Annotated in this window: 43 protein-coding genes, 1 tRNA gene and 2 riboswitches (2 of these 46 cut by a window edge); of the genes, 21 read left to right on the top strand and 23 right to left on the bottom strand. The window is 70.1% G+C overall.

Annotation, left to right across the window (positions count from 1 at the left end; translation table 11 throughout):
* Positions 1–867, top strand: the 3' portion of a protein-coding gene (locus ACQZ13_RS18890) for a LysR family transcriptional regulator (protein WP_431047064.1). Its footprint begins 63 nt before the window's first position; 867 of the gene's 930 nt are visible here — the last part of the coding sequence; the start codon falls outside the window, past its left edge; it ends in the stop codon at positions 865–867.
* Positions 868–947: 80 nt separating this feature from the next.
* Here ACQZ13_RS18890 and ACQZ13_RS18885 read toward each other — a convergent pair.
* The 3 genes from ACQZ13_RS18885 to ACQZ13_RS18875 all read right to left on the bottom strand — a co-directional run bounded on the left by ACQZ13_RS18885 (position 948) and on the right by ACQZ13_RS18875 (position 2,989).
* A tRNA-Pro gene (locus ACQZ13_RS18885) sits at positions 948–1,024 on the bottom strand.
* A gap of 92 nt (positions 1,025–1,116) precedes the next feature.
* Positions 1,117–2,157 carry a phosphotransferase gene (locus tag ACQZ13_RS18880; RefSeq protein WP_431053286.1) on the bottom strand — a complete coding sequence of 347 codons (1,041 nt, stop codon included), beginning with the start codon at positions 2,155–2,157 and terminating at the stop codon, positions 1,117–1,119.
* Positions 2,158–2,284: 127 nt separating this feature from the next.
* Entirely contained in the window at positions 2,285–2,989 is a 705-nt protein-coding gene (locus tag ACQZ13_RS18875; protein ID WP_297524157.1) for a Crp/Fnr family transcriptional regulator, read from the bottom strand.
* Positions 2,990–3,292: 303 nt separating this feature from the next.
* Here ACQZ13_RS18875 and ACQZ13_RS18870 point away from each other — a divergent pair, with 303 nt between their 5' ends.
* Positions 3,293–5,377, top strand: coding sequence for a hypothetical protein (locus ACQZ13_RS18870; protein WP_431047062.1), 2,085 nt, complete (start codon positions 3,293–3,295; stop codon positions 5,375–5,377).
* Between the two features lie 234 nt (positions 5,378–5,611).
* On the opposite strand, the gene ACQZ13_RS18865 is transcribed toward ACQZ13_RS18870, so the two are convergent.
* From ACQZ13_RS18865 to lptF, 5 genes are all read right to left on the bottom strand, one after another.
* On the bottom strand, positions 5,612–6,781 hold the full coding sequence (locus ACQZ13_RS18865) for a pyridoxal phosphate-dependent aminotransferase (protein ID WP_431047060.1): 1,170 nt from the start codon (positions 6,779–6,781) through the stop codon (positions 5,612–5,614).
* 8 nt (positions 6,782–6,789) lie between these two features.
* Positions 6,790–7,734, bottom strand: coding sequence for a CysB family HTH-type transcriptional regulator (locus tag ACQZ13_RS18860; protein WP_431047058.1), 945 nt, complete (start codon positions 7,732–7,734; stop codon positions 6,790–6,792).
* 19 nt (positions 7,735–7,753) lie between these two features.
* Entirely contained in the window at positions 7,754–8,179 is a 426-nt protein-coding gene (locus ACQZ13_RS18855) for a sirohydrochlorin chelatase (protein ID WP_088408214.1), read from the bottom strand.
* Between the two features lie 73 nt (positions 8,180–8,252).
* Positions 8,253–9,416, bottom strand: coding sequence for an LPS export ABC transporter permease LptG (lptG, locus tag ACQZ13_RS18850; RefSeq protein WP_431047056.1), 1,164 nt, complete (start codon positions 9,414–9,416; stop codon positions 8,253–8,255).
* A complete protein-coding gene (gene lptF, locus ACQZ13_RS18845) occupies positions 9,413–10,612 on the bottom strand; it encodes an LPS export ABC transporter permease LptF (RefSeq protein WP_431047054.1) in 1,200 nt (399 codons plus the stop codon). Before lptF ends, lptG begins: the two co-directional genes overlap by 4 nt.
* A 28-nt stretch (positions 10,613–10,640) precedes the next feature.
* On the opposite strand from lptF, the gene ACQZ13_RS18840 reads away from it, so the two are divergent.
* From ACQZ13_RS18840 to ACQZ13_RS18800, 9 genes are all read left to right on the top strand, one after another.
* Entirely contained in the window at positions 10,641–12,101 is a 1,461-nt protein-coding gene (locus tag ACQZ13_RS18840) for a leucyl aminopeptidase (RefSeq protein WP_431047052.1), read from the top strand.
* A 52-nt stretch (positions 12,102–12,153) separates the two neighbouring features.
* A complete protein-coding gene (locus tag ACQZ13_RS18835) occupies positions 12,154–12,582 on the top strand; it encodes a DNA polymerase III subunit chi (protein WP_431047050.1) in 429 nt (142 codons plus the stop codon).
* A 340-nt stretch (positions 12,583–12,922) separates the two neighbouring features.
* On the top strand, positions 12,923–14,065 hold the full coding sequence (locus ACQZ13_RS18830) for a branched-chain amino acid ABC transporter substrate-binding protein (protein ID WP_088408209.1): 1,143 nt from the start codon (positions 12,923–12,925) through the stop codon (positions 14,063–14,065).
* Between the two features lie 541 nt (positions 14,066–14,606).
* A complete protein-coding gene (locus tag ACQZ13_RS18825; protein ID WP_088408208.1) occupies positions 14,607–15,983 on the top strand; it encodes a TIGR03013 family XrtA/PEP-CTERM system glycosyltransferase in 1,377 nt (458 codons plus the stop codon).
* An 86-nt stretch (positions 15,984–16,069) separates the two neighbouring features.
* Complete coding sequence (gene prsK / locus ACQZ13_RS18820) at positions 16,070–18,208, top strand: XrtA/PEP-CTERM system histidine kinase PrsK (protein ID WP_431047047.1); 2,139 nt, start codon at positions 16,070–16,072, stop codon at positions 18,206–18,208.
* Positions 18,205–19,572, top strand: coding sequence for a PEP-CTERM-box response regulator transcription factor (gene prsR, locus ACQZ13_RS18815; protein WP_088408206.1), 1,368 nt, complete (start codon positions 18,205–18,207; stop codon positions 19,570–19,572). The genes prsK and prsR overlap by 4 nt, the downstream gene beginning before the upstream one ends.
* 77 nt (positions 19,573–19,649) lie before the next feature.
* A complete protein-coding gene (gene prsT / locus ACQZ13_RS18810) occupies positions 19,650–22,538 on the top strand; it encodes an XrtA/PEP-CTERM system TPR-repeat protein PrsT (RefSeq protein ID WP_431047045.1) in 2,889 nt (962 codons plus the stop codon).
* 75 nt (positions 22,539–22,613) lie between these two features.
* Entirely contained in the window at positions 22,614–23,918 is a 1,305-nt protein-coding gene (locus ACQZ13_RS18805; RefSeq protein ID WP_431047043.1) for a GNAT family N-acetyltransferase, read from the top strand.
* Entirely contained in the window at positions 23,915–24,811 is an 897-nt protein-coding gene (locus ACQZ13_RS18800) for a S1 family peptidase (RefSeq protein ID WP_431047041.1), read from the top strand. Before ACQZ13_RS18805 ends, ACQZ13_RS18800 begins: the two co-directional genes overlap by 4 nt.
* A gap of 39 nt (positions 24,812–24,850) precedes the next feature.
* Here the strand turns inward: ACQZ13_RS18800 and ACQZ13_RS18795 are convergent, their stop codons facing one another.
* On the bottom strand, positions 24,851–26,296 hold the full coding sequence (locus tag ACQZ13_RS18795; RefSeq protein WP_431047039.1) for a DHA2 family efflux MFS transporter permease subunit: 1,446 nt from the start codon (positions 26,294–26,296) through the stop codon (positions 24,851–24,853).
* 273 nt (positions 26,297–26,569) lie between these two features.
* On the opposite strand from ACQZ13_RS18795, the gene ACQZ13_RS18790 reads away from it, so the two are divergent.
* Positions 26,570–27,139, top strand: a complete 570-nt coding sequence (locus ACQZ13_RS18790) for a Csu type fimbrial protein (RefSeq protein ID WP_431047037.1) — start codon at positions 26,570–26,572, stop codon at positions 27,137–27,139.
* Positions 27,140–27,305: 166 nt separating this feature from the next.
* On the opposite strand, the gene ACQZ13_RS18785 is transcribed toward ACQZ13_RS18790, so the two are convergent.
* From ACQZ13_RS18785 to gcvT, 4 genes are all read right to left on the bottom strand, one after another.
* Entirely contained in the window at positions 27,306–28,697 is a 1,392-nt protein-coding gene (locus ACQZ13_RS18785) for an L-serine ammonia-lyase (RefSeq protein WP_431047035.1), read from the bottom strand.
* 133 nt (positions 28,698–28,830) lie between these two features.
* A complete protein-coding gene (gene gcvP, locus ACQZ13_RS18780; protein WP_431047033.1) occupies positions 28,831–31,731 on the bottom strand; it encodes an aminomethyl-transferring glycine dehydrogenase in 2,901 nt (966 codons plus the stop codon).
* 151 nt (positions 31,732–31,882) lie between these two features.
* Positions 31,883–32,254 carry a glycine cleavage system protein GcvH gene (gene gcvH, locus ACQZ13_RS18775; RefSeq protein ID WP_431047031.1) on the bottom strand — a complete coding sequence of 124 codons (372 nt, stop codon included), beginning with the start codon at positions 32,252–32,254 and terminating at the stop codon, positions 31,883–31,885.
* 108 nt (positions 32,255–32,362) lie between these two features.
* On the bottom strand, positions 32,363–33,496 hold the full coding sequence (gene gcvT / locus ACQZ13_RS18770) for a glycine cleavage system aminomethyltransferase GcvT (protein ID WP_431047029.1): 1,134 nt from the start codon (positions 33,494–33,496) through the stop codon (positions 32,363–32,365).
* Positions 33,497–33,572: 76 nt separating this feature from the next.
* Positions 33,573–33,692: riboswitch (glycine riboswitch) on the bottom strand.
* Positions 33,693–33,702: 10 nt separating this feature from the next.
* A riboswitch (glycine riboswitch) is annotated at positions 33,703–33,806 on the bottom strand.
* 131 nt (positions 33,807–33,937) lie between these two features.
* On the opposite strand from gcvT, the gene ACQZ13_RS18765 reads away from it, so the two are divergent.
* From ACQZ13_RS18765 to ACQZ13_RS18735, 7 genes are all read left to right on the top strand, one after another.
* The gene (locus tag ACQZ13_RS18765; protein WP_431047027.1) at positions 33,938–34,639 is read left to right on the top strand and encodes a hypothetical protein; all 702 of its coding nucleotides are present in this window, start codon (positions 33,938–33,940) and stop codon (positions 34,637–34,639) included.
* Positions 34,640–34,686: 47 nt separating this feature from the next.
* Positions 34,687–35,346: a response regulator gene (locus ACQZ13_RS18760; RefSeq protein ID WP_088408195.1), complete on the top strand. Its 660-nt coding sequence runs from the start codon at positions 34,687–34,689 to the stop codon at positions 35,344–35,346.
* Between the two features lie 44 nt (positions 35,347–35,390).
* Positions 35,391–36,833 (top strand): ATP-binding protein, encoded by a 1,443-nt coding sequence (locus ACQZ13_RS18755; RefSeq protein ID WP_431047025.1) that lies wholly within the window; start codon positions 35,391–35,393, stop codon positions 36,831–36,833.
* 278 nt (positions 36,834–37,111) lie between these two features.
* Positions 37,112–38,707 (top strand): DegQ family serine endoprotease, encoded by a 1,596-nt coding sequence (locus ACQZ13_RS18750; RefSeq protein ID WP_431047023.1) that lies wholly within the window; start codon positions 37,112–37,114, stop codon positions 38,705–38,707.
* Between the two features lie 174 nt (positions 38,708–38,881).
* On the top strand, positions 38,882–39,742 hold the full coding sequence (locus ACQZ13_RS18745) for a hypothetical protein (RefSeq protein WP_431047021.1): 861 nt from the start codon (positions 38,882–38,884) through the stop codon (positions 39,740–39,742).
* A 70-nt stretch (positions 39,743–39,812) separates the two neighbouring features.
* Positions 39,813–40,769, top strand: a complete 957-nt coding sequence (xerD, locus tag ACQZ13_RS18740) for a site-specific tyrosine recombinase XerD (RefSeq protein WP_431047019.1) — start codon at positions 39,813–39,815, stop codon at positions 40,767–40,769.
* A 101-nt stretch (positions 40,770–40,870) separates the two neighbouring features.
* Positions 40,871–42,820, top strand: coding sequence for a hypothetical protein (locus ACQZ13_RS18735; protein ID WP_431047017.1), 1,950 nt, complete (start codon positions 40,871–40,873; stop codon positions 42,818–42,820).
* Here the strand turns inward: ACQZ13_RS18735 and ACQZ13_RS18730 are convergent.
* On the bottom strand, positions 42,813–43,373 hold the full coding sequence (locus ACQZ13_RS18730; RefSeq protein WP_431047015.1) for an Lrp/AsnC family transcriptional regulator: 561 nt from the start codon (positions 43,371–43,373) through the stop codon (positions 42,813–42,815). The two genes, ACQZ13_RS18735 and ACQZ13_RS18730, sit on opposite strands and share 8 nt — an antisense overlap.
* 113 nt (positions 43,374–43,486) lie before the next feature.
* Between ACQZ13_RS18730 and ACQZ13_RS18725 the strand changes: the two genes are divergently transcribed.
* The gene (locus ACQZ13_RS18725; protein ID WP_088408191.1) at positions 43,487–44,089 is read left to right on the top strand and encodes a MarC family protein; all 603 of its coding nucleotides are present in this window, start codon (positions 43,487–43,489) and stop codon (positions 44,087–44,089) included.
* A gap of 9 nt (positions 44,090–44,098) precedes the next feature.
* On the opposite strand, the gene ACQZ13_RS18720 is transcribed toward ACQZ13_RS18725, so the two are convergent.
* Together ACQZ13_RS18720 and ACQZ13_RS18715 are read right to left on the bottom strand one after the other, a co-directional pair.
* On the bottom strand, positions 44,099–44,671 hold the full coding sequence (locus ACQZ13_RS18720) for a GNAT family N-acetyltransferase (protein WP_431047012.1): 573 nt from the start codon (positions 44,669–44,671) through the stop codon (positions 44,099–44,101).
* A 20-nt stretch (positions 44,672–44,691) separates the two neighbouring features.
* On the bottom strand, positions 44,692–46,953 hold the full coding sequence (locus ACQZ13_RS18715; RefSeq protein ID WP_431047010.1) for a CHASE domain-containing protein: 2,262 nt from the start codon (positions 46,951–46,953) through the stop codon (positions 44,692–44,694).
* Between the two features lie 212 nt (positions 46,954–47,165).
* On the opposite strand from ACQZ13_RS18715, the gene ACQZ13_RS18710 reads away from it, so the two are divergent.
* Positions 47,166–47,783 carry a GGDEF domain-containing protein gene (locus ACQZ13_RS18710; RefSeq protein ID WP_431047008.1) on the top strand — a complete coding sequence of 206 codons (618 nt, stop codon included), beginning with the start codon at positions 47,166–47,168 and terminating at the stop codon, positions 47,781–47,783.
* A 7-nt stretch (positions 47,784–47,790) separates the two neighbouring features.
* Here the strand turns inward: ACQZ13_RS18710 and ACQZ13_RS18705 are convergent, their stop codons facing one another.
* The 7 genes from ACQZ13_RS18705 to mutL form a co-directional block, all read right to left on the bottom strand.
* Positions 47,791–49,008 (bottom strand): lipocalin-like domain-containing protein, encoded by a 1,218-nt coding sequence (locus ACQZ13_RS18705; protein ID WP_431047006.1) that lies wholly within the window; start codon positions 49,006–49,008, stop codon positions 47,791–47,793.
* Positions 49,008–51,590 carry an FtsX-like permease family protein gene (locus tag ACQZ13_RS18700; protein ID WP_431047004.1) on the bottom strand — a complete coding sequence of 861 codons (2,583 nt, stop codon included), beginning with the start codon at positions 51,588–51,590 and terminating at the stop codon, positions 49,008–49,010. The genes ACQZ13_RS18705 and ACQZ13_RS18700 overlap by 1 nt, the downstream gene beginning before the upstream one ends.
* Positions 51,591–51,607: 17 nt before the next feature.
* Positions 51,608–52,267 (bottom strand): ABC transporter ATP-binding protein, encoded by a 660-nt coding sequence (locus ACQZ13_RS18695; RefSeq protein ID WP_431047002.1) that lies wholly within the window; start codon positions 52,265–52,267, stop codon positions 51,608–51,610.
* Between the two features lie 82 nt (positions 52,268–52,349).
* Positions 52,350–53,336 (bottom strand): tRNA (adenosine(37)-N6)-dimethylallyltransferase MiaA, encoded by a 987-nt coding sequence (gene miaA, locus ACQZ13_RS18690; RefSeq protein WP_431047000.1) that lies wholly within the window; start codon positions 53,334–53,336, stop codon positions 52,350–52,352.
* The gene (locus ACQZ13_RS18685; protein ID WP_431046998.1) at positions 53,333–54,571 is read right to left on the bottom strand and encodes a multidrug effflux MFS transporter; all 1,239 of its coding nucleotides are present in this window, start codon (positions 54,569–54,571) and stop codon (positions 53,333–53,335) included. The genes miaA and ACQZ13_RS18685 overlap by 4 nt, the downstream gene beginning before the upstream one ends.
* Positions 54,568–56,361: a pseudouridine synthase gene (locus tag ACQZ13_RS18680; protein ID WP_431046996.1), complete on the bottom strand. Its 1,794-nt coding sequence runs from the start codon at positions 56,359–56,361 to the stop codon at positions 54,568–54,570. The genes ACQZ13_RS18685 and ACQZ13_RS18680 overlap by 4 nt, the downstream gene beginning before the upstream one ends.
* Positions 56,362–56,523: 162 nt before the next feature.
* On the bottom strand, positions 56,524–57,671 hold the 3' portion of the coding sequence (gene mutL, locus ACQZ13_RS18675; protein ID WP_431046994.1) for a DNA mismatch repair endonuclease MutL. Its footprint extends 925 nt past the window's final position; the window shows 1,148 of its 2,073 coding nt (coding positions 926–2,073); its start codon lies beyond the right edge, outside the window — the gene reads right to left on this strand; its stop codon occupies positions 56,524–56,526.

The raw sequence follows: 57,671 nt of genomic DNA, 5'->3' as shown, positions 1-57,671 counted from the left end.
GCTGCCGAGGCGCTGGACCTGACGCAGGCGGCGGTCAGCCAGCATGTGCGGCATCTGGAGGCCTCGCTGGGGCCGCTGCTGATCCGCCGTCCCCGTGCCATCGAACTGACCCCGGCGGGCCTCGCGACGCTGGACTACTGGCGCGAGCTGGACGAGGCCGACCAGCGCCTGCGCGGCCGGCTGGCCGACGAGGACGCCTGCCAGGGCGAGGTCGGCATGATCACGCCGGGCGGGATCGGGCTGTTCGTCTACCCGCATCTGCTGGACCTGCAGGCGCAGCGTCCCGGGCTGGTGGTGCGGCATCGCTTCGCGCCCGATCCCGACGTGCTGCAGGCGGTGCTCGACAACCGCTATGAACTGGGCCTGGTGACGCTGCGGCCGGACGACGCGAGGCTCGCGAGCTGCGCCTTCCTGGAGGAGCCTCTGGAGCTCGTGCTGCCCGCGGCGGAGACATGCGCGACCTGGGACGACCTGCGTCGCATCGGCTTCATCGACCATCCCGACGGACAGGCGATGGCGAACCGGCTGCTGAGCCGGCACTTCCCCGGCTCGCCGGGCGTGCGCGACCTGCCGGTGCGCGGCTTCAGCAACCAGATCGGCCTGCTGCTGGAGCCGGTGGCGCGTGGGCTCGGATTCACGGTCCTGACGCAGCATGCGCGTCGCGCGTTCCCCCGTCAGGACGAGATCCGGGTGCTCGACTGCGGCTCGCCGGTGGTGGACACGCTGTGGATGATCCATCGCGCGGAATGGCCGCTGTCGGCGCGCGCGCAGCACGTGGTGGAACACCTGCGCAAGACCGTGGGCGCGATGGCGCCCAAGCTGGCGACGCCGAAGTCGGCCGCACCGAAGCGCGCTTCGGCGAAGTAGGGCAGCGAGCGGGGCGCCGAACAAGGACGCCAAAAGGAAAAGCCGCCAGGAGCAGGACTCCTTGCGGCTTTCGTGTTGGTTGGTCGGGGCGGCGGGATTCGAACTCGCGACCCTCTGCTCCCAAAGCAGATGCGCTACCAGGCTGCGCTACGCCCCGACTGAGCCTTGCATTCTAGCCTGGAAATTCAGCCTCCCTCGGAAGAACGAAGAAGGTTCTTCTGCGCTCCCGCTTTGGAGGGGGCCGCGCACTCAGCCTGAGAGCTTCTGCGCGAACTGCCAACCCAGCTCCGCCATCGGCTTCGCACCTGCGCCGGCCTCGCGGGCCTGCTGGCTGGACGCGGTGCCGTCCTCGACGCGTTTGGCGATGCCCTGCAGGATCGCGCAGATGCGGAACAGGTTGTAGGCGAGGTAGAAGTTCCAGTCCTTCATCACCGTCGCCGCGTCGCCGCGGCCGGTGCGCTCGCAGTAGCGGCGCACGTAGTCGAGCTCGCTCGGGATGCCCAGCGGCGCCAGGTCCACGCCGCCCAGGCCGCGCGCCGCGCCGCTCTTGCGGATGTGCCAGGACATGCAGTGGTAGCTGAAGTCCGCCAGCGGATGCCCCAGCGTCGACAGTTCCCAGTCCAGCACCGCCAGCACGCGCGGCTCCGTCGGGTGGAAGACGAGGTTGTCCAGCCGGTAGTCGCCGTGCACGATGGACACCTCGCGCTCGTCGCGCGCCGAATCGGGGATGTGCGCCGGCAGCCACTCGATCAGGCGGTCCATCGCCTCGTTCGGGCCGGTGATCGTCGCCTGGTACTGCTTGCTCCAGCGGCCGATCTGGCGCTCGAAGTAGTTGCCCGGCTTGCCGTAGCCTTCCAGCCCCAGCGCGCGGAAATCCACCCGGTGCAGCGCGGCGATGACGCGGTTCATCTCCTCGTAGATCGCCGTGCGTTCCGCGTTGGAGGCGCCGGGCAGCGTCTGGTCCCACAAGACCCGACCCTGCATGAACTCCATGACGTAGAACGCGCGGCCGACGATGGATTCGTCCTCGCACAGCGCCAGCATGCGCGGCACCGGCACGTCGGTGCCGGCGAGGGCGCGCATCACGGTGAACTCGCGCTCGATCGCGTGCGCCGACGGCAGCAGCTTGGCCACCGGCGCCGGCTTGGCGCGCATCACGTAGGTCGCGCCCGGCGTGATCAGCTTGTAGGTGGGATTGGACTGGCCGCCCTTGAACTGCTCGATGGTCAGCGGGCCGGCGAAGCCGTCGATCTCGCGCGCCAGCCAGGCGGCAAGCGCCTCGGCGTCCATCTGCTGCGAAGGGGCGCGGGTGCCGGTGAAAGCGTCGTCCACAAGGTCTCCTGGAGTTGTCGTGATTCGTGATCGACGCGCCCCCGGAGTCCTTCGCCTTCGACAGGCGGGGACGCTCCCGGGACGCTCAGCGGTTGGCGATGGCCAGCAGCTTTTCCTTGCTCAGCACCACCAGCCGGGTCGGCTCGACGCGCACCGCGCCTTCGCGCTCGAAGCCCTTGAGCTCCTGGTTCACGCGCTGGCGCGACGCGCCCAGCAACTGCGCCAGGTCTTCCTGTGCCAGCTGCAGGCCGATGCGGACCTCCTCGCCCTGCGACACGCCGTAGCTGCGCGCCAGCAGCAGGATCTGCTTGGCCAGCCGCGAGGCCAGGGGCCGGGTGTTGAGGTCCTCGACCTGGTCGAACATCAGCCGCAGCCGCCGGCAGTTCAGGCGCAGCAGCGCTTCGTAGAGTTCGGTGTGACGCTGCAGCAGATCGCGGAAGTCGGGCTTGCGGATCACCAGCAGCGTGGTCTCGCCATGGGCGCTGGCATCGTGCGTGCGCGGCAGGCCGTCGAAGAGGGCGATGTCGCCGAACCAGATGCCCGGTTCGACATAGGTCAACGTGACCTGCTTGCCCGAGAGGGAGACCGAACTCACCCGCACCGCGCCCTTGGCCACGCCGATCCATTCCTCGGCCGGTTCGCCGCGCACCGACATCAGTGCGCCGTCGGACAGACGTCTCACGGTGGCGCGCGCCAGAATGTCGCTGCGCAGCGGCAGTGACAGCTTGGAAAACCACGGGCCCGTCTCGATGTTGTTGCGTTCCGAAATTGTAAGAACCGAGCTGTTCATGCTTTGTCGCTGGCGTGACAGGCCAGCCGTCTCCTGAATTGTGGGGATGGATCGCGCGGGTCGCGCCTTCTTGCGGGCGTCTTTCCGCCTTATTGTGGGGGACCCGCGAGGTGCCCGCAGGCGCCGCACCGTTGCGCGCATGATGCGTGGGCGATGGGCATCCGGGGGCAAGGAAGGGCGCTTTTCCGGGTTTGTCCCTGTAACCACCGTGCTAGAGTGAAACGCACACCAACAGCAACAACAGCGGGAATGGATCGAGATCTTCACGACCCGCGCGGCGCACCGCCGCCCCACAGCGTTCTCGTGCTTGCCATCCTCTTGATGTCGACGCCGGCGTGGAGCCTCGGTGTCGGCCGCCCCCAGGCGGCCTCGTCATTGGGTCAGCCGCTGAACCTGCTGTTCCCCGTCCAGCTCAATCCCGGCGAGACCGTGACGCCCGAGTGCGTGCGCGCGGAAGTCAGCGCGGGCGAGAACCCGCTGGCCACGTCGGGCTTGCACTGGCAGATCGAGGGCGACGGCTCTCGCGTCACCGGCGTGCGGCTGAAGAGTGCGCAGCGCATCGACGAGCCCATCGTCTCGGTGCAGTTGAGCATCGGTTGTCCGGCACGACTGACGCGCCAGTACACCGCCTTCATCGACCCGCCGGGGAGCAACGGCGAGGTGGTCGGCGATCCCGGTCTGCCACCCGCGGCTGCCGTGTCGCCCGCGCTGCAGGCGCAGCAGGAAGGTCAACCGGTGCGTACGCCAGAGGCGGCGCCGCGTTCGGCGACGCCGCGCACCGGGAATGGCAATGAACTGGGGATCGCCGCTGCGGCGACACCTGGCACCGCCGGGGGCAGCGCTGAACGCCCGCGTCGCCCGGCGCGCCGCGCGGCCGAGGCAAGTCCCGGCACCGACGGCGCCGGGCGCTCCACCTCGACGCGGGAATCGCGCCGGAACCAGAGCCGCGACGCGACGCGCGAAGCACGTGCCGCGCAACCCGGGACGCCGCGTCTTTCGCTGGAGCCCGTGGAGGCGTTGCAGCCGCCGGCGCCGGCGCTGCTGGCGGCCGAGGCCGCCGCCAGTGCGGCGAGCGCCGCCGAGGACGCCCGCCAGCAGATGATGGCGATGCAGAAGCAGCTCGCCGAGATGCAGGCCGAACAGAAGCGCACGCTGGCCGCGATGACGACCCTGCGCCAGGAGCTGGAAGCGGCGCGCGCGCAGGCCGCGAACGGTCGCAGCGGTTCGTCGGCCTGGCTGCTGGGCCTGAGCCTGCTGAGCCTGGCGCTGGCGGCGAGCAGCCTGCTGCTGTGGCGCAGCAACCGCGTGCAGAAGCGCGAGGCCGGCCAGCACTGGCTGGGCGACTCCCGTCACGACGAGCCGGGCGCCGAGACGGTGCTGCCGCCGGTGCCGACCGGACCGTCGCCGTTCACGCCGACGGATCCGCACAGTTCGCCGACGCCGCTGATGTCCCATCTGTCGAGCGACGGCCCCGTGGCGTCGATGGCGCCGTCGACGATCCCGATGCCGCTGAGCCTCAACGAGGAACCGACGCGGCCCGCGCCGTTGATGTCGCCGACGCCGCCGGCGTCCTCGATGTCCTCGATGTCCGCGAGGCCCGTCGCGCCGTCACGGCCGCCGACGCGGGCGCCGACCACGGCCGCGGACGACGCGCTCGACGCCCTGGCGGCGCTCGACGCGCTGGAACCGCTGAGCCTGCAGTTCGAGCGCGGCGACACGCGCCCCGCGCCGCTCACGGCCGACCTGGGCGGCGGCGGGGTGACCGTCACGGTCGAGGAACTCATCGACCTCGAACAGCAGGTCGACTTCTTCATGGTGCTGGGCCAGGACGATGCGGCGATCGAGCTGCTGTCCTCGCGCCTGAATCACCGCGACGCGGCCAGCGGCCTGCCGTTCCTGAAGCTGATGGAGCTCTACCAGCGCCGCGGCGATCGGGACGCCTTCGATCGCATCAGTGCGCGCTTCACCGAGCAGTTCCGGGCCCGGGCGCCGTCGTGGAGCGACGACCTGAACGAGGGCGACGCACTGGAAACCCACCAGGAACTGATCGAGCGGCTCGAAGCCGCCTGGTCCGATCCCGAAGGCAGCATGAGCCTGCTCCAGGACCTGCTGTCCAACCACCAGGAATACTCCGGCGACCTGGGACTGCCGGCCTACCGCGACCTGCTGCTGCTGTACGCAGTGGCGCGCGACCGCGCCGAGCATGAGGTCGACGGAAACTCGATCGACGTGGTGCTGCCGCTCGATGCCACCGCGCCAGCGGATCAGATGGCCACCATGGTCTGGCAGACGACGCCAGCGCCGTCGAGGACACCGCTCACGCAGTCGGTGGACCTGGACCTCTCGCTGGTCGAGGACGATACGCCGCGGGAGCCCAAGGGGCGGTGAACCGTCATGGCCGCTCACGCGGGTGGATGCAGGCTTTGGCACTGCCTCCACCGCTGGCCCTCACCCCCGCCCTCTCCCGCAAGCGGGAGAGGGAGTGAGAATGCACCGAGCTCATCGCATGGCTCCCCTCTTGCTCCCTCTCCCTCTCCCGCTTGCGGGAGAGGGCAGGGGTGAGGGCCAGCGGCCGCGGCACACCACCGGCCGCGCCGCAGGCGCCAAGCGCGGCTTCGCGCTTCAGATCTTCTTCAGTCGCTCAAGCGCCAGATCCAGCGTCTCATCCTTCTTCGCAAAGCAGAAGCGGATGACCTTGGCGTCGCTGCCGCCCGTGTAGAACGCCGACAACGGAATCGCCGCGACACCGATCTCGCGCGTCAGCCACTGGCTGATCGCCATGTCGCCCATCGCCGCCTGCGCCGCAGGCAGCGCGCTGTAGTCGACACACTGGAAGTAGCTGCCCGGGCAGGGACGCAGCACGAAAGCCGTGCCAGCCAGTCCCGCGCGGAAACGGTCGCGCTTGCGCTGGTAGAAGTCGCTCAGGCCCAGGTAGGGCGCAGGATCGCGCATGTAGGCCGCGAGGCCGTGCTGCATCGCGGAGTTCACCGTGAACACGTTGTACTGGTGGACCTTGCGGAACTCCGCCATCAGCGGCGCCGGCGCCGTCACGTAACCCACCTTCCAGCCGGTCACGTGGTAGGTCTTGCCGAAACTCGAGACGACGAAGCTGCGCGCGGCCAGCTCCGGCAGGCGCGAGACGCTCTGATGCGTCTGGCCGTCGTAGACCATGTGCTCGTAGACCTCGTCGCTGATCACCAGCACCTCGGTGCCGTCCAGCAGTTCGGCGAGCTGGCGCAGCTCGTCCGCGCTCCACACCGCGCCGCTGGGGTTGTGCGGGCTGTTGATCATGATCGCGCGGGTGCGCGGCGTGAGCGCGGCGCGGATGCGGTCGAAGTCGGGACGGAAGCTCGCCGGGTCCAGCGGCACCGGCACCATGACGCCGCCGGCCAGTGCGATGTTGGGCGCGTAGCTGTCGTAGGCGGGCTCCAGGACGACGACTTCGTCGCCCGGATGCACGATGGCGAGCAGCGCCGTCAGGATCGCCTGCGTTGCGCCGGCCGTGACGGTGATTTCGGTGTCGGGGTTGTACGAGTGTCCGTAGAGCGTCTCGATCTTGGCGGCGATCGCCTGGCGCAGCGCGGGCACGCCGGGCATCGGCGGGTACTGGTTGTGGCCGGCGCGCATCGCGGCGTCGACGGCGTCCAGCAACGCCGGATCGCCTTCGAAGTCCGGGAAGCCCTGGCCGAGGTTGACCGCCTGGTGCTGCTGCGCCAGTGCGGACATGACGCTGAACACCGTCACGCCCAGTTGGGGCAGGCGGCTCGCGGGAAGAGGAGTGTGGACGCGCATGGTGGGGATCACAAATCGTAGTCGCTGGCCTCGCCGCTCATGGCGCGCTGGAGCAGCGTGCGGTTGAGGCGGTCGGACAGCAGTTCGGCGAAGCTGTAGACGTAGTTGCGCAGGTAGGCGCCGCGCTTGAAGGCGATGCGGGCGACGTTCTGGCCGAGCAGGTGGCCGAGCGGCCGCGAGACGAGTTCGCCGCCGGGCGGGTCTTCGCGGACCGCCATCTCGGCGACGATGCCCACGCCCAGGCCCAGCCGCACGTAGGTCTTGATGACGTCGGAGTCGATGGCCTCCAGCACGATGTTGGGCTTGAGCTGGCGTTGCGCGAAGGCGCGATCGATGCGGGTGCGGCCGGTGAAGCTGGGGTGGTAGGAGACCAGCGGCTGCGCGGCCAGGTGTTCGAGGTCGATGCGTTCGAGCTGCGCCAGCGCATGCTCGGCGCGCATCACCAGCACGTGCTGCCATTCGTAGGCGGGCAGGGTGACGAGCTCTTCGAACTGCGACAGCGATTCAGTGGCCAGGCCGACGTCCGCCGTCTCGTCGATCAGCATCTTCGCGACCTGGTCCGGGCTGCCCTGGTGCAGGCCGATGTTGACCTGGGGGAACTGCTTGCGCAGCTGCGTGACCGGGCCGGGCAGCACGTACCTCGCCTGCGTGTGCGTGGTCGCGATCGAGAGCGTGCCGACGTCCTGCTTGGAGTACTCCTCGCCGATGCGCTTGAGGTTGCCGACCTCGCGCATGATGATCTCGATGGACTTGAGCACCTGCCGGCCGGGCTCGGTGATGCTGCGCAGGCGCTTGCCGTGGCGCGAGAAGATGTCGACGCCGAGCTCTTCCTCGAGCTCCAGGATCGCCTTGGAGACGCCCGGCTGCGAGGTGTACAGGGCCTTGGCCGTCTCGGTCAGGTTGAGGTTGCGGCGCGCGGCCTCTTGGACGAAGCGGAACTGGTGCAGATTCATGGCAGGTTCATCGCAGGGTTCAAGACTCGGGAAGCACGGTCGGCGTGGCGGGGTCGAGGGGATCGGCGGGGAGCGTGACGGACGTGATCAGGTCCAGCGTCGCGCCGGCCATGGCACGGATCACCGACGGCTGTTCGCCGATGGCGTCGTGCAGGACGAGCAGCACGCCCGGGTGCGTCGCGCGCAGCGATTCCACCAGCGGCGGCACGTCGCGGCGCACATGGCCGCTGGCGCCGAGGAACATCGGCACGATCTGGATGCGCGTGCAGCCCACCGCGACCAGCGCGCCGGCGGCGGTGGCCAGGTCGGGCGTCATCAGTTCCAGGTAGGCGAGGGCGATGGGCAGGTCCGGACGTCGCGTCTGGAGTTCCGCGGCAATGGCCTGGAACGGCCCGGCCCAGGCCGGATCGCGGGCCCCGTGGGCGAAGAGCAGCAGACCGTCCATCAGCAGTCCTCCCTCGGGCGAAACGTCGGTGACACGGGCCGGTGGTCGGCCGGGCAGGCGGCGTTCCCGCCGCTCATCGATACCGCACCAGCCAGTAGAACGCGCCCATCGAGATGCCCAGGTAGAGCAGGCTGGGCGCCGAAGCCACCAGCCACGGCGTCCAGTCGCGCAGCAGGCCGAGGTGACCCGTGATCGCGTTCAGCACCACGAAGCTGATGCCCAGCATGATGCCGCCGAAGACCTTCACGCTGATGCCGCCCGAGCGGAAGTGCAGGTAGGCGAAGGGCAGCGCCAGCGCCACCATCACCATGCAGGCGAACGGATAGAAGGCCTTGCGCCAGAACTGGATCTCGGGCTGCGCCGAGGACTGCTCCTGCGAGGACAGGTGGCGCGTGTAGCGGTAGAGCTCCAGCGTGGACATGTTCCAGGTCGGCTGCACCGCCGCCGCCACCACGCCCGAGGGCAGCTGGCTCTGCCACTCGTACTTGGGCAGCAGGATCTCGCGCACCGCCGGGTTTTCCGAGAGCTTGTCCTGCGGCGCCGCCGGGTCCGCATGCTGCGGCGCCGACAGCGCGGGCTGGTTCAGCGGCGACGGCGCGCGCGACCACTGCATCAGCTGCACGTCGTTCATCAGCCAGCGACCGGTCGGATCGACGGTCGCATTCTTGGCGGTCAGCCGCGTGGCCATCGCGCCCTTGCTGTCGAACTCGTAGACGAGCACGTCCTCCATCGTTCCGTTGGCGCGCGCCCGGCCGACGTGGACCGCGTAGCTGAAGTCGCCGACGCGGTCCTTCAACCAGGCGCCCTGGGCGTTCGTGACGCCGCCGTTGGCGCTGGACTTGAGCAGCTGCGCCTGGCGGTCCGCCCAGGGATTGACGAAGTCGCCCACGACGAAGGCCAGCACGGCGAAGGCCAGTGCCATCACGCTCAGCAGACCCAGCGCGCGCTGCGGGCCGAGGCCGCCGGTGCGCAGGATGGTGAACTCGCTGGACTGCGCCAGCCGCGCCATGCTGAAGATGGTGCCGATCAGGACCGCGATGGGCATCAGCTCGTAGAAGCGGCCCGGCAGCTTCAGCATGCTGGACCAGACCGCCAGCCCGATGCCCAGGCCCAGGCGCTGGAAGCGGTCCAGGTCGTCGATGAAGTCCAGGAAGAAGAACAGCGCCAGGAACCCGGTCATGACCAGGGCGAAGGAGCTCAGGATGTCGCGGTACAGCAGCCGCCGGACGGTTCTCATGTGGGCACTCCCGGCGTGGAAGACGACATCGACGCGGGCGCGATCACCATGCCGGCCGGCGGTGCGACGAAGACCGTCTCCGCGTAGCCCGGGTTCTCGGGCGGGGCCGGCAGCACGCCGCTGCGCGGAGCGCCCACGCGCGCCCCCTGTTCCCGCCACAGCATCAGCAGCAGCGCCACGAGGAAGGCGCCCCCGTGCAGCGCGAACAGGGCCGGGCCCAGCTTGACCTTGTTGCCGACCACCCAGGTCTGGCTCAGGGTCGTCAGGTTGTAGTAGACGATGAAGGCCAGCAGGGCGAAGAGCAGGTTCCAGTTGCTGGCGCGACGCGGGTTGGTCGCGGAGATGCCGATGCCCAGCAGCACCAGGTTGACGCAGGCCAGCGCCATGCCGAAGCGAAAGGCCAGTTCGCCGTCGCCCTGCGGCGTGCGCTCGAGCAGCAGGTCCATCGTCGGTCTGGCCTTGGGCGGCAGCGTGCCGCCGACGCGCATGACCTCCTCATCCACCACGACCTGGTACTGCTGGAAGCGCGCCACCGACTTGTCGCCGTTGCGCTGGTCGACGTCGTTGCGCTGGCCGTGATCCAGCACCAGCACGCGCTGGTTGTCCTTGTACTGCAGCGCGCCGCGCGCCGAGGTCGTCACCGACTCCAGGTGCTCGGTGTTGTTCATGATGAAGACGTTGCGCGCCGCGGCCTCGTCGGCGGGATCGCGTTCGATGAAGAACACCCGCGTGCCGTCGCTGGACGTCTGGAACTGGCCGGGCGCGACGCGGGAGAGGTCGCTGCGCTGCTCGAACTGCGCACGGAGCTGGGCGCTGCTGTCGTTGCTCCACGGCGAGACGATGGTCAGCAGCACCAGCACCACGACCAGCACCGGCGAGGCCATGGTCAGCACCGGCCGTGCGAATCGCGTCAGTCCCAGACCGCTGGCGAACCAGACGGTCATCTCCGATTCCTTGTACATGCGCCCCAGCGACATGACGACGGCCACGAAGAGCGACAGGCCCAGCATCAGCGGCAGCTGCGTGAGCGTCAGGTAGCCCAGCGACAGCAGCACGTGCTGCGGGGCCACCGTCCCCTTGGCCGCCATGCCGAGCGAGCGCACCAGCAGCATCGTCACGACGATGGTCAGGATGACCACGAAGGCCAATCCGAAACTGCGGGCCAGTTCCTTGCGTACGGTTGAATCGAATAACATCCGGGCACTTTATCTACTTCTCGGCATTATGGACTTCCGCTCTCAGCTCGTTTCCCTCGACGCCCTGTCGTCGCACGGCGCTGACGCCCTCGTGCTGGTGGTCGCGGGCGACAGCCTGCCGGCCTCGCTCGACAAGACCGTCGCCGCCCTGGTCAAGGATGCCGTCAAGCTCGGCGACTTCGAGCTGAAGGCGGGTCAGGTCTTGTCCCTGGTCCGCCCCGCCGGCCTGAAGGCCCCCAGACTGGTCGTCGCCGGCAGCGGCGCGTCGCTGAAGGCCGCCCGCACCGCGTTGGGCGCCGCGCTGGGCCAGCTCAAGGGCAAGGGCGCCGTCGGCGCCTCGGTGGCCTACGTCGGTTTCGGCGCAGAGCTGACCGAGTCCCTGGCCGAGCAGACCGTGCTCGCCGCCCAGGAAGCGACCTACGTCTACCGCGAGACCAAGCCGAGCGCGCCCGCCGCGTCGAAACTGACGAAGATCGCCCTGCTGCACGGCAAGGACGACGTGAAGGCGGTCAAGGCCGGCCTGACCCGCGGCCAGGCCATCGGCGCCGGCATCGCCGTCGCGCGCGAATGCGCCAACCTGCCGCCCAACGTCGCCACGCCGGCCTACCTGGCCGACCAGACCAAGGCCCTGGCCAAGAGCCACGGCATCAAGGTCGAGGTCCTGGACCAGAAGGGCATCGAGAAGCTGGGCATGGGCTCCTTCCTGTCCGTGGCCAAGGGCTCCGACGTGCCGCCGCGTTTCATCGTCGCCAAGTACGAAGGTGCCGCCAAGACGCAGGCGCCGGTGGTGCTGGTCGGCAAGGGCATCACCTTCGACTCGGGCGGCATCTCGCTGAAGCCGGGCGCCGGCATGGACGAGATGAAGTTCGACATGGGCGGCGCCGCCTCCGTGCTGGGCACGCTGCGCGCCGTGGTCGAGCTCAAGCCCAAGATCAACCTGGTCGTGCTGATCGCCGCCTGCGAGAACATGCCCAGCGGCCGCGCGGTCAAGCCGGGCGACGTGGTGACCTCCATGTCCGGCCAGACCATCGAGATCCTGAACACGGACGCCGAAGGTCGCCTGATCCTGTGCGACGCGCTGACCTACGCCGAGCGCTTCAAGCCCGCAGCCGTGGTCGACGTCGCGACGCTGACCGGCGCCTGCGTGATCGCGCTGGGCGGCGTGCGTTCGGGCATGTATGCCAGCGACGATGAACTGGCCGCCGCGCTGAGCGCCGCCGGCGAGACGGCGCTGGACCCGTGCTGGCGCCTGCCGCTGGACGACGACTACGCCGACGGCCTGAAGACCAACTTCGCCGACGTCGCCAACGTCGCCGGTCGCGAGGGCGGTTCCATCACCGCCGCCAAGTTCCTGCAGCGCTTCGCGTCCAAGTACCGCTGGGGTCACCTGGACATCGCCGGCACCGCCTGGAAGGGCGGCGGCGCCAAGGGCGCCACCGGCCGTCCGGTCGGTCTGCTGACGCACTTCGTGCTGTCGCAGGTCCGCTGAACGTCGTCGGCGTTCCCGGAAAGCTGAAGCTGAAGTCGCGAGGGCAGGGCCGGTGACGGAAGTCAACTTCTATACCGGCGTGCCCGACCGCCAGGTCTACGCCTGCCGCCTGCTGCGCAAGACGCAGGCGGCGGGGCTGACCGTCGGGGTCTGGGGACCGATGCGCCTGCTGGAGCGTCTGGACCAGACGCTCTGGACCTTCGAGCCCGGCGAGTTCCTCCCCCACCTGCTGCTGCGTGCCGACACGCCGGCCGCGCTGCGGGACCGCACCCCGATCCTGCTCTCGGACCAGCTCGACGCGCTGGCCGGGTGCCAGGTCTTGCTGAATTTCGAGCCCGGCGTGCCGCCCGGCCTCGAGCGTTTCGAGCGCGTGCTGGAACTGGTCTCCGCCGACGCCGAGCAGGTCGCCGCGGGACGCGGACGATTCAAGGCCTACAAGGCGCTCGGCCTGACGCTGAATCACCACGTGATGTCGGCCTGAGCCGACCGATTCCTGTCATTCCTTCGCTGGACGACGGCTGCGCCAAGCGGGTGCCGCCTCGCGCCGCCGTGGTGCCGCGAAGCCCATGGACAGGGCGTCGGACCGGCTCGCCGAGGATCGGCTGGGCGGAAAACCGCACTCCGCGTGCGGCCTGTGTGCACGCCGTCGCACTCCTGCGAAAACCATCCGGGTTTGCCCCGGTGACAGGGGCGCGACAACGCCTGCGCCGTGACTGCGTTCACAGCATTTTCACTATGGAAACGCTTCCGTCTTTCGGGGTATGGTCGCTCGCGTTGAGAACTCAACGTCATTCCACATATCCCGAGTCGGAGGTTCCTAGATGCAATCCAAGCTGAATGTGATCGTGGGCGCAATCGCCATTGCCGCAAGCGGCGCCGCCCTGGCGCAGGATGCGGTGGTCAAGATCGGCCACGTGGGTCCGACCAGCGGCGCCATCGCGCACCTGGGCAAGGACAATGAACTGGGCGCCAAGATGGCCATCGACGAGCTGAACGCCAAGGGCGTGACGATCGGCGGCAAGAAGGTCAAGTTCGAGCTGCTGGCCGAAGACGACGCCGGCGATCCGAAGCAAGGCACCGCGGCCGCCCAGAAGCTGGTCGACTCCAAGGTCAACGGCGTGATCGGCCACCTGAACTCCGGCACGACCATCCCCGCGTCCAAGATCTACAGCGACGCCGGCATCCCGCAGATCTCGCCGTCGGCGACCAACCCCAAGTACACCCGCAACGGCTACAAGACGGCGTTCCGCGTCGTGGCCGACGACGTGCACCTGGGCGGCACGCTGGGCAAGTACGCGGTGACCTCGCTGAAGGGCAAGTCCATCGCCGTCATCGACGACCGCACCGCCTACGGCCAGGGCGTCGCCGACGAGTTCGAGAAGGGCGTCAAGGCCGCCGGCGGCAAGGTCGTCGGTCGCGAATTCACCAACGACAAGGCCACGGACTTCACCGCCATCCTGACCTCCCTGAAGGGCAAGAAGCCCGACGTCGTCTTCTTCGGCGGCATGGACGCCGTGGCCGGCCCGATGCTGCGCCAGATGAAGCAGCTGGGCATCGAAGCCAAGTTCATGGGCGGCGACGGCATCTGCACGGCCGAACTGCCCAAGCTGTCGGCCGGCACGATCTCCGACAGCCAGGTCGTCTGCGCGGAAGCGGGCGGCGTGGAAGGCGAGTCGAAGAAGTCGCTGGACGCCTTCAAGGCCAAGTTCAAGGACAAGTACAAGGTCGAGGTGCAGATCTACGCCCCGTACGTCTATGACGCGGTCAACGTGATGGTCGACGCCATGGTCAAGGCCAAGTCCGCCGATCCGAAGGTCTACCTGCCGGTGCTGGCCAAGACGGCCGACTTCAAGGGCGTGACCGGCACGATCGCGTTCGACGCCAAGGGCGACATCAAGAACGGCGCGCTGACCCTGTACACCTACAAGGGCGGCAACCGCGAGCAGCTCGCCGTCGTGCGCTGATCCACCGGTCGGGACGTCCGTCGGACCCCGGGTCCTTCCTTCGAAGGACTCCGGAAGTCACCAAGGTCACCCGCGCCACAAGACGCCCACTCCGGTGGGCGTTTTTTTTCGTCCCGCGTTGTCGTCATTCCTTCACGTTCCCTCTCTGACAGGACGACGTCGGCACGACACCCGGCTGTCCCCTGATCGAGGGGTCACCCCCTCACTCACGTGCATTCCCACACGAGAGCCCCTCAAAGCATTCAGTCAGGGGGTTTGCACCTAACTGGGCCTACAGACAATGGCCCCCGTCAGCGTGCTGCAGGGTCGATTCGGGGATCCGGCGGCGGTCGGCGAGACGGGTTCAACCGAGCCGGATTGCAAGGCGGACGCCCCTGCAAACAGGGGGCTTTCAAGCCTGGGGGTGGGAGGCATGATGCCCCCCGCAGCGGATGGGGCTTCCTCGGGCGGAAGCAGTGTCCGCGACGAGCGGTCCTGAGAGGTTCACCCGGGTCGGCGACAGCATCCCAAGAGGATGCCGTGACCAGCTTTGGGGACGGGCATGATTCGAATTTTCAACCATTACCTTCATCGTCGTACCCTGGTTCAGGTGCTGTTCGACCTGGGCCTGATCGTGGCGGCGGTGTTCGCGGTCGCGTTGAGCCAGGGCAGCGGCGAGCACATGGTGAGCTTCGCCGCGTCGTACGGACTCTCCCTCGCCGGCGGCATGTTCGTCATCAACTCCGCGTCCGGCCTCTACTCCCAATCCCACAAGCGCTCGCTGACGCAGTCCTGCGCCCGCGCGCTCTTCGCGCTGCTGATCGGCCTGCCGCTGGCCTACGGCCTGTTCAGCCTGATCCCCGCGACCGTCTCCCACCGCGACCTGCTGACCACGACCGCCATGCTGGCCGTCGCACTGGTCATGGTGCACCGTGTGTACGCCGCGCATTCCGGCGCGCAGGGCGCCGGCCGGACCAAGATCCTGATCTTCGGCAGCGGCCATGCCGCCCTGGCCGTCAGCGACAGCCTGCGCGCCGCCGATCCGCACGCGCAGATCGTCGGTTTCCTGCCCGGCCCGAACGAGGTCGATCCGCAGGTCCCCGCGCATGAACTGCTGGCCGCCGAGAGCCTCACCGACGCCGCCATGCGCCTGGGCGTGGACGAGATCGTCGTGGCCCTGTCCGAGCGCCGCGGCGGCAGCATGCCGCTGCGCCAGCTGCTGGACTGCAAGCTCTACGGCATCCGCGTCGTGGACCTGGCCACCTACTTCGAGAAGACGCTGGCCCAGATCAAGATCAGCCACGTGCACGCCGGCTGGCTGATCTTCGGCGACGGCTTCAACCAGGGCGTGCTGCGCAGCGCCGTCAAGCGCGCCTTCGACCTGGTGTCCTCGCTGCTGCTGCTGGTGGCGACCGCGCCGATCATGGCGGTCACCGCGCTGCTCATCAAGCTGGAATCGCCCGGCGGCATCTTCTACACGCAGGAACGCGTCGGCCTGAACGGTGCGACCTTCAAGGTGATCAAGTTCCGCAGCATGCGCAACGACGCCGAGAAGGACGGTCGTCCCCAGTGGGCGACCAAGAACGACGCCCGCGTCACGCGCGTCGGCAACTTCATCCGCAAGGTCCGCATCGACGAGCTGCCGCAGCTGATCAACGTGCTGCGCGGCGAGATGAGCATGGTCGGCCCGCGTCCGGAACGTCCGTTCTTCGTCGACGAGCTGGTCGCGCAGATCCCGTACTACGCCGTGCGTCACAGCGTGAAGCCGGGCGTGACCGGCTGGGCGCAGGTCCGCTACGAATACGGCTCGACCATCGAGGACTCGCTGGAGAAGCTCCAGTACGACCTGTACTACGTCAAGAACCACACGCTGTTCCTCGACCTGCTGATCATGCTCGAGACGGTGGCGGTGGTCCTGACGGGCCGGGGGGCGCGCTGAGCGCGACGGCGGAGCGTCCCGCTCCCGGCGTCCGGTCCCCGCGCCCGACGATCCTGCTCGCGGCGTTCGCGCCGGGACATTGATCCATGTGGACCGACACCCTGAGCCTCGGCGCCGCGTCGGGGATCGTCGCGGTATTCGCGCATCTGGCCCTGGCGGTCGTGGTGCTGCCCCAGTTCGGCCAGCACCGGCGCCGCGCGCTGCGGCTGCAGGCGGCCCTGCTGCTCACCGCCCTGTGGGCCGGCCTTGATGCCGCGGCCGAGCAGGGCTGGCTCGGCAGCCACCAGTGGCCCGCGCTGGTGCTCCTCCCCATCTGCGACGCGCTGCGCTACGGCGCGTGGTTCTCCTTCATCCTGGCGCTGATCGAATCGCGCGACGACGACGGCCAGGCGCGCAGCGCCGGCGTCGCCCGGCCGCTGCAGTGGCTGGCGTGGGCCGGCGTGGCCGCGGCCGTGGCGCTGCCGCTGTGGCGCTACTGGGGCGAAGCGCCGCTGGCGGAGATGCAGCGCCCCATGACGATGGCCTGGCTGGGCCTGGGTGTGTTCGGGCTGGTGCTGATCGAGCAGATGCTGCGCAACATCGACAGCGACGCGCGCTGGAACGCCAAGCCGGTGAGCCTGGGCCTGGGCGCGGTCTTCGCGTTCGACGTGTTCGTGTACTCGCAGGCCTCGCTGTTCGCGCAGTTCGACGGCGACGCCCTGAGCGTGCGCGCGGCCGTGCACAGCCTCGCCGTGCCGCTGTTGTGGCTGGCCAGCCGCCGCCACAAGAAGTGGCTGGACAAGCTCCATGTCTCGCGCACCGCGGCCTTCCATTCCGCGACGCTGCTGATCGTCGGCGTGTACCTGCTCGGCGTGTCCGGCATCGGCTACTACGTGCGCTACACCGGCGGCGAATGGGGCCGCGCGCTGCAGCAGGTGCTGCTCGCGGTGGGCGTGCTGGTGCTGCTGACGATGGGCTTGTCGGGCTCGTTGCGCGCGAAGCTGCGCGTCTACATCAGCAAGCATTTCTTCAGCTACCGCTACGACTATCGTCAGGAATGGCTGCGCTTCACCGCGATGCTGTCGGCCAGCGCGTCGCCGGCGGAGCTGGGCGAATCGGTGATCCGCGGCCTGGCGCATCTGGTGGAGAGCCCTGGCGGCGCGCTGTGGCTGCGCCGCGCGCCGGCGACGACGGCCGGCACGGACTACCAGCAGGCGGCGCGCTGGAACCTCAACGACGACCGCCAGCCGCTCACGGCCGACGAGCCGCTGCTGCGCCTGCTGCAGGAACGCGCGTGGATCGTCGACCTCGACGAGTGGCGACAGAGCCCGGCCGCCTACGAACATGCGCCGCTGCCCGCGGCGATCGCCGGCGATGCGCGTCATTGGCTGCTGATCCCGCTGCTCAACGCCGGCGTGCTGACGGGCTGGGTGATCCTGGGCCAGCCGCGCACGCGGCTGGAGCTGAACTGGGAAGTGCGCGATCTGCTGCGCACCGCCGCCCAGCAGGCGGCCAGTTACCTCGCGCAGATGCAGGCCGCGGAGGCGTTGCTGGAAGCGCGCAAGTTCGAGGCCTTCAACCGCATGTCGGCCTTCGTCGTGCACGACCTCAAGAACATCGTCACCCAGCTCTCGCTGATGATGAAGAACGCCAAGCGCCTGCGGGACAACCCGGAGTTCCAGCAGGACATGCTGGACACGGTGGAAAACTCGCTGGAGAAGATGCGCCAGCTGATGCTGCAATTGCGCGAGGGCGACAAGCCGCATCACGGCAGCGCCGGCGGCGTGGCGCTGACGGCGATCGCGCGGCGGCTGGCCGCGGCGGCCGTGAGCAAGGGCCGCGCGCTGGAGCTGGAGTTGCGCGACGAGGTCAGCGCACGCGGCCATGAGGAGCGCATCGAACGCGTGCTCGGCCACGTCGTGCAGAACGCGCTGGACGCGACGCCGATCGACGGCCGCGTGACCTTGCGATTGCAGCGCGTGGGCAGCCACGCGCAGGTGGAAGTGGAAGATACTGGCTGCGGCATGTCGCAGGAGTTCATCGATCAACGGCTGTTCAAGCCGTTCCAGACGACGAAGGCGGCGGGCATGGGCATCGGCGCCTACGAGAGCTACCAGTATCTGCAGGAACTCGGAGGAAAGATCAACGTGGAAAGCGCGCCTGGAAGAGGCACCAAGGTCACCATCCTGCTGCCGCTGTTCTTTGCCCAGTCGGGCAGCGACGCCGGCCTGGTGGAGGCACGATGAGTGCACAACCGCCTTCGCTGCTGATCGTCGAGGACGACCTCGCCCTGCAGAAGCAGCTGAAGTGGTCGATGGACCGCTTCGAGTCCGTCACCGCCGACGACGTCGCCAGCGCCGTGCTGCAGTTCCGCCGGCACAAGCCGCCCGTCGTCACGATGGATCTGGGCTTGCCGCCCGACCAGGATTCGACGTCGGAAGGTTTCAAGCTGCTGGAGAAGCTGATCGAGCTCGAGCCCGGCACCAAGGTCATCGTGCTGACCGGCCAGAACGACCAGTCCAACGCGCTGCGCGCGATCCGCATGGGCGCGTACGACTTCCTGGCCAAGCCGGTCGATCCGGACGTGCTGGTGCTGACGGTGGAGCGCGCGATGCGCTTGCACGAGCTGCAGCAGGAGAACCAGCGCCTGCTGACGCAGCAGGACGGCGAGCCCACCGGCAAGCTGCTCACGCGCGACGCGCAGATGCAGCGCATCTGCCGCACCGTCGAGCGCGTGGCCGGCAGCGACGCGACCGTGCTGCTGCTGGGCGAGAGCGGCACCGGCAAGGAAGTGCTGGCACAGTCGCTGCACGACGCCTCCAAGCGCAAGGGCCGCTTCGTCGCGATCAACTGCGCGGCGATCCCCGAGGCGCTGCTCGAAAGCGAGCTGTTCGGCTACGAGCGCGGCGCCTTCACCGGCGCGACCAAGACCACGGTCGGCAAGATCGAGACGGCCCACGGCGGCACGCTGATGCTCGATGAAATCGGCGATCTGCCGATGCCCCTGCAGGCCAAGCTGCTGCGCTTCCTGCAGGAGCGCAGCATCGAGCGCCTCGGCGGCCGTCAGGAGATCGCGGTCGACGTGCGCATCGTCGGCGCGACGCACCAGGACCTGAAGGCCAAGATCGAGCAGGGCCTGTTCCGCGAAGACCTGTTCTACCGGCTCGCCGAGATCGTCGTGGACATCCCGCCGCTGCGCGATCGCGCCGGCGACGCGGTGTTGCTGAGCCACGCCTTCCTGCGCCGCTTCTCCTCGGAGCAGCGCCGTCCCATCCTGCGCCTGGCCGACGACGCGATCCGCGCCGTCGAGGCCCACCGCTGGCCGGGCAACGTGCGCGAGCTGCAGAACGTCATGAAGCGCGCGTCCATCATGGCCGACGGCGAACGCATCACCGCCGACGACCTCAACCTGCCGGTGCCCGCGGGCGCCGACGTGCCGGCGGACGGCTCGGAACTCGACCTGCGCGCCGTGCGCGAGCGCGCCGAGCGCCAGGCCGTCGTGGCCGCGCTGTCCCGCACGGACGGCAACATCGCCAAGGCCGCCGACCTGCTCGGCGTCAGCCGGCCGACGCTGTACGACCTGATGGCCCGCCTCGGCGTCAAGGCCTGAGCATCGACACGCCGCGGCCACTCCACGGATACCCGCGAATCAACCCAAGCATCACCCGACAGCGAAAGAGACGACGCATGTCCCGCAAGCCTGAGAACACCAAGATGTCCGGACCCCTGACTGTTGCGTTCGGCGGGGAGGCCGACGCCCCGACCCGCGACGGTCGTCGCACGCTGCGACGCGGCGCCACCGCGCTCGCGCTGGGCTCGGCGCTGCTGCTGGCCGGCTGCTTCGGCGAGTCGGCGCAGGACCTGGTGAAGTCCGCCAAGGGGCACCTGGAGAAGCGCGACAACAAGGCCGCGATCATCCAGCTCAAGAACGCGCTGCAGAAGGACGAGACGCTGGCGGAGGCGCGTTACCTGCTGGCCAAGGCGCTGCTGGACAGCGGCGACGTCGCCGGCGCCACCATCGAGGCCGAGAAGGCCAAGACGCAGGGCTTCGGCGGCGACGCGCTGGTCGCGCTGCAGGCGCGGCTGCTCCTGATGCAGGGCAAGGTCGACGAGCTGCTCGGCCAGTACGGCACCACCCACCTGCAGAACGCGGCCGACGAGGCTGACCTGCAGATGACGCTGGTCGGCGCCTATGTCGCCAAGCAGAAGCTGCCGGAAGCGCGCAAGGCGGCGGACGCCGCGCTGCGCGTGGCGCCCGACAACTCGGCGGCGCGACTGGTCAACGTGCGTCTGCTGACCAGCGAGGGCAAGCTGCCGGAGGCACGTGCCGCGGTCGACGAGCTGCTCGCCAAGTCGCCGCAGTCCGCCGAGGCCTGGCAGCTCAAGGGCGAGCTGCAGGTGCTGGCCGAGGCCCCGTCGGCGGAATCCGTCGCGAGCTTCCGCAAGGCGCTGGAGATCGACAAGAAGCTGGTCGGCGCGCATGCCGGCCTGATCAATCAGCTGATGCGCACCGGCGACAAGGCCGCGGCCAAGGAGGCCGTCGCCGCGATGAAGGCGGCCGCGCCGCAGCATCCGCAGACTTTCTACTACGCCGCCGTGTTCGCGATGGACGCAGGGCAGGTGAAGGAGGCGACCGACCTCACGCAGGCGCTGCTGAAGGTGGCGCCGAACAACGAGCGCGCGCTGTTCCTGGCCGGCCGCGTGGCGCAGGCCAACGGCGACTTCCGCCAGGCCGAATCGCAGTACAGCAAGATCATCCAGTCCTCGCCCGAGACCCAGCCGGCGCGCGTCGCACTGGCGCAGCTGCAACTGCGCGGCGGCGACGCCGACCAGGCGATGGCGACCTTGCAGCCGGCGCTGGACACCAAGCTCACCTCGTCGGAGGCGCTGGCGCTGGCCGCCGAGATCCGCCTCAAGCAGGGGCAGGGCGCCGAGGCGGAACGCTTCCTGGCGCGCGCCGCCGAAGCCAATCCGAACGACGTGCGCAGCCGCGTGGGTCTGGCCCTCAACCAGATCCAGAAAGGCCAGGAGGCCGCCGGCCTGGCCGCACTGCGCCAACTGGCCGCCGAGGACAAGGGCACCGTGGCCGACATCGCGCTGATCAGCGTGCTGGCGCGCAAGAAGGACAGCGACGGCGCATCGCAGGCCATCGCGACGCTGGAGAAGAAGGATCCCAAGTCGGCGACGCCGGCCGAACTGCGCGGCCGTCTGGCGCTGCTGCGCGGCGACCGCGCGGGCGCGCGGTCCAATTTCGAGGAGGCCGTCAAACGCGATCCGGGGTCGATGACCGCGGCCAACAGCCTCGCGGCGCAGGACCTGCAGGACCGCAAGGTCGCGGACGCCGTCAAGCGCTACGAGGTCGTGCTCAAGGCCGATCCCAAGAACCTGCGCGCCGAGATGGCCATCCTGGGCCTGAAGCTGACCCATCAGCTGATCGACAAGGACGCGGCGGCCAAACGCCTGACCGAGCTCGCCAAGCAGCATCCGGAAGACGCGACGCCGCGCCAGGCGGCGGTCGGCCTGCTGATGGAGAAGAAGGACTTCAAGACGGCCCTGTCGCTGGCGCAGGAAGGCGTGACGGCGAGCCCGGACAACCCCTCGCTGATCGACCTGCTGGGCCAGGTGCAGGCCGCCACCGGCGACCGGCAGCAGGCGATCAGCAGCTTCAACAAGGTCGCGACGCTGCAGCCGCGCTCGCCGCTGGGCCCGCTGCGTCTGGCGGACGCCTACGCGCAGTCGGGCGACAAGGCCTCGGCGACCGCGGCGCTCAAGCGCGCCCAGGCCATCGCCCCCGGCGACGGCGAGCTGGCCCGCAAGGTGGTCGACAAGGCGCTGCAGCTCGGCCTGCCGGATCTCGCGCTGACGACGGCCAAGGGGCTCCAGACGGCGCAGCCGAAGTTCGGCCTCGGCTGGAAGCTCGAAGGCGACATCGCCCGCGCGCGCAAGGACGCGCCGGCGGCGATCGCGGCCTACCGCAAGGCCGACCAGATGGCGAACGACGCCGGCGCGACGGCGCCCAACACCGAGCTCGCGATCGCGCTGCACAGCGTGCTGATCGAGTCCGGCAAGAAGGACGAGGCCGAGCGCTGGGCCGCGACCTACCTCGGCAAGTTCAAGTCGGACGAGCTCTTCACGTATCACCTGGGCGACGTGGCGCTGAACGCCGGCCGTTATGCTGAGGCGGAACAGCGCTATCAGGCGGTGCTGGCGGCCAATCCGGACAACGCGGCGGCGGCCAACAACATCGCCTGGCTGCGCCTGCGGGCCGGCAAGGCGGACGAGGGCTTGAAATTTGCCGAGCAAGCGAACAAGCTCCGTCCCAATGTGCCGCCTTACCTGGACACGCTGGCCGAGGCGCTCGCCGCCAAGGGCCAGAACGCCAGGGCCATCGAGGTGCAGAAGGACGCCGTGAAGCAGGCGCCGACCGTGCCCGCGTACCGGCTGCGCCTGGCGCAGCTGTACGTGGCCGGCGGCAACAAGGGCGAGGCCGAGGCGGAACTCAAGCGCCTGGCGGACCTGGGACCGAATTACGAGCAACAAGCCGAGGTGCGCAAGCTGCAGGCCGCGATCCGTTGAGGCGTCCGATCCCCAGATCGATCGCCGCGCGGACCGCGTGACGGTGGCACCACCGCGCCCGGGGAGGGGACGGTCATGAGCCAGATTCGACGATCCAGCCTGCGCAAGCGGCTCCACCAGGGGCTGCGGCGGCTGTTCTCCTCGCTGCCCAAGCCGATGCGCTTCGCGGTCTACCGGCGCATGGTGGACTGCGATCCGGCGCCGTCGGAGCGGCTGGAGCTCAAGGTCGCGGACACGCAGGAGGAGCTCGACGCCTGCTTCCGCATCCTGCACGACGCCTACGTCGGCAGCGGCTTCATGAAGCCCGACCCCAGCGGCCTGCGCGTGACCATCTACCACGCGCTGCCGACGACCACGACCCTCTGCGCCAAGTACGACGGCCAGGTCGTGGGCACGATCTCGATGGTGCGCGAGGGCGTCTTCGGCTTCCCGTTGCAATCGGTCTTCGACCTCGAAGGCGTGCGCGCCAAGGGCGGCAAGGTCGCGGAGATCTCGGCGCTGGCGGTGGCGCCGGCGTTCCGCAAGACCGGCGGGGCGATCCTGTTCCCGCTGATGAAGTTCATGCACCAGTACTGCACCGAGTACTTCGACACCCGGCACCTGGTGATCGCCGTGAACCCCGACAAGATCGAGCTCTACGAGGCGCTGCTGTCCTTCACCCGGCTGCGCGAGCAGACGGTGGCGGAGTACGACTTCGCCAACGGCGCGCCGGCGGTCGGCGCGACGCTGGACCTGCACGAGGCCGATGCGCTGTTCGAGCGCCGCTACCGCGGCCGCCGGCCCGAGAAGAACCTGCACCACTACTTCTTCCGCCACCGGCTGCCCAACATCCGGCTGCCGGAGCGCCGCTTCCACACGACCAACGACCCGGTCATGACGCCGGCGTTGCTCGACCATTTCTTCAACCGCGCCGTGCCCGTGTTCGCCACCATGGACGACCGCAAGAAGGCGCTGCTGTGGTCGGTGTATCGCGAGGACGCGCCGTTCCGCGACGTGCTGCCCATGCTCAGCGGCGGCGGGCAGGACCTGGGCCGCTCGCTGCGGCAGTACCCGCGTTATTCGATCCGCTGCCCGGGGCACCTCGACATCCGCGCCGCCAACGAGAGCCAGCTGGGCCACTTCGACCTGGACGTGATCGAGGTGTCGGCGCACGGCTTCCAGGCCGAGTGCGACCACGACCTGCCGCTGAACCAGGACGGCACCGTGGAGATCGAGCTCGGCCACAACGAGACCGCGCACGTCACCGCGCGCGCGGTGCGGCGCAAGGACACCGAGCAGGGCAGCTTCTACGGCTTCCGCATCGACGAACCCGACCGCCATTGGCGCAACTTCGTCTCCACGCTGGAGATGGGCAACACGACGAAAGACCTCGCCGCATGAGTCGCAGTACCGATCAGAAATTGACCCCGAAGTTCGATCAGAAGTTCGATCCGAAGGCAGATCCGATCGTTGATCGCCGCGAGCTGCTGGCGCTGGGCGCCGGCGGTGCCCTGGGCCTGGTCGGCCTGCTCGGCACGGCCGCCCCGGCGCGCGCGCAGGAGATGCCCAATACCTTGCCCGACCTGATCGACCGCAGCCGGCAGGCGGTGGTGGCGGTGGGAACCTTCGCGGCGACGGACAACCCGCGCTTCGGTTTCCGCGGGACCGGCTTCGCGGTCGGCGACGGGCGACGCATCGTGACCTGCGCGCATGTGATCCCGAATCCGATCGAGAAAGACCTGATGATCACCGCGCCTGCGTCGGGCGGCGCATCGGGCAATGCGTCCGGCCAGCCGCAGATGCGGGCCGTGAAGCTGCTGCGTCGCGACACGGCGCGTGACCTGGCGATCCTGGAACTGGCCGACGACAAGGGCGCGCTTGTCGACGTGCTGTCGCTGGCGGAAGTCGACGGCGACCGGCCGGCGGTGCGCGAGGGCGCCGCCGTGGCGCTGATGGGTTATCCGATCGGAACCGCGCTGGGCGTGACGATGGCGACGCACCGCGGCACCGTGGCCGCGCTCACGCGCGCGGCGCTGCCGGCGCCGACCTCGAACACGCTCTCCGAGCGCGCCGTGCGGCAGCTGCGCGACGGCGCGATGGAGTTCCTGCAGCTGGACGCGACGGCCTATCCGGGCAACAGCGGCGGACCGCTGCTGGACATCCGCACCGGCAAGGTCGTGGGCGTCATCAACATGGTGGTGCTCAAGGGCACCCGCGAATCGGCACTCAGCGCGCCCAGCGGCATCACCTACGCGGTGCCGGTGAAGTACGTGTGGCCGATGCTGGACAAGTGACCGGGAGAGGCGAGGGGACGCGCCAGGGCCGATGAGCGCTCAGCCCGGATGCGCCACCGGCGCTGTCGCGCCGGCCTGCGGAGCGGGTTCTCGCAGCAGCAGCGCCAGCAATCCTCCCGACGCCGCGAAGACGGCCCCGACCGCGAACGCCACGCGATAGCCGCCCGCCAGCGCCGCCGGCATCGCGGCGCCCAGCGCACCCAGTTCCGCCGTGCGCGCGGCGGCCAGGCTGGCCAGCACCGCCAGCCCGAGGGAGCCGCCCATCATGAAGGACGTGTTCACCACGCCCGAGGCCAGGCCGGACTCGCTGGGCGCGACCTCGCTCATCGCCGCGAGCAGCACCGGGTTGAACGCGACGCCCGCGCCCAGTCCCAGCAGCAGCATGCCCGGCAGCACGTCCAGCCAGAAGCCGCCGTCCGCCGGAGCTCGCGCGAACAGCGCCAGGCCCAGCGCCGCCAGCAGCAGTCCGCCGCACAGCGGCTTGCGCAGGCCCAGCTTCATGACGAGCTTGGCCGACAGGCCCACGGAGAAGGCCGCCATGATGAGATTGGCCGGCAGGAAACCCAACCCTACGTGCATCGCGTCGTAGCCCAGCACGAGCTGCATGTAGAGCGCCGACAGGAAGAACCACGCGAACATCGCCGCGGCCCACAGCACGCCGATCACGTTGGACACCGCCACCGATCGCAGCCGGAACAGCGACAGCGGCATCAACGGATGCGCCACCTTCGTCTCCAGCACGAGGAACACGATCAGCAGCGCCACCGCGGTCCCGAGCAACCCCAGCGTGCTCGGCGACAGCCAGCCCGCCTCGTTGCCGTTGACCACCGCGTACACCGCCAGCATCAGCGACAGCGTGACGGTCACCGCGCCGGCCCAGTCCAGCGTCTCGTCGGGCGCCGTCGGACCGCCGCGTTCGATCAGCCACAGGCACAGGCCGATCACGACCGCACCGATCGGCAGGTTCACCAGGAAGATCCAGTGCCAGCTCAGCGCGCTGGTCAGCAGACCGCCGAGCAGCACGCCGATGCTGCCGCCGCCCGCGCACACGAAGCCGTAGACGCCCATCGCCTTGGCGCGCTCGCCGGGCTCCGTGAACATGTTCATGATCAGCGACAGCGAGATCGCCGACACCACCGCGCCGCCCAGTCCCTGCACGGCGCGCGCCGCGATCAGCAACGCCTGCGTGTGCGCCAGCCCGCAGGCCGCCGACGCGACGGTGAACAGCGCCAGCCCCGCCAGGAACATGCGCCGGTGGCCGTACAGGTCGCCCAGGCGTCCGCCCAGCAGCATGAAGCCGCCAAAGGTCAGCATGTAGGCGTTGACGACCCAGACCAGCGAGGTCTCGGTGAACCGCAGGTCGGCGCGGATCGAGGGCAGCGCCACGTTCACGATGGTCGTGTCCAGCACGATCATCAGCACGCCCAGGCAGAGCACGCCGAGCGCCAGCCAGCGGCGCCGTTTCGGATCAAGGTGGGATGTCATGGAAGGAAGGGGTTCGTCGTCGATCGGAGGGTGTCCGTCCTCACGACGGACGGGCCTTCGTGAAATCGACACGGACGCGTTTTTAGCAGCGGGCGAGGGGGCCTCGCCAGTGCCGTTCGCCTGGTCCGCGCGCCGTGCTGCCACCGGCTGTCAGCTGTCGGTCGATTGCCTACACGGCCTGCCGACATCGCTGCACCGCGCGATGCGGCAAGCCTGTCTGCCGCGGAAACGCCCTGAAACGGAAGATTCGTTCCATCAACAGGGGGACACCACATGAGCACCACCAAGTACCTCAAAGCGATCCGGGCGGAACGCAACAGCGGCTTCAAGAGCGCGATGCTGCTCAGCAGCCTGGCCATCGGCGCCGGCCTGCTGTTCAGCGCGGTCCAGGAAGCCCGCGGCGCCACGCCGGTGACCAACACCTTCCCGGTGACGGCCACGATCACGAGCTCCTGCACGGTGTCCGGTTCCAACCTGAACTTCGGCTCCGCCATCGACCCGCTGGTCGCCGGCACGCCGCTGGACGCCACGTCCACCCTGACTGTCACCTGCTCCAACACGACGCCGTACACGGTGGCGCTGAACGCCGGCGCGAACGCCGGCGGCGCGACCAACTTCACCAGCCGCACGATGAAGAGCGGCTCCGACACGCTGGGGTATCAGCTCTATCTGGACTCGGGTCGCAGCTCGGTCTGGGGCGACGGCACCTCGTCGTCCACCGCCAAGAACGGCACCGGCACGGGCTCGGCCCAGTCGCTGTCGGTCTACGGCCGCATCCCGTCGCTGGCCAGCGTCGTGCCGGGCAGCTACACCGACACCGTCACCGTGACGATCAGCTACTGAGGCTGATCCGACCCCGGTCCCGATCTCGTGCCGTCAGGGCAGACCCCGGGACCGACCGTTTGCTCGAGTGCTGACAGCTTTCGCCGCCTGACTCGCGATTGATCCCGGCCAGCAGTACCGCCGGGGCACGCGAATCGGCCTCCCCCTCTGACACGTCGGCGGCGTGTCAGCACTCGACAATATTCACCGCGAGACCGCCCCGGGCGGTCTCCTTGTATTTGGTCATCATGTCGGCGCCGGTCTCGCGCATGGTCTTGATGACCTTGTCCAGGCTCACGTGGTGCGTGCCGTCGCCGCGCAGCGCCATGCGCGCGGCGTTGATGGCCTTCACCGACGCGATCGCGTTGCGCTCGATGCAGGGGATCTGCACGAGGCCGCCCACCGGATCGCAGGTCAGCCCCAGGTGGTGCTCCATGCCGATCTCGGCCGCGTTCTCCGTCTGCGCCGGCGTGCCGCCCATCACCGCGCACAACGCGGCCGCCGCCATCGAGCAGGCCACGCCCACCTCGCCCTGGCAGCCCACTTCCGCGCCGGAGATCGACGCGTTCTCCTTGTAGAGGATGCCGATCGCCGCGGCGGTCAGCAGGAAGTCGACGATGCCGTCCTCGTTGGCCGAGTGCACGAAGCGCGCGTAGTAGTGCAGCACCGCCGGCACGATGCCGGCCGCGCCGTTGGTCGGCGCCGTCACGACGCGACCGCCGGCGGCGTTCTCCTCATTCACCGCCAGTGCGTAGAGGTTGACCCAGTCCATCACCTGCAGCGGATCGCGCAGCGCGGCCTCGGGATGCGCGACCAGGTCGCGGTACAGCGCGGCCGAGCGGCGCTTCACCTTGAAGCCGCCGGGCAGGATGCCTTCGGTGCGGCAGCCGCGCTGGACGCATTCCTGCATCACGTGCCAGATCTTCAGCAGGCCGGCGCGGGTCTCCTCGTCGGTGCGCCAGTGGCGCTCGTTGCGGCGCATGATCTCCGCGATCGAGCAGCCTTCCTTCTCCGTGAGTTCGAGCAGCTCCGCGCCCGACTTGAAGGGGTAGGGCAGCACGGTGGTGTCCGGCGCGATCTGCTTCTGCTTGCTGCCGTCGGCCAGCACTTCCTCGCTGACGACGAAGCCGCCGCCCACGGAGTAGTACACGCGGTTCTGGATCTCGAGGCCTTCGGCGTCGTAGGCGATCAGGCGCATGCCGTTGGCGTGCAGCGGCAGGCTCTGGCGGCGGTACATGACGAGGTCGCGCGCTTCGTCGAAGGCCACGACGTGGTCGCCGCCGAGGGCGATGCGCTTGTCGTTGCGGATGCCCTCGAGGATGCCGGGGATGGCCTCGATGTCGACGGTGTCGGGCTCGTGCCCGGCCAGACCGAGCAGCACGGCCTTGTCGGAGCCGTGGCCCTTGCCGGTTGCACCGAGCGAGCCGTACAGCGCCGTTGCCACGCGCACGGTGCGATCGAGCACGCCCTCATGCCGCAGGCGCTGCACGAACATGCGCGCGGCGCGCATCGGACCGACGGTGTGCGAGCTCGACGGCCCGATGCCGATCTTGAACAGGTCGAAGACGGAGACTGCCATGGCGGACCTCGTGGGTGGCTCTTGCGGATGTGGAACGCCCGCCCGCGTCGCTCGTGACGCGCGGGGTCGGACGGCCTGGATGGAAACTAGGCCAAAAAGAAGGCCGCGTCAGCGGCCTCCTCGATCACCCTGATCACTCGTCGGCGTAAGCCGACAGCGGCGGGCAGGAGCAGACCAGGTTGCGGTCGCCGTAGACGTTGTCCACGCGGCCGACCGGCGACCAGTACTTCACGTGGCGCAGTGCCGGCACCGGGTAGGCGGCGTCGTCGCGGCTGTAGCCGTGGGCCCACTCGGTCTTGAGCAGGCTTTCGGCCGTGTGCGGCGCATTGACCAGCGGGTTGTCCGTCTTGGACCAGGCGCCCGATTCGACCTTCGCGATTTCTTCGCGGATCTGGATCATCGCGGCGATGAAGCGGTCCAGCTCGAACTTCGATTCGCTCTCGGTCGGCTCGACCATCAGCGTGCCCGCGACCGGGAACGACAGTGTCGGCGCGTGGAAGCCGTAATCGATCAGGCGCTTGGCGACGTCTTCGGCGGAGATGCCCGAGCTGTCCTTCAGCGGACGCAGGTCCAGGATGCACTCGTGGGCCACGCCGCCGCCCTTGACGCCGTCGATGTTGCCGCTGAAGTGGATGTCGTAGTGGTCGGACAGGCGCGCGGCGACGTAGTTGGCCGACAGGATGGCGGTCTCGGTCGCGGCCTTGAGGCCGACCTCGCCCATCATGCGGATGTACATCCACGAGATCGGCAGCACGGCCGCGTTGCCCAGCGGCGCGGCGGAGACGGCGCCGATGGCGGTCTTCTCGCCCAGGCCGGCCGCGCGGTGCGCCGGCAGGAAGGGCACGAGGTCCTCGACCACGCAGACCGGGCCGACGCCCGGGCCGCCGCCGCCGTGCGGGATGCAGAAGGTCTTGTGCAGGTTCAGGTGGGACACGTCGCCGCCGAACTGGCCCGGCGCGGCGATGCCGACCAGCGCGTTCATGTTGGCGCCGTCGACGTACACGCGGCCGCCGTGTTCATGCACCAGCGCGCAGATCTCCTTGACGTGCGTGTCGAACACGCCGTACGTCGAGGGGTAGGTGATCATGATCGCGGCCAGGTTGGCGCTGTGCTGCTCGCACTTGGCCTTCAGGTCGGCCAGGTCGATGTTGCCTTCCTTGTCGCACTTGGTGACCACGACCTGCATGCCCACCATCTGCGCCGACGCCGGGTTGGTGCCGTGCGCCGATTCCGGGATCAGGCAGATCTTGCGATGCGCGTCGCCGCGCGACTCGTGCCAGGCCTTGATGATCAGCAGGCCGGCGTACTCGCCCTGCGAGCCGGCGTTGGGCTGCAGCGAGACGCCCGCGTAGCCGGTCGCCTGGCACAGCCAGGCGGTGAGCTGCTGGTCGAGCTGCGCGTAGCCCTGCAGCTGGCTCTGCGGCGCGAACGGATGCACCTGCGCGAACTCCGGCCAGGTGATGGGGATCATCTCGCTGGTCGCGTTCAGCTTCATCGTGCACGAGCCCAGCGGGATCATGCTGCGGTCCAGCGCCAGGTCCTTGTCGGACAGCAGGCGGATGTAGCGCAGCATCTCCGTCTCGGAGTGGTGGATGTTGAAGATCGGGTGCGTCAGGTAGGCGCTGGTGCGCGACTGGGCCGCGGGGATCAGCGTGGTCGGCGATGCGGCAGAGGCGTTCGCGAACGCGTCCGCGACCGGCTTGCCTTCGGCGAAGACCGTCAGCAGCGCCTGGACGTCGGCGCGGGTGGTCGTCTCGTCGAGCGTCAGGCTGATGCTGTCCTCGCTCGCGCGGCGCAGGTTCATGCCCGCGGCGACGGCGGCGGCCAGCACCGGGCCGGTGTGCGCGCCGGTCTTCACGTGCAGCGTGTCGAACGAGCTCTCGTGGACCAGCGTCAGGCCCAGCGCCTTCAGGCCCTGCGCCAGCACGGCGGCGTAGGCGGCGACGCGTTGCGCGATGCGCTTGAGGCCTTGCGGGCCGTGATAGACCGCGTACATGCTGGCCACGACGGCCGGCAGCACCTGCGCGGTACAGATGTTGGAGGTGGCCTTCTCGCGGCGGATGTGCTGCTCGCGGGTCTGCAGCGACAGGCGGTAGGCGGGCTTGCCGTGCGAGTCGACGGACACGCCGACCAGGCGGCCCGGCAGCGAGCGCTTGAACTCGTCGCGGCAGGCCATGTAGGCGGCGTGCGGGCCGCCGGCGCCCATGGGCATGCCGAAGCGCTGCGTGGTGCCCACGGCGATGTCGGCGCCTTGCTCGCCCGGCGACGCGATCAGCGTCAGCGCCAGCAGGTCGGCGGCGGCGACCAGCAGGCCGCCCTGCGCGTGCACCGCGTCGGCGATCGCCTGCAGCGGGCGCACCACGCCGGTCACGCCGGGGTACTGCACCAGCGCGCCGAAGCATTCGGTCTTGCCGGCGTCCTCGGCCTTGCCGACCTGCACGGTGATGCCCAGCGGCTCGGCGCGCGTGCGCACGACTTCCAGCGTCTGCGGCAGCACGTCGTCGGCGACGAAGAACACCTGGCTCTTGCTCTTGCCCATGCGGGCGGCCAGCGTCATGCCTTCGGCGGCGGCGGTGGCCTCGTCCAGCATCGAGGCGTTGGCGATGGCCATGCCGGTCAGGTCGCAGACCATGGTCTGGAAGTTGACCAGCGCTTCCATGCGGCCCTGCGAAATCTCGGCCTGGTAGGGCGTGTAGGCCGTGTACCAGGCGGGGTTCTCGAGGATGTTGCGCAGGATCACGCCCGGCGTGAGGGTGCCGTGGTAGCCCTGGCCGATGAAGCTCTTCAGGATCTGGTTCCGGCCCGCGATCGTCTTGAGTTCGGCCAGCGCCTGCGACTCGGTCACGGCGTCCGGCAGGTCCATCTTCGCGGCGCGCTTGATGGCGGCCGGGACGATGGCGTCGATCAGCGCGGCGCGCGACGCGGCGCCGATGGCCGAGAGCATCAGCGTCTCGTCATGGGCGTCGGGGCCGATGTGACGGGCGTGGAACTCGGAAGCGTTCTCAAGTTCGGCGAACGAGGGCAGGGCGGACATGGCGGGGCGATCCTGGAGATGAAATTTCTTTGCAGCGCAAGGCTCGGTCACGGACTCCCTCTCCCGCTTGCGGGAGAGGGCAGGGGTGAGGGCCAGCGGCCGTGGCGTGGCAACTGGACTTGGCGAGGCCGCGCGCGCAGGAGGTCGACGATTACGAGTTCTTGACCAACTCGTCGTAGGCCGTCGTATCCATCAGAGCGTCGAGCTCGGACGGGTTGGACAGCTTGACCTTGAAGAACCAGCCGGCCTTCAGCGGGTCGGTGTTGGCCAGCGACGGGTCGTCGCGCAGGGCTTCGTTGACTTCCACGATCTCGCCGGAGACCGGCGCGTAGACGTCGGCGGCGGCCTTGACCGACTCGACCACGCCGGCCACTTCCTTGGCGGCGAAGGACTTGCCGACGTCGGGCAGGTCCACGAACACGACGTCGCCCAGCGCGTCCTGCGCATGGACCGTGATGCCCACGGTGGCGATGCCGTCGGTGGTGTCGACCCACTCGTGGTCGGACGTGTACTTGATGCTCATGGAGAGGCTCCGTGCTACCTGATGGTTGCTGAAGGTTGAAAGGGAGAAACGTGATGCCGCGTGGTGCCGCACGATCCGGTACGACCCGGTGCGACCCGGAAACGGGGATCAGCCGCGGAAGTATCCGTTGGGCGTGAACGGCGTGGAAGAGACCGTCATCGGGGTGCGCTTGCCGCGCACTTCGGCGAAGAGTTCCGTGCCCAGCGCGGCGTAGGGCGTCTGCACGTAGGCCAGGGCCACCGGCTTGCCGACCGTCGGGCCCAGCGTGCCGCTGGTGACGACGCCGATCTCGGCGCCGTCGGCGTTGACGAGCTTGGCGCCCTCGCGCACCGGCATGCGTTCCGAGCTCACCAGGCCCACGCGCTTGCGGGCGGCGCCTTCGGCGAACTGCTTGTCGATGACCGCCGCACCCGGGTACCCGCCAGCGCGGGCGCCGCCTGCGCGACGCACCTTCTGGATCGCCCAGGTCAGCGAGGCTTCGACCGGGGTGGTGGTGGTGTCGATGTCATGGCCGTACAGGCACAGGCCGGCTTCCAGGCGCAGCGAGTCGCGCGCCCCCAGGCCGATGGGCATCACTTCGGGCTGCGCCAGCAGCTTGCGGGCCAATTCCACCGAGCGGTCGGCGGGCACCGAGATCTCGTAGCCGTCTTCGCCGGTGTAGCCCGAACGGGTCACGAAGGTGGGGATGCCGTCCAGTTCGAAGAAGCCGCCGGTCATGAAGACCAGCTTGGCGACGTCGGCGTTCAGGCGCGACAGGGCCGTCACCGCCTGCGGGCCTTGCAGCGCCAGCAGCGCCTGGTCCGGCAGCGGGCGCACTTCGCAGCGGCCCGACAGGTGCTTCTGCATGTGGGCGATGTCCTGGTCGCGGCAGCCGGCGTTGACCACGACGAACAATCCGTCGGTGCGGCGCGCGACCATCAGGTCGTCGAGGATGCCGCCGTCGTCGGCGGTGAAGAGCGCGTAGCGCTGCTTGAACATCCCGAGGTCGACGATGTCGACGGGGACCAGCGTCTCCAGCGCGGCGGCGGCGTCGTCGCCGACCAGCAGCACCTGGCCCATGTGGGACACGTCGAACAGGCCGGCCTGGGCGCGCGCATGCTTGTGTTCCGCCATCACGCCGGCGGGGTACTGCACCGGCATGTCGTAGCCGGCGAAAGGCACCATCTTGGCGCCGAGTTCGACGTGGAGCGCGTGCAGCGGGGTCTTGTGCAGGGGCGTGTTCAGGGCTTGATCGGCGGACATGTCTGGCTCCGAGGGCATTCGTCATGACCACCCCGACTGTGAACCGGTCACGTGCCGGTCACCTCAAGGTGGGGGAGATGCCCTCGCTGTCCGCTTTACCTGAGAGATTGGCCGTCGGCGGTTGACCGGCGGCTTGCCCCTTCGGTGGACGGGCTCGACCGCAAGGTCCGCCCCGTCTCTCTCCAGTGAGGACGCCCGATGTCTCGAGCGTTTCGTCAGTCCTTTTGCCTGAGCGTTCGCAGCGTGGGATCACCAGTGCCACTGCGCCTTCGGCGGCTCCCGCGAGGGAACTCTCTCCTGACAGGCGGCATTGTAGTCATGGATTCGGTCCGGTTGCCGCTTGCCTCAGACGGGTTTCCGGCCGTCGGATCGTCGACGGGCGAACGGTGAACGCCCAGGCCGCCTTTCGGCACCCATCGGGCCTGTTGACGATCCGGGAAGGTGGAGATGACCCAGGGATACAGCGTGATGTGGGCACCGGTGCTGCCGCCTGGCGGGTGGGACGCGGAGGCCGACTGGGCCACCCTGCCGCCGTCGCCGAAGATCTGCTGTCCGTCGTCGGCGCTGCGCCGCGATGGTGTGCGGCAGGACGAGCAGCCGTCCCGGGATCGGGATCAGGACCGCCTGGCGTTGGTACCTCCGCGTTGCCGCCCGGAGGCGGCCGAACGCGTCGCCAAAGCGCCGCCCAAAGCGCCGCCCAAACCGCCTCGCCGTCCGCGGCCCAGTCTCACCGGACGACCAGCGCCGACCCTCAAGGGTCCCGTGCCGATGCGCATCCTGCAAGATCGGCACGGCAGACCGCTGCCGCTGCGGCCTGCCCAGGCGCTGCGCGCTTCCACGGCGTTGCTGCCCGACATCGAGGAGGAGAAGCGGCGCCGCCGGCGGCAAGCTGGCGATCTGCCAGCGCCAGCGCCACCGCCGTCCCGAACGCCAGAGGCGGGCGTTCGCGCCAGCGGAGGCCGTACCTGTGATCCGACCCTCGAGCGTCAAGTGGCGGAGGGGTTCACCAAGGCGATGAAATTCATCCAGGCGGAACTTGCCGCGCCGCGGACGTTCGGCGACAAGGTCCGCGGCGCCGTCCACAAGTTGGGTTCGGGGCTGGGCGGGCTGCTGCGTCGATGTCTCGGCGGGCGTGTCCGATGACGATGAGGCGCTGACCGACGGCGGGCGCCGCGTGCACAATCGCGCCCATGCGACTCCTGCTGGTGGAAGACGACCTCATGATCGGCGAGCAGCTGCTCGAGCTGCTGCGCGCCGAGGGTTATGCCGTGGACTGGGTGCGCGACGGCGAGATCGCCGACACCGCGCTGCAGTCCCAGACCTACGACCTGGTGATCCTGGACCTGGGCCTGCCCAAGCGCGACGGCATGAGCGTGCTGCAGGCGCTGCGCGGGCGCAAGCAGGCGGTGCCGGTGCTCATCGCCACCGCGCGCGACGCGACCGCCCAGCGCGTCGCCGGGCTGGACGCCGGCGCGGACGACTACGTGCTCAAGCCCTTCGAGCTTGACGAACTCCTGGCCCGCATCCGCGCGCTGCTGCGACGCGCTGCCGGTCGCGCGGAGCCGGTCTACGAGCACATGGGCGTCAGCATCAATCCCGCCACGCGCGAGGTCACGGCCAACGGCCATCCGGTCACGCTGTCGCAGCGCGAGTGGGCGGTGCTGGAGCCGCTTCTGGCACGTCCGGGCATGGTGCTCTCGCGCCAGCAGCTCGAGGAGAAGCTCTACGGCTGGAAGGACGAGATCAGCAGCAACGCCGTGGAGGTCTACATCCACGGCCTGCGCAAGAAGCTCGGCGCGGAGCTGATCCAGAACGTGCGCGGCGTGGGCTACCGCGTGCCCAAGGAATGAACCCGGGCGTGGATCCGGAACGGCCCCCCGAGATCAAGACGGCGATGAAACCGGAGACGGAGACGGACCCCGGGACCGACAGCCTGGGGCGCCTCGGCCGGATGCGGCTCCAGTTGCTGCCGAGTTCGTTGCGCTACCGCCTGCTGCTGTTCCTCCTGGGCGCGGTGCTGACCGGTGCGCTCGTGCAGGGCATGAGCGCCTACCGCAATGCGCTGATGGAGACGGACGAGATCTTCGACTACCAGATGCAGCAGGTGGCGCTGTCGCTGCGCGCGGGCATGGGCACCGGCCTGCCGCTGCCGCTCGGCGAGGAGCAGAGCATCGACCTGATCGTGCAGGTGTGGGGCCTGGACGGCACGCCGCTGTACCGGTCGGCCGGCCCGGACTGGCTGCCGCAGCGCGCGGTCCTCGGCTTTTCCAACGTGGCGTTGCGCGGCAAGCGCTATCGTGTCTTCGCCGTGCAGGGACGTTTCCAGGTCGTGCAGGTCGCCCAGGACATCGCCGTGCGGCAGCGCATGGCCGGGCAGCTCGCGTGGCGCACCGTGCTGCCGACCGCGCTCATGCTGCCCATGCTCGCGCTGGTGGTGTGGTGGGTGGTGTCGCACTCGCTGGCGCCGCTGGAGCGCGTGCGCCAGCAACTGTCGCGCCGCAAGGCGCAAGACCTGGCCCCGGTGGACGAGGAAGACGTGCCGGCCGAGGTCCAGCCGCTGGTCACCGAACTCAACGCGCTGCTGGACCGCGTGCGGCAGGCCTTCGAGCAGCAGCAGCATTTCGTCGCCGACGCCGCCCACGAACTGCGCTCGCCGCTGGCGGCCCTGAAGCTCCAGCTGCAGTCCGTGCGCCGCGCGCCGGACGACGGCGCGCGCGCTCAGGCGCTGGAGAAGCTCGGCCTCGGCATCGACCGCGCGTCCCACCTCATCGAGCAACTGCTGGCGCTGGCGCGCCAGGACAGCGCCAAGGTGCAGGCGCCTGCGCAGCCCATCGCGCTGGACGCGTTGTGCCGGGACGCCGTCATCGACGGCGCGACGCTGGCGCAAGGGCGCGGCATCGACCTCGGCATGGAGCGCTGCGACGCCGTGCTGGTCGACGGTCATCGCGAGGCGCTGACGATGCTCCTGCGCAACCTGCTCGACAACGGCATCAAGTACGGCCGCAGCCGTGTGGACCTGAGCCTGGAGCGCAGCGGCGGCCAGGCGTTGCTGGTGGTCGAGGACGACGGTCCCGGCATTCCCGACGCCGAGCGGGGGCGGGTGTTCGACCGTTTCTACCGCTCCGAGTCGCAGGCGCAGCAGGCGCCGGGCAGCGGTCTGGGTCTCGCGCTGGTGCGCAGCATCGCCGACGACCATGGCGCCACGCTGCGCCTGGGGCACAGCACCGCGCTGGGCGGGCTGCGGGTGGAGCTGGCGATGCCGCTCTCGCGCGCACCTCAGCCGATGTCGCAGCCATTGCCGCCTGTGTTGCCGCCACCGGCTCTCCCGCCCGCCTGAGTCTGCAATCAACGAGCGCGCAGTCAGCGAGTGCGCAGTCAGCGAGCGCCAGTGGGGCCGCAAGGGTGCTGGGGGTTCGCGGACGCGATGCCCCCTGCACCCTGGAGTGCCCGCGCCAGGCATGGCGGAGTCAAGCGGCGTCCCGCTCCGCTTTACCGGTCCTTCACCGCGCCGCTTCCGAGCATTAAGAGCGACCTAAGCGAAGGTGCTCAAACTTCCAGTCATCGAGTCGCCGCCGGGCCCATCCCGGCTGGTGCTCAGCGAATCTGGAGGTTCACATGACTCAAGTGGAGAAGATGATTCCGGTGAAGAAACTGGTGTGGGCGCTGACGGCTGCCGGCGTTCTGGGGGCTGCGGGCGGTGCGCTCGCGATGCGCAATGCGAAGCTGATGCCGGTCGCGCAGACCTCGTCGGAGGCTTCGACCGACGGTGTTTCGGCGTCGACGTCTGGCGGAGACACGCAGGTGGCCGCCGTCACCACGCCGCTGGCGAACGCGGCCGCGCCTGCCGCGAACCTCACGCCGCCGCCTGCGGGCATGCCCGACTTCGCCCAGATCGCTGCGGCCCAGGGCCCGGCGGTGGTCAACATCAGCGTGTCCGGCACCGTCAAGACGCGTGCCGCGCGCGCGCCGCAGATCGATCCTGACGATCCCTTCTACGAGTTCTTCCGTCGCTTCGGCGTGCCGGGCATGCCCGGCGGCCCCAACGGGGGCGGCGAGGGCGGCAGTCGCGAGATCCGCGGCCAGGGCTCGGGGTTCATCGTCAGCGCCGACGGCGTGATCCTGACCAACGCGCACGTGGTGCAGGACGCGCAGGAGGTGGTCGTCAAGCTGACCGACCGCCGCGAATACCGCGCCAAGGTCCTGGGCAGCGACAAGTCGACCGACGTCGCGGTGCTGAAGATCGAAGCCAGGAATCTGCCGACCGTCCGCCTGGGCGCGACCAAGGACTTGCGCGTGGGCGAATGGGTGCTGGCCATCGGCTCGCCCTTCGGTTTCGAGAACAGCGTCAGCGCGGGCGTGATCAGCGCCAAGGGTCGCTCGCTGGGTCCGGACGAGAGCCGCGTGCCCTTCCTGCAGACCGACGTCGCGATCAATCCCGGCAACTCCGGCGGGCCGTTGTTCAACGCGCGCGGCGAGGTGGTCGGCATCAATTCGCAGATCTACAGCGCGTCGGGCGGCTATCAGGGCCTGTCGTTCGCGATTCCCGTCGAAGTCGCCAACAAGGTCCGCCAGCAGATCGAGAAGGGCGGCAAGGTGCAGCACGCCAAACTCGGCGTGATGGTGCAGGAGGTCAATCAGGGCTTCGCCGACTCCTTCAAGCTGGACCGGCCCGAAGGCGCGCTGGTCGCCAACGTCGAGGACAACGGCCCGGCCGCCAAGGCCGGCCTGCGCTCGGGTGACGTCATCCTGGGCTTCAAGGGGCAGCGCATCGTCTCCAGCGGCGATCTGCCGGCCCTGGTGGACCAGTCCCTGCCCGGCGACAAGGTCGACATCGAGGTCTGGCGCGGGGGCAAGCGCGAGACGATCACCGCCACCCTCGGCGATGCGAACGAGAAGGGCGCCAAGCTCGCCAAGGGCGGCGGCGACGCGGATGCGGATCATGCCAAGCTGGGCCTGACGCTGCGTCCGCTGCAGACCGACGAGCGCCGTCAGCTCGGTACCCGCGACGGCCTGCTGATCCAGGAAGTCGGCGAGGGCAGCGCCGCGGCGCGCGCCGGCGTGCGTCCCGGCGACGTGCTGCTGGCCGTCAACGGCACGCCGGTGCAGTCGCTCGACCAGGTCCGCAGCGCGGTCAAGGGCGCGGAGAAATCGGTCGCGCTGCTCGTGCAGCGGGGCGGCGACAAGATCTTCGTGCCGGTCCGCATCGGCTGAGTTTCCTTCGTTCTCTTTCTCCGTCCCTCTTTCTCCCTCCGCCGCTCCCAGGGGCGGCACCTGTCCCAACCAACCGCTGCCTGTGGCGGTTGCTCCGTGGGCCCGCGCGTGGTGGCGCGGGCCCTTTTTTTACTTCGAAGATTGCAAAAAGTTCCCGGAGTTCCTGACGGAGTCATGGTTTCCCCAATGGTTCGGGAACAGCGGGGCAGTGGGGTGGCACGAACGCAAACCATCGACAACGACGAGGTCCTCCCGATGTCCGCCACCATTGCCTCCAGTTCAGGAACCGCCGCAATCCTGCGCATCGGCGCGCCCGACTTCCGGGATGCGCAGACCGCCTTGCGCAGCAAGCTGCGCAAGGCCCGTCAGGGGATCAAGCAGCCGTCCTCGGCAAGCCGGGCTTTTGCTCCCACGGACGCGGCCTCGATCACTGGCATCGCGTGGATGCCGCCGAAGGCTGCGGCGCAGCCGAGCGAGGACCTGCTGCTCTGGATGGGCGACCGCGGGCGTGCGCGTCGGCTCGGAAAGAGCATCCGGGTGCTCCTGCTGCAACTGGCGGAGCGCGAGCCCATGTTGTGGGCCAAGTTGTGGCACAGCCTGACGGTGAAGCGGGGGCGCGGCGTCATGACGCCGATGGACGACGGCTTGAAGGCGCAGTTGATTCCGCTCATCGGACGCATGCGTGTCGACTATCGGCACGTACACGATCGGCGCGCCAGTTCGCTGGACGAGCGCGACTTCGTGGTCCGGGCGCTGCGCCAGCATGCGGGCGAAGCGCTGCGCCAGATGGACCGGGAAGAGATCGATCGCGTCGGCGTTGCATTGCGATCGGGACACAGCGTGCTCGACACGGGCTTTGCCGCGCTGGAGGAAAGGCTGGCGGAGTCCCTGCGCAAGGCGACGCACGGCGTGCCCGGCGGTGAAGCGGCCATGACGCGCTGCACGCAGTCCGTGCTGGCGCTGAACTGTCTGAAGGAGGCGTTGATGCAGGCCGTGGCCGAGGCCACGCCGGAGCGGCCGGTCCGCCGGCGCTGAACGGCTCTGAACGGCGCAGACCCTCGGTGCCCGGCGTCGCACCGGTGCCGGCGCTGGCATCATGCGCGGCATGTCGTCATCGTCATCGCCATCGTTGCCATCCGGTTCCGACCCCGTCGTCCCGTCCTCCGCGCGCGAACGCAGCCGGCGGGCCGTCGACGCCTTCATCGAGTCGCTCTGGATCGAGGAGGGGCTGTCCCGCAACACGCAGTTGGCCTATCGACGCGACCTGCAGCTGCTGGTCGACTGGTTGGCGCTGGAACGGGACCGGACGCTCGACCAGGTCGAGGAACTGGACCTGATGGGCTACGCCGCCGCGCGCCATGAAGGCGGCAAGGCGAGTTCGGCGAACCGGCGTCTGTCGGTCTTCAAGCGCTACTTCCGCTGGGCGCTGCGCGAGCGCCGCATCGACCGCGATCCCACGCTCAAGCTGATCACGGCCAAGCAGCCGATGCGCGTGCCCAAGACGCTGTCGCAACTGCAGGTCGAGGCGTTGCTGGACGCACCGGACGTCGGCACCGCGCAGGGCTTGCGCGACCGCGCGATGCTGGAACTGATGTACGCGAGCGGCCTGCGCGTCACCGAACTCGTGACCCTCAAGAGCGTGCACGTCGGCCTGCGCGAGGCCGTGCTGCGCGTGACCGGCAAGGGCGACAAGGAACGGATGGTCCCGTTCGGCGAGGAGGCGCATGTCTGGCTGATGCGCTACCTGAAGGAAGGCCGGCCGCAACTGCTCGGCGCTCGCGGCACCGACGACCTGTTCCTCAGCCGCTTCGGCCAGTCGATGACGCGCGAAAGCTTCTGGCGGATCGTCAAGAAGTACGCCCTCATCGGGGGGATCACGAGTCCGATCTCGCCGCACACGCTGCGGCACGCCTTTGCCACGCACCTGCTCAACCATGGCGCGGATCTGCGGGCGGTCCAGCTGTTGCTGGGACATGCGGACCTCTCCACGACGCAGATCTACACCCATGTGGCGCGGGAACGCCTGAAGGCCTTGCACGCCGTCCACCATCCGCGCGGCTGAACGCCGTTCATCCGTGCGCGAACCCGGGAAGGGCGGCGGGACACACAAGCAGCTGTCTCAGCACCTCGTCGTGGCCCTCGCAGGGGCTGCCCACTTCCCGCATGTTCCACTCCTTCCCTTCGCAGCCGTTCGGCGTGGTGCCGAATTGCGTTTCAATCGGGCAGCCGCCCCTGGCGGGTGGCATCGCGCCCTATCAGCCCTGGCCGCCGGGGGCGGATCCGTTGATGGCCCATCAAGTCGCCGTGGCCGCAGCCGCGGCCGGATGCTGGCTGGCGGGCATCGTGCCCCCGTTCATCAGCGCCCTGATGACACCCGCCTTCGGTGGCTTCGCGCCGGTGATGCAGGCCGTCCTGCCCCAGCCCACCAGGGAACCGGCGCGTTGCGCCGAGGCGGTCGCCTTCGCCTCGACGCTGAAGTCCAAGGGCATCACGGACATGATCGTGGCCGAAGGCCGGGTGCCCAGCGCGCTGCTGGCCCAGTTGCGCAGGTCCGGCGATACGGTGCAGTGGCAGGTGCCAGGCGCCGATGGTCGGCCGGTGACGGCGATCTTCCGGCGTCTGGACGGGATGACCGACGACGGCAGCTGGCTGCTCCAGTCCGAAGTGAACGATGGTGATCGGCCGGACGCCACCCAGTTCGTCCGGATGCACGAGGCCCTCGTGGATCCGAAGCGCCCGCAGCAGCTCAGCGGCGATGCGATGCGTGCCCAGGCTTCGATGCATCGCCGTGCGAGCCAGGGCGAGGACACGCGATTGGCCGTGGCCTGCGAGGACGGCCTGTCGCGCTCGAGCCCTGCCACGTTGGCGATGTTCGAAGCGCACCGGGCGCTGGAGAGGGACGAGTACGACGATGACCGCGCGAGTGTGTCGTCCAGAGGAACGTCCCAGGCTGACAGGGACTATCGCCAGCTGCTGGCGGCGCAACTTGGACCACGGGGTGCCGACTCACTGGACAGTTTCCTGCGGACGATCGACCTGTCGACGCGGCGGCCTGCCAGCACCGGTTCTGGTGGCGAATCCTTCCAGGAAGAGTGGGGCGGTGAATCCGACACCTCGTCTTTGGGCGAGGACAACTCGGTGTTCTTGGACGACGATGACTCGGACGCGGCATACGCCGCGTGCCTGGAAAGACTCCGGAGTACGGACACGCGTCCGACGAAGAGCGAGAGTGGCACGCAGACTGATTTGTCCCCGTCCCCGTCCCCGTCCCAGACTTCGACCTCGACCTCGACCTCGACCTCGACCTCGACTTCGACTTCGACTTCGACTTCGAAGGCGGCGTCCGAAGAGGCCCGTCTGCTGAGCCTTCTGCCCACCGTGCCTACGCACGATCCGGCTGCCCAAGATCTTGCTGCCGAAAGACTCAGGGAACGCAGACTCATGGCGGCTCTGGCACGCCTGCCGAAGGTGCCCACCGGGCTGCCGAGAAGCCATTCCCTGCCCGACCTCTCGATGGTGTCGAAAGCGGACGAGGCAGCGACGACCCGCGCGCTGGCTCAGGCACGTGCCGCCAGCGAGTCCGCTCTGCAAAGGGCCACGCAAGCGCGGCCCTTGCAGGAGACGATGGGATCACTGTTCCGGGAGATCGACGATTCCCTGGGGCCGGCCCAGAAGCTGAAGCGCGCCGTCACCTCCGGCGATTGGAAAGGCCGGGTGGCGGACCAGGTCACGGGACGCATGATGCTGGTCGTCGATCAGCTGCGTCGCGCGTACAGGCAGCGGGAAGGCGCCGATGCGGATGCCGGCGCCGAGGCCGTCTTCATCGCCCAGAACCTGGCCAAGGCAGCCGGTCGCGCGTTGAAGGACCTGCCCGCCACCGCCCAGTTGCGGCTTACCGATGCGTTCCACGGCAACGGCGGCCATTTGGTGGCATTGCTTGGCGCACGCGACGACCTTCTGAAGACGATGACCCGCTTGTCCGACCTGAAATCGGAGGCGCCCGGCAGCCTGAGCACGGAGTTCGCGACCGCCCAACGCAAGCACGAAGCCTTGAACTACACGATTGCGGCGCTGGAAACTGCCGTGCCGTCGAAGGGCGCACGGGTCAGTTGACCGGCAGCCCCGCCGGCGGCTTGATCTCCTCCAGGCAGATCATCGAACGCACATCGGCGACGCCGTCCAGCTGCATCAGCTTGTCGGTGAGGAACTTGGACAGCGCCTGCAGGTCGCGCGCGACCACCTTGAGCAGGTAGTCCGAGTCCCCCGACACGGTGTGGCACTCGAGGATCTCGGGGAAGTCGCGGATCAGCGATTCGATTTCGCGCACGCGGACGAAGGCCTGCGCGGTGATGTTCAGGCTGACGTAGGCGGTGACGCTCAGCCCCAGCGCGAGCGGGGCGACGTCGGCGCGGTAGCCGCGCAGCACGCCGCGTTCCTCCAGCGCGCGCACGCGGCGGAAGCACTGCGGCGCCGACAGGTGGACCTGGGTCGCGAGATCGACGTTGGACATCCGGCCGTCGCGCTGCAGCGCCTCCAGGATCCGCAGGTCGATCGCGTCCAGCGCGACGGGGCCCGTCGGTCGGGCGGTGGCGGCCTTCTTGTCCGACGTCCTGCTCGGCGTCCTGTCCGGCTTCTTGTCCGACCGGTCGTTCATCTTGTTCGTCATCGGTGTCGTGGCGAGGAATTGTTGCGATTCTACGGATCCCGATGAACGAAGCGTGCGTGGCGGCGCCCCAACGCCGGGCCGCCGCGGCGCGGCATCGGCGAGAATCCCGCCCCATGGATCACAGTTTCCTCTCCGCCCTCATCCTGCTGCTGCTGGTGCTCGACCCGCTGGGCAGCCTGCCGATCTTCATCCCCATCATGCGGGCCGTGCCGCGCGAACGCCGGCTGAAGGTCGCGCTGCGCGAGGTCGGCATCGCCTTCGCGGTGCTGCTCGCGTTCATGTTCCTGGGCGAAGGCTTCCTGCGGCTGATGCACCTGTCCGAGCGCTCGCTCGAGGTCGCCGGCGGCGTGATCCTGATCATCATCGCGATCCGGATGATCTTCAGCCACGCCGGCGAGTCCGCCTACGGCGTGGAGACGGGCCGCGAGCCCTTCATCTTCCCGCTGGCGGTGCCGCTGCTGGCCGGCCCGTCGGCGATGGCGACGGTGCTGCTGCTGGCCTCGCGCCAGCCGGACCGCGTCGCCGAATGGATAGGCGCGCTGTTCACGGCGATGCTGATCTCGTTCCTGGCGCTGATCCTGGCGGACCGGATCCGCAAGCTGCTCGGCGACTCGGTCGTCTCCGCGATCGAGAAGCTCATGGGCCTGGTCCTGACCGCCATCGCGGTCGAGATGATCCTGTCCGGCTTGAAACGCTACTTCGTCGGCGGGTTGTGACGCTCCGCGTCAGACGCCGCGAGGTGTCTTCAACATCTCTTCTGCCGCCTTGACGGCGGACGGCGAGCGGCGCCATTCGTCCGCGGTCATGCCGTAGATCGCGATGTCGGTCTCGTGCCAGCGCTGCGTCTCGCGGTAGCTCATGCCGAGCTTCTTCATGATGTGGACCGAGCCGCCGTTGTCCGGCTCGCAGACCGCGACGATCTCGGGCGCCTGCAGCGTGTCGAACGCAAACGACGCCATCCGGCGCGCGGCCTCCGAGCCGTAGCCCTTGCTCCAGCGGTCGCGGCGCAGGCGCCAGCCGATCTCGTGCGGATTCGTCGTCTCGCCGCGCAGGTGCTGGATGCAGCCGGCGCCGACGATCTCGCCGGTCTCGACCTCGAAGAAGGTCCACCAGCTGAAGCCCCAGTCGCCCCAGCGCTTCTTGACCCGGTCGATCATGGCCTGCGTGTCCGCCAGCGTGTCGGGCTTGCCGGTGATGTAGCGCATCACCTCGGGGTCGCGGTTCATCTCGAACAGCCCGTCCAGGTGGGCGTCGGTCATCGGCTCCAGGCGCAGCCGGGGGGTGGTCAGGATCGTCATCCCGCGACTGTACGACGCGCTCAGCGCCCGTGACGGCGGTCACCCTCGCGGTACTCGGGCTCCGGCTCGGGCTCGGCGGAGCCGGCGGTCGATGCCGCGGCAGACGTGGCAGACGTGGCAGACGCGGCAGACGCGGCCTGCGCCAGCGCCGCGGGCGACTGCCGCAGCGACGACAGATCGATCTCGTCCGGCGGCTGCGCGCCGTTGAGCCAGCGGATCCGGCAGCGCCCGGCGCGCTTGCACTCGAACATCGTCTGGTCGGCGCGGCTCATGAGCACTTCGGCGTCGACGCCGTCCAGCGCGTAATGGGCCACGCCCATGCTGCTGCCGACCTGCACCGTCACGCCGGAACTCAGGTGGACCGGTTCCAGGATCTTTCGCAGCAGGCGTTCGCAGGTGGCGCGGCTGTCGCGCGGGGTCGGCAGCGCCGCCAGCAGGACGACGAACTCGTCGCCGCCCAGCCGCGCCGCGGTGTCGGTGGCGCGTATCGTCGTCGAGAGCCGCTCGGCGACGGCCTTCAGGACCTCGTCGCCGGCGTCATGCCCGTGGGCGTCGTTGACCGCCTTGAAGCCGTCCAGGTCCAGGTAGGCCACGGCCACCGACCAGCGCTGCCGCTGCGCCGCCGCCATCGCCTGCCGGAGCCGGTCGGCCAGCAGCACGCGGTTGGGCAGGCCGGTGAGGGCGTCGTGGAAGGCGGCGCGCTCGACGCGCGCCTCGTAGGCCTTGCTCTGCGTGATGTCGACCATCATCCAGAGCGTGGTCTCCTCGTCGCGCTCGCCCGGCAGCGCCACGCCGTTGAGGTCCACCCATACCAGGCTGCCGTCCTTGCGGCGCATCTGCTGCTGGCTGCGATAGTGTCCGCCGCGCCGCAGCACCGGATAGGCGTTGCGGCCGAGCGCGGTGAAAGTGTCCTCGTCGATGTAGAGATCGCGCACCGGCAGGCCCAGCATGCCGTGCTTCTCGTAGCCGAACAGCCGCTCCAGCGCGCCGTTCTTCCAGACGATGCGCCGGCCGCGCAGCTTGGCCATGGCGATGATCTCGGTGTCCAGCATGGCCTGCTGGTCCAGCGTCAGGCGGCGCAGGTCCTCGGTCATCGTGTCGGCGAGCGCCTGCACGCGCGCGCGGCCGGCCATCAGCAGGTAGGTCATCGCCGCGAGCAGCGTCGTCAGCACGAGACCGATGAGCCCGGGCTCCCAGCTCGCCGCGTCGATGATCTTGCGCTCGTAGGCGGTGGTCAGCGCGGCTTCGATGCGGAACGCGCGGCCGGAAATCTCCACCAGGTGCTCATCCTTGACCAGACGGCCGTCGTAGCCGGGCTGCGCCTGCGGCGGGGCGTCCAGCGGCTGGATGCCGGTGACGGAATCCAGCAGCAGATCCTCGACCGGCGTGTGATCGTCGACCAGCAGCCGGAAGTCCATGGGCGCGGCCGCCAGTCCCTCCTTGAGCCCGTGCAGGATCTCCTGCGCCACCAGCGGCGCGTAGAGCACGCCCAGCAGGGCCTGGCGACGCTGCTCGGGCGTCACGGGATCGGCCCCGTCGCGGAAGACCGGCACCAGCAGCAGCAGACCGGGCCCGTGCGCGCGGTCCTGCACCAGCGGGACCGGCGCGGAGAGGGTCGCCTCGCCGGTGGCGATGGCCTGCTCGATGGCGCGGCGGCGGATCGACTCCGAGCCGAGGTCGAAGCCCCAGGCCGGGTAGTTCTGCGACAGCGGCTCGATGTGCGCGACGACGAAGAGGTCCGGTGCGCTGTCCCCGAAACTGCGCACCGCGAACTGGGGGGCGCCGTCGGACCGCTGCGCGGCGATGAACGCGGGGAGGTCGGTCCGCATCACGCGCGGCACGAAGCCGAAGCCGCGCACGCCGGGGAACTCGCGCGGCAGGTCGCGCGACTGGACATAGGCGCGGAAGGCGGTGCGGTCGATGCGCCCGTGCATCGCGGCGATGGTCCCGCGGGCGCCCTTGAGGCCGTAGACCGGCTGGATGAAGCGCTGGACGACGTCGCGCTCCAGGCGCTCCATCTGACGCTCGAGGACCCGATGGCCTTCGGCCACGACGCGGTTGCGGTTCCACAGCATCGAGCTGAGGGTCAGGGCCAGGCCGGTCAGCAGCACGAGCAGCGCGCCGACGACGGCCGGCATCGGCAGGTCGGCGGACGGCGGCGGGGCCGCCTCGTGGAACGCGGAATCGCGCGGATCGCGCGGATCGCGCGGATCCTGCGAATCCTGCGAATCCTGCGAGTTGCTGGAGCCCCTCGGATCTCGTTCTTCGGATGTGGCGTGCACGGGCAGGGCGGCCAAGCCGCGGGCGCTGGACACAGCCGACAACTGTAGAGCAGCCGCTGCCCCGGCGCACACGTCCTTGCAGGGCATCCGGATTCGTTACAACTGGCGCGACGGACCGTGGCGCAAGCGCCTATCCTCCCTCGCTCAAGGGGGCGGCGCGCGGCTTGCTCCTGTGCTGCAATCAATCCTCATCTCCGGCGAAGGTGGGCGGCATGGCTCAAGACTCGGACAGGGGCCCCGGGGCCTGGTGGACTTTCCTGCGGCGGCGCTGGACGGCGCGTCGCGAGCCCGCGGCGCGGATCGCCGCCGCCGACGAGGCGCAGTTGATGGACGACCTCAAACGCGAGGCCGCCCGCGCCCAGCGGCACCGCCATGACGGCGTGCTGATGCTGCTGGAACTCGATCCCTGGACGCGGCTGCAGCAGCAGCACGGCGACGACTGTCTGCAGGCGCTGGAGGAGCGGCTCGACCAGCTCGTGCGTCAGCAGCTGCGCGGCGGCGACTGGCTGCTGCCGTTGCCGCGCGGCGTGTGGGCCGCCTATCTGCCGTGCACCGATCCGCTGGGCGCGCTGGACGCCGCCGACCGCGTGCGCGCCCGCGTCGCGACGCTCGACTACCGCTGGCAGGGTCAGGCGCTGCCCTTGAGCGCGAGCCTCGGACTGGCCCATTGGCAGGACTGGCGGCGCGAGCCGCAGCAGGGCGCGGACCAGCTCCTGCAACAGGCCCGACAAGCGCTGGCGATGGCGCGCGGCGCGGGCTGCAACTGCGTGCGCGCCTACGCGGCGATCCCTTCGGGTCGCAACCGCTACAGCGGCACGCGACCGGCCTAGCAGGTCGCTACAGCGGCACCCGCCCCGCGTATCCCGTCATCTCCAGGTATCCCCAGCCCAGCGTGCGACCGGCCTCGTCGGCCACGCGGGCCACGCCTTCCCAGTACGGGAAGCCGGTGCTGCGGCGTGCATCGATCTCCTGCGCCGCGTAGGCGGCTTCCACGATGAACACGCCGCGCGGCGTCCGGATCCGCCAGCGGACCGGATAGCTCGCGAGGCTGACCGGGCTCTTCCAGAACGCCAGCGGCTCGAACTGCAGCTGCTGCTCGAAGTCGACCGGCGCGCCGCCCGTCGCCGCGCGCCAGCTCCCGCCGGTCCAGATGACCGCGCCGTCCTGTGCACGCATCCGGAACAGCGTCAGCGACGCGCCGTCGACGAGGTTCAGCCCCAGCCAGTCCCAACCGACCGCGCGGTCCGGCGACGCATCGGCGCCGCGCCCGAGGTACTGGTTGCTCCATTCGTGATCGAGCCAGGCGCGGGCCTGCAGCTCGCGCGTGCCGCCTTCGCGCAAGGCGAGCCGGCCGGTGCCGGCCAGCTGCGGCTCGCTGACGTAGCGGCTCGCCTGCTGCTCGTCCGGTCCCTTGCGCGACCAGCCGGCACGTCCCTGCAGCAACGGCGCCTGCGGCGCGTCCAGGGTCAGTTCGAGCGCGAATCCGGCGGACTCGCTCGCCATCAACAAGGCATAGCGGCTGCGGCCTTGCGGTCCGTCGACGCGACGCAACTGCCACCCGCCCAGTCGCACGCGGGTGTCGTCGAGCTCGGTCCGCGCATGCGCGAAACCGTGCCGCAGGACTTGCTGGTCGTGCAGCAGGCGCTGCCGGCCCAGGTCGGAGATCGCCGCGTGCCCCAGCATCAACTGGTCCGGCGCGAACGCCGACTGCAACGGACGCTTCAGGTCGTATCGGACCCGGAAGAAGGTGAGCTGGAAACCGAAGTCGGGGCGGGTCTCGTCCGCGGTCGTCGACGTCGCGCCCGGCCCGGCCCCTGACGTCGTGCGGAGCACGCCGGTCACGTACCACCATTCGACGCGGGTCTCGGGGTGCGCGCCGTGGTCGCGCGGGAAACGCAGCGGCGCGGCGGACAGCGTTTCGGAGACCGATGTCGACGTCGATGAGGATGCCGTTCTCGCGGGCTTCGAGGCCCGGCCCTGGGCGAAGGACGTCGGCGACGCCATGCCCAGCGCCGCCAGTCCGAAGCCGTTCAGGAAAGGCCGTCGTCCGATCATCACCAATCCTCCCGCACGGCGCGCAGCGCCTCGCCGCGGCCGGCGCGCAGCGCGCGGGCGCTGGCCCAGGCGGCGGTCGCGCCGGTGGCCATCAGGCTGGCCGCCAGCAGCGCCGCCACGCGCCAGCCGGGGATGGACCAGTCCATGCTCCAGTGGAAACTCTGCGGGTTGAGCTTGAACACCAGCACCGCGCTGATGGCCAACCCGACCAGCAGGCCCATCACGGCGCCGGCCAGCGCCTGCAGCAGCGTCTCGGCCAGCACCAGCCGCCTCAGCATCGCCCGTGTCAGGCCGAGGTGCAGCAGCAGGCCGAATTCGCGCCGGCGCGCCAGCAGCTGCGCCGACAGGCTGGCCGCGACGCCGAACAGCCCCAGCCCGAGCCCCACCGCCTGCAGCCAGTAGGTGATCGCGAAGCTGCGGTCGAAGACCGCCAGAGAGAAGCGCCGCAGCTCGCCGGCCGACGCGATCTCCAGCGACTCCGGCGCGCCGGAGACCTCGCGCAGCGCCGCCTGCACGGCCACGGGGTCGGCGTCGGGCTTCAGCCACAGCGCGAGCTCGGTGATCGCGGCGTCGCCGCTGAGCCGTTCCCAGTCGCGGCGCTCCATCAGTACCGCGCCGCTCTGGCGGCTGTAGTCGCGCCAGATCGCCTTCACCGCCACCGGCAGCTGGCGTCCGTCGAGCCGCAGCATGAAGCGGTCGCCGGGCGCGAGCCGGAGCTCGTCGCGCATGGCCTCGTTGATGTAGACCGGCTGCAGGCCGTCGGGCAGCGCGACCGCGTCGCCCTGCAGCGGCAGGCGGTGGTCCAGCGGCCGTGCCAGCAGCGTCGTGCCGCCGGTCATGCCGCGCACCCGGATGCCGATCGCGCGGGTGCGCTGCGCCGCCACGCGCTCGACGCCCGGCAGCGCGGCTGCGGACGCCGCCAGCCCCGGCGGCATCGGCTGGCCCTGCTGGGCGCTGTCGCGGGCCGTCTGGCGCAGGTAGAGGTCGGCGGGCAGCATGTCGGTCAGCCACTGGTCCAGCGACTGTCGGAAGCTTGCGACCATCACCAGCATCGCCACGGCGAGCGCCAGCGCGACCAGCACGCCGGCGATCAGCCGGCCGGCTTCGCCCGCCTGGTCGCGGGCGCGTTCCACGGCGAGCAGCGGCAACGCACGTTGCGCCGCCCAGCCGCGCAACAGCCCGGTGATCGCGCGCAGCACGAAGGGCACGGTGCCCAGCGCGCCGAGCAGCAAGGCGACCATCGCGGCATAGGTCCCGAGCGGCAGTCCGAAGACCGGCCGCATCCACGTCAAAGGCAGGGCCGCGACCAGCAGCACGGGGCCCAGCCACCACCAGCGGCCGGCGTCGCCGCCGCTGCCCAGTCCCTTGAGCACCTGCGCCACCGGCAGCCCGCGCAGGCGCGCCAGCGGCAGCGCGGCGGCGCCCAGGCTCACCAGCGGGCCCAGTGCGAGCAGGCCGGCGATCGAGGCCGCCGAGAGCTGCAGCTCGGGTCGTCCGCCGCTGAGCCCGGTGAGTCCGCTGCCCAGATCGCCGCCGAGCGCATGCAGTCCCAGCTCCGCGAGCGCGACCGCCAGTCCCAGACCCAGCACGGCGCCGGCCAGACCGAGCACCAGCGCCTCCGACACCAGCAGCGCCAGCCGCTGTCGCGCGCTCATGCCGAGCACGCCCAGCAGCGCGAGCTGCGGCAACCGCTGCGCCACCGACAGGCTGTGCACCGCGAAGACCATGAACGCGCCGACGAACAGCGCCATCAGCGACAGCACACCGAGGTTGAGCCGGTAGGCGCGCGTGAGGCGGCGCGCCTCGTCGGCCTGCTGGCGGGCCTGGTCCTCGGGCGCCTGGGCCCGCACGCCGGCAGGCCAGTCGGCGGGCACCGCGCGGCCCGGCGCCATGCGCAGCAGGATCGCGTCGAGCTGCCCGGGACGATGCAGCAGCTGCTGCGCCCAGGCGATGTCGACGATCACCAGCGGCTGCTGGCGGTCCGGCACGCGGCCCGCGACGGGCAGCGGTGCCGGCTCGTCGGGGAGGTCCACGCGGAGCGAGGCGGGCGCCGTGTCGAAGCCGAGTCGCGTCCACGCCGCGTCGCTGACCAGCAGCGCCGGCTCGCGCAGCGCGCGGCCGAGGTCGGCGCCGGCTAGCCGGGGGAACCACTGCGGATGGAAGGCGCCGAGCTGCACCAGGTCCAGTCCGATCAATCGCACGCGCTGCCAGGAGCCGTCGCGGCCCTGCAGCCGGATGCTGGCGTCGAGCCGCGGCGCGAGCGCGGCGATGTCGTCGCGCGCGGCGAGTTCACCGAAGTAGCGGTCGGACAGCGGCGCGGCGCCCGGCCCGGGGCTGAGCTCGGCATCGGCCTGGGCGCTGCTCTGGCGCGCGGCGGACTCGAACTGCGCCAGCGCCGACGCATTGATCCAGTGCACGGCGCCGGCCAGCGCCAGACCCAGCGCGATCGTCAGCAGCGCGGCGAGCTGCCGACCCCATTGCAGACGCAGAGCCGGCCACGACAGTTGCCACCACCAGCCCCAGGCACGGCGCAGACCGGCCAGGGCGGAGGGCGGGGCGGGGGAGCGCGTGGGCGCGTTCATGTCGGCATCCGGCCTGGTCAGGCCTCGACGAGGTGGCCGTTCTCGAGCCGCAGCCGGCGGTCCGCGAGTTCCGCCGCGTGCGCCGAGTGCGTCACCAGCAGGCAGGCCGCGTTCTGTTCGAGCAGCTGCTGGCGCAGCAGGCGCATGACCTGGTCGGCGTGCGAGGGGTCGAGGTTGCCGGTGGGCTCGTCGGCCAGCACCAGCACGGGCCGGTGCACCAGCGCGCGGGCGATCGCGACGCGCTGCAGCTGGCCGCCGGACAACTGCCGCGGCAGATGCCGCGCCTGCGCGGCGAGTCCGACCGCGTCCAGCATCTCGGCCACGCGCTTCGCGTCGGGCTTGCCCTGCAGCAGCAGCGGCAGCGCGACGTTGTCGTGCACGTTGAGGTGGGGCAGCACGTGGAAGGCCTGGAACACGAATCCCAGCTGCTCGCGGCGCAGCTGCGCCTGGCCGGATTCGTCCAGCGAGAGGATGTCGCGGCCCAGCAGCACGACCTGACCCCGGTCCAGCGGTTCGAGCGCGGCCAGGCCGTTCAGCAGGGTCGACTTGCCGCTGCCGGATTCGCCGAGCAGCGCCAGCATCTCGCCGCGGTGCAAGGTCAGCGACAGGTGATCGAACAGCGTCTGCGCGCCGTAGCGCTTGGTCAGGCCGGTGGCCGTGAGGAGCGGGACATCCATCGTCGGAACCATCGTCGAAATCGTCGTCGAGCGGCGGGAGGCCGATCGAGGGATTGTGGCGCCTGCGCGGCGCGCTCCCGCGTCAGAGGCCGTCGACGTGTGCGATCAGCCGGTCGAGCGTGTCCAGCGCGTCGGGGGCCTCGGCGGGCACGATGCGTCGTTCCGGCATGCTCCGCAGCCACGTGATCTGGCGCTTGGCGAGCTGGCGCGTCGCGGCGGTGCCCAACTCCTGCAGCGCGACGAGGTCGGGCGCGGCCTCGTTCGCGTCGAGCAGTTCCCACGCCTGCCGGTAGCCGACGCAACGCATGGCCGGCAGCCCGAGGTGCAGGTCGCCGCGCGCGCGCAGGCGACGGACCTCGTCGATGAAGCCTTGTTCCAGCATCAGCGCGAAGCGTTGCGCGAGCCGCGCATGCAGCCAGGCGCGCGCCGCGTCCGAGGGTTCGATCGAGATCAGCGGCCAGTCGACGCCCTGTGAGCGCTGCCTCCGGTACAGCGCCGACATCGGCTCGCCGCTGAGCAGGCAGACCTCCAGCGCGCGCTGGATGCGTTGCGAATCCAGCGGCGCCAGGCGCGCGGCCGTTTCAGGATCGAGCGCGGCCAGCCGTGCGTGCATCGCGGGCCAGCCGTCGCGGGCCGCGTCGGCGTCGAGTTGCGCACGCAGCGCGGGATCGGCCTGGGGCAGCTCCGACAGGCCGTCGAAGAGCGCCTTGAAGTAGAGCATCGTGCCGCCGACGAGCAGCGGACGCGCGCCGCGGGCCTGGATCTCCGGCACGAGCCGCAGCGCGTCGCGCACGAACTGCGCGGCGGAGTAGCTCTGCGTCGGCTCCAGGATGTCGATCAGATGGTGCGGCACCGACGCGAGCTCGTCCGGCGTCGGCTTGGCGGTGCCGATGTCCATGCCGCGGTACACCAGCGCGGAGTCCACGCTGATGATCTCGACCGGCTGGCGGCGCGCGATCGCGAGCGCCGCGGCGGTCTTGCCGCAGCCGGTCGGACCGGCGATGCAGAGCGGGCCCAGGCCGTGATCGATGTCGGCGTCGGAGCGGGCGAAGGGAGCGGGTTGACTCATGCGGGACGGGGGATCGGCTGACCGTGCCGGCGGACCAGGGTCCAGGCGCAGGTGGCGGTGCACAGGCCCAGCACCATCATGGTGGCGGCGAGCGGCGTCACGCTGCCGTCGAGGCTGGCGCTGAGCCACGCGCCGACGCCGAAGGCCGCGAGCGCGATCGCGAAGCCCGAGAGCGCCGCCGCCGCGCCGGCCTGGCGCGGGAACGGGCCGACGGCGCCGGCCTGGCCGCAGGGCTGCAGCACGCCGTGGCCGATCATGATGCCCACGTGCGGGATCATCAGCGCCCAGGGCGACGGCGGCAGCACGAAGGCGGCCAGGCCCATGCCCAGCGCGCCCAGCGCGGTGAAGCAGGCACCGCGCGCGACGGTGTCGGCGATGCTGAGCGTGCGCAGCCAGCGGCGGCAGATCAGCGTGCCGGTGACGTAGAGCGCCGCGCCGCCGGCGACGAGCGCGCCGTAGGTGTGGTGGCGCAGGCCCAGGACCTCGATGAACACGAAGCTGGAGCCGGCGAGGAAGGCGTACAGCGTCGCGTAGGCGAGCGCCGTGAGCAGCGCATAGGCGCGGAAGGTCGGATGCGCGAGCACGGTCCGCCAGTTGGCGACCAGGCCCGCCGGGCGCAGCGCGCCGGGGTCGGGTCGTGCCAGGCTCTCGGGGATGCGCAGCACGACCAGCGCCAGGGTCGCGGCGCCGAAGACGGCGGTCGCCAGGATCGCCCAGCGCCAGCCGACGCCGGCCGCGAGCACGCCGCCGATCAGCGGCGAGGCCAGCGCGATGACGCCCAGGCCCGACAGCGCCTTGGCCATCATCCGCGCGCCTTCCTGCGGCTCGAACCAGTCGCGCAGCATCGCGCGGGCGACGACGACGGACGCCGCCAGGCCCAGCCCCTGCAGCGCGCGGCAGGCGACCAGGCTGTCGATGGTCGAGGCCAGTGCCGCGCCTATCGCGGCGACGACATACAGCGCCAGGCCGCCCAGCAGCACCGGACGGCGCCCGAAGCGGTCACCCAGCGGACCCAGCAGCAGCTGCGACAGTCCGAATGCCAGCATCAGCGCCGACAGCGTCAGCTGCGTCGCGCCCATGCCCGCGTGCAGGTCGGCGCGCAGGCCGGGCAGGGCGGGCAGGTAGAGGTCGGTCGTGACCGGCTGCAGGCCCAGCAGCATCGCCAGCGCGAGGACCTGCAGCGCGGGCGCGGGGCTCGCGCCGCGGTCGACGGCCGCCGGCGTCGGAACGCTCAAAAGCGCTCCCAGGGCGCGAGGTAGCGCCACTGTCCGGGCGGGAGCTGACCCAGCGGGATGCGCCCGATGCGCACGCGCTTGAGGCCCAGCACCTTCAGGCCGACCAGCTCGCACATCCGGCGGATCTGGCGCTTGCGGCCCTCGCGCAGCACGAAGCGCAGCTGGTCTTCATTGGCCCAGCTGACCTTGGCGGGCTTGAGCTGCACGCCGTCCAGCTCCAGGCCGTGCGTCAGCATCGCGATCGCGCGCGGATCGAGCGACTGCTGCGGATGCAGGGCCGGATCGCCGTTCTCGACGGCGACGCGGACCAGGTACTCCTTCTCGACGTCGGAGTCCTCGCCGATCAGATGGCGCGCGATGCGGCCGTCCTGCGTCAGCACCAGCAGGCCGGTGGAGTCGATGTCCAGACGGCCGGCCGGCGCGAGGCCGCGGCCGTGGCCCGGCGCCCAATGGATCTTGGCCGGGTCCTCGCCCCAGTGGGTGTCGGCCTTGACCAGCACCGACGCGGGCTCGTAGCCGTCCTCGGCCTGGCCGGAGACGTAGCCGATCGGCTTGTGCAGCAGGATGGTCACGCGTTGCGCCTGCTGTTCGCGGGCGGCGGGGTCGACCTCGATCTTCGCGTCCGGGCCGACGCGCTGGCCCAGCGTGGCCAGTTGACCGTCGACGGTCACCCAGCCGGACTCGATCCACTCGTCGGCTTCGCGGCGCGAGGCCAGACCCAGTTCGCTCATGCGCTTGGACAGGCGCTCTCCGGCGTCCTGGTCGGCGAGGCGCACCGGCGCGGGCTGGCGCGGCGCGTCCGGCTGACGCGGACGGTCGGTGCGCTCGGCACGTTCCTCGCGTTCGGCGCGGGCATGGACGTCGGAAGGATGGCCGGCGTCACGGTCGCCGTAAGGCGCGCGGCGGGGACGATCGTCGCCGTAGCGGGCGCCCGGACCGTTGCCGGGGCCGTTGCCGTAGCGCGAGTCTTCATTGCCACGGGCGTAGCGGTCGCCGCCACGATCACCGCCCCGGTCGCCGCCGCGATCGTCGCGACGGGGGCGGTCGCCGTAGGCGCGATCCCCTTGAGGCCGATCCCCGTAGGAGCGATCTCCCTGGGGTCGATCGCCATAGGGCCTGTCGCCACGGGGTCGATCGCCATACGGTCGATCGCCATAAGGACGGTCGCCTTGGGGCCGATCGCCCTGAGGACGATCCCCGTAGGCGCGATCACGCTGCGGGCGGTCGCCGTAGGAGCGATCGGGACGATCCCCCTGCGGACGCGGACGGTCCCCATAGGGGCGATCCCCTTGCGGACGGTCGCCGTAGCGATCGTCGCGACGGGGGCGGTCGCCCTCGAAGCGGGGACGGTCGTCGGCACGCGGACGGTCACCGTACGGGCGACGGTCGCCGCCTTCCGGGCGACCGCCGGAGAAGCCGGGGCGGTCGCCCTGGCCGCGTGGGCCGCCGTAGCCGCCGCGATCGTCCTGGCGCGGACCGCGATCGGACCGGTCGCCGTAGCCGCCTTCGCGCGGCGGACGGCCGGGACCGCCGCGGCGGTCATCGCGTCCTTGCGGACCGCGCGCATCCTGGCCGCGATCGTCGCGACGCGGATCCCGACGCTGACGGCCTTCCTCGGCCAGTCGCTGCTGGAACGCGGCTTCGCGTTCGGCGCGGTCGGTCTGCGCCTGCGCCAGCGTCGGGCGGGGCTTGTTGACGCCCTTGCCGCGCAGCGGCGCGCGGCGCGGCCCCTTGTCGTCCGCCGACTTGGCATCGGCCGGTTTGTTCTTGTTGAGTTTGAGCGTGGCCATGTCGGTACTGCTTCGGGGTGAATTGCGGGGATCCGCCGGGGATAACGGGAGCGAACTGGAACGAGCCGGAATGAAAAGGAGCCGGAACGAAAAGGAGGCGGAACGGAAAAAGGGCGGAACGGAGGGGACGGTCGGTGGGCGAGGGCGGTGAGTCGCGGGAACTCAGCGCCCGCGCAGGAACAGCGCGTCCAGGTCGCGCAGGGTCAGTTGTCGCCAGGTCGGGCGACCGTGGTTGCATTGGTCGGCGCGTTCGGTGCGTTCCATGTCGCGCAGCAGCGCGTTCATCTCGTCGAGGGTCAACTGTCGATTGGCCCGCACCGCGCCGTGGCAGGCCATCGTGGCGAGGATCTCGTGTTGTGCGCGCTCGATCGCGTGGCTGGCGTCGAACTGCGCCAGCTCGGCCAGCACGCCGCGGGCGAGCTCGACCACGTCGCCGCCGGCCAGCAGGGCCGGACGTTCGCGCACGGCCAGCACCTTGGCCGACAGCGGCGAGATGTCGAGGCCCAGGCGCTGCAGCGTCTCGGCCTGCGCCTCGGCGGTGGCGATCTCGGCCGGCGTCGCGGCGAAGGTGACGGGGATGAGCAGCGGCTGCGAATCGATGCGGGTCTCGCCGAGCGCGGTCTTCAGGCGTTCGTAGACCACGCGCTCATGGGCCGCGTGCATGTCGATGATGATCAGGCCCTGCGCGTTCTCGGCCAGCACGTAGACGCCCTGGATCTGCGCGATCGCGCGGCCCAGCGGCCATTCGCCTGCTTGGCTGGACGGCAAGGGCGCGGCCGGCGCGGCGCCCAGCGCCGACAGCGCGGAGGCCGATGCCGACGCGGTCGGCAGACCGCCGGCGGACCCAGAGGCGTAGAGCGCTTCCGCCTGCTCCAGCGCCAGCGCGGTCTGCGCGCGGGTCGGGATCGGGGCGCGCCAACCCTCAGGGCCGGCGAATCTGGCGGAGGGCGCGGCGTACGGGGCCGGAGGCTCATACGCGAACTGGCCGGACGGGCTGCCGCCGCTGGCCTGACCGTCCGTGCCGGCCAGCCCCGGAGCGCCGGACGCATCGGAAGCACCGGGAGCACCGGGAGCACTCGCCATGCCGCCTTGTTCCCAGGCCGGCGTGCCGGTCCAGCGTTGGCGGCCGGTCGGGGCGGCGGCCTCGGCAGCGCCTGCGGCGGCGGTGCCGGGTGAGCCGTCCTCGCTGCTGCGCGACAGCGCCAGCGCGGCCACCACCGCGCGGCGCACCTGCTGGTGGATCTCGCGGCCGTCGCGGAAACGGACCTCGATCTTGGTCGGATGGACGTTGACGTCGACCAGCTCGGGCT

The sequence above is a fragment of the Roseateles sp. L2-2 genome (assembly GCF_050613215.1).
Taxonomy (GTDB): domain Bacteria; phylum Pseudomonadota; class Gammaproteobacteria; order Burkholderiales; family Burkholderiaceae_C; genus Roseateles; species Roseateles noduli.
Note: the sequence above shows the minus strand (reverse complement) of the source record. Positions and strands in the feature narration are given on the sequence as shown.

What these genes read in the sequence shown, in the direction of transcription:
- ACQZ13_RS18880 (WP_431053286.1), bottom strand. Translation starts at nt 2,157, where the DNA reads ATGGACGCCGAGGCGCTTGCCGCCTGGCTGGCGCGCGAGATCGACGGC.
- ACQZ13_RS18875 (WP_297524157.1), bottom strand. Translation starts at nt 2,989, where the DNA reads ATGAACAGCTCGGTTCTTACAATTTCGGAACGCAACAACATCGAGACG.
- ACQZ13_RS18865 (WP_431047060.1), bottom strand. Translation starts at nt 6,781, where the DNA reads ATGCGCGTCCACACTCCTCTTCCCGCGAGCCGCCTGCCCCAACTGGGC.
- ACQZ13_RS18860 (WP_431047058.1), bottom strand. Translation starts at nt 7,734, where the DNA reads ATGAATCTGCACCAGTTCCGCTTCGTCCAAGAGGCCGCGCGCCGCAAC.
- ACQZ13_RS18855 (WP_088408214.1), bottom strand. Translation starts at nt 8,179, where the DNA reads ATGGACGGTCTGCTGCTCTTCGCCCACGGGGCCCGCGATCCGGCCTGG.
- lptG (WP_431047056.1), bottom strand. Translation starts at nt 9,416, where the DNA reads ATGAGAACCGTCCGGCGGCTGCTGTACCGCGACATCCTGAGCTCCTTC.
- lptF (WP_431047054.1), bottom strand. Translation starts at nt 10,612, where the DNA reads ATGTTATTCGATTCAACCGTACGCAAGGAACTGGCCCGCAGTTTCGGA.
- ACQZ13_RS18840 (WP_431047052.1), top strand. Translation starts at nt 10,641, where the DNA reads ATGGACTTCCGCTCTCAGCTCGTTTCCCTCGACGCCCTGTCGTCGCAC.
- ACQZ13_RS18830 (WP_088408209.1), top strand. Translation starts at nt 12,923, where the DNA reads ATGCAATCCAAGCTGAATGTGATCGTGGGCGCAATCGCCATTGCCGCA.
- ACQZ13_RS18825 (WP_088408208.1), top strand. Translation starts at nt 14,607, where the DNA reads ATGATTCGAATTTTCAACCATTACCTTCATCGTCGTACCCTGGTTCAG.
- prsK (WP_431047047.1), top strand. Translation starts at nt 16,070, where the DNA reads ATGTGGACCGACACCCTGAGCCTCGGCGCCGCGTCGGGGATCGTCGCG.
- prsR (WP_088408206.1), top strand. Translation starts at nt 18,205, where the DNA reads ATGAGTGCACAACCGCCTTCGCTGCTGATCGTCGAGGACGACCTCGCC.
- prsT (WP_431047045.1), top strand. Translation starts at nt 19,650, where the DNA reads ATGTCCCGCAAGCCTGAGAACACCAAGATGTCCGGACCCCTGACTGTT.
- ACQZ13_RS18805 (WP_431047043.1), top strand. Translation starts at nt 22,614, where the DNA reads ATGAGCCAGATTCGACGATCCAGCCTGCGCAAGCGGCTCCACCAGGGG.
- ACQZ13_RS18800 (WP_431047041.1), top strand. Translation starts at nt 23,915, where the DNA reads ATGAGTCGCAGTACCGATCAGAAATTGACCCCGAAGTTCGATCAGAAG.
- ACQZ13_RS18795 (WP_431047039.1), bottom strand. Translation starts at nt 26,296, where the DNA reads ATGACATCCCACCTTGATCCGAAACGGCGCCGCTGGCTGGCGCTCGGC.
- ACQZ13_RS18790 (WP_431047037.1), top strand. Translation starts at nt 26,570, where the DNA reads ATGAGCACCACCAAGTACCTCAAAGCGATCCGGGCGGAACGCAACAGC.
- ACQZ13_RS18785 (WP_431047035.1), bottom strand. Translation starts at nt 28,697, where the DNA reads ATGGCAGTCTCCGTCTTCGACCTGTTCAAGATCGGCATCGGGCCGTCG.
- gcvP (WP_431047033.1), bottom strand. Translation starts at nt 31,731, where the DNA reads ATGTCCGCCCTGCCCTCGTTCGCCGAACTTGAGAACGCTTCCGAGTTC.
- gcvH (WP_431047031.1), bottom strand. Translation starts at nt 32,254, where the DNA reads ATGAGCATCAAGTACACGTCCGACCACGAGTGGGTCGACACCACCGAC.
- gcvT (WP_431047029.1), bottom strand. Translation starts at nt 33,496, where the DNA reads ATGTCCGCCGATCAAGCCCTGAACACGCCCCTGCACAAGACCCCGCTG.
- ACQZ13_RS18760 (WP_088408195.1), top strand. Translation starts at nt 34,687, where the DNA reads ATGCGACTCCTGCTGGTGGAAGACGACCTCATGATCGGCGAGCAGCTG.
- ACQZ13_RS18755 (WP_431047025.1), top strand. Translation starts at nt 35,391, where the DNA reads ATGAAACCGGAGACGGAGACGGACCCCGGGACCGACAGCCTGGGGCGC.
- ACQZ13_RS18750 (WP_431047023.1), top strand. Translation starts at nt 37,112, where the DNA reads ATGACTCAAGTGGAGAAGATGATTCCGGTGAAGAAACTGGTGTGGGCG.
- ACQZ13_RS18745 (WP_431047021.1), top strand. Translation starts at nt 38,882, where the DNA reads ATGGTTTCCCCAATGGTTCGGGAACAGCGGGGCAGTGGGGTGGCACGA.
- xerD (WP_431047019.1), top strand. Translation starts at nt 39,813, where the DNA reads ATGTCGTCATCGTCATCGCCATCGTTGCCATCCGGTTCCGACCCCGTC.
- ACQZ13_RS18735 (WP_431047017.1), top strand. Translation starts at nt 40,871, where the DNA reads ATGTTCCACTCCTTCCCTTCGCAGCCGTTCGGCGTGGTGCCGAATTGC.
- ACQZ13_RS18730 (WP_431047015.1), bottom strand. Translation starts at nt 43,373, where the DNA reads ATGACGAACAAGATGAACGACCGGTCGGACAAGAAGCCGGACAGGACG.
- ACQZ13_RS18725 (WP_088408191.1), top strand. Translation starts at nt 43,487, where the DNA reads ATGGATCACAGTTTCCTCTCCGCCCTCATCCTGCTGCTGCTGGTGCTC.
- ACQZ13_RS18720 (WP_431047012.1), bottom strand. Translation starts at nt 44,671, where the DNA reads ATGACGATCCTGACCACCCCCCGGCTGCGCCTGGAGCCGATGACCGAC.
- ACQZ13_RS18710 (WP_431047008.1), top strand. Translation starts at nt 47,166, where the DNA reads ATGGCTCAAGACTCGGACAGGGGCCCCGGGGCCTGGTGGACTTTCCTG.
- ACQZ13_RS18705 (WP_431047006.1), bottom strand. Translation starts at nt 49,008, where the DNA reads ATGATCGGACGACGGCCTTTCCTGAACGGCTTCGGACTGGCGGCGCTG.
- ACQZ13_RS18700 (WP_431047004.1), bottom strand. Translation starts at nt 51,590, where the DNA reads ATGAACGCGCCCACGCGCTCCCCCGCCCCGCCCTCCGCCCTGGCCGGT.
- ACQZ13_RS18695 (WP_431047002.1), bottom strand. Translation starts at nt 52,267, where the DNA reads ATGGATGTCCCGCTCCTCACGGCCACCGGCCTGACCAAGCGCTACGGC.
- miaA (WP_431047000.1), bottom strand. Translation starts at nt 53,336, where the DNA reads ATGAGTCAACCCGCTCCCTTCGCCCGCTCCGACGCCGACATCGATCAC.
- ACQZ13_RS18680 (WP_431046996.1), bottom strand. Translation starts at nt 56,361, where the DNA reads ATGGCCACGCTCAAACTCAACAAGAACAAACCGGCCGATGCCAAGTCG.